This is a genomic window from Propionicimonas sp. (assembly GCF_049840635.1).
Taxonomy (GTDB): Bacteria; Actinomycetota; Actinomycetes; order Propionibacteriales; family Propionibacteriaceae; genus Propionicimonas.
Map to the genome: position 1 here is coordinate 398377 of NZ_JASGKL010000004.1, position 57671 is coordinate 456047.

50 protein-coding genes, 1 tRNA gene and 2 pseudogenes (2 of these 53 only partly in view) are annotated in these 57671 nt (G+C 70.8%); 27 read left to right on the forward strand and 26 right to left on the reverse strand.

The window, feature by feature from the left end:
- From QM779_RS02085 to QM779_RS02095, 3 genes are all read right to left on the reverse strand, one after another.
- Nucleotides 1-684, reverse strand: partial view of a glycerophosphodiester phosphodiesterase gene (locus QM779_RS02085; RefSeq protein WP_428530873.1) — the 5' portion only. The gene continues 591 nt to the left of window position 1, outside the view; only the first 684 of its 1275 coding nucleotides appear in the window; the start codon lies at nt 682-684; its stop codon lies beyond the left edge, outside the window.
- Between the two features lie 109 nt (nt 685-793).
- Entirely contained in the window at nt 794-2233 is a 1440-nt protein-coding gene (locus QM779_RS02090; protein WP_428530876.1) for a DUF1501 domain-containing protein, read from the reverse strand.
- Between the two features lie 10 nt (nt 2234-2243).
- Entirely contained in the window at nt 2244-3875 is a 1632-nt protein-coding gene (locus tag QM779_RS02095) for a DUF1800 domain-containing protein (RefSeq protein ID WP_428530879.1), read from the reverse strand.
- Nucleotides 3876-4033: 158 nt separating this feature from the next.
- Here QM779_RS02095 and QM779_RS02100 point away from each other — a divergent pair, with 158 nt between their 5' ends.
- On the forward strand, nt 4034-4747 hold the full coding sequence (locus tag QM779_RS02100) for a dienelactone hydrolase family protein (RefSeq protein WP_428530882.1): 714 nt from the start codon (nt 4034-4036) through the stop codon (nt 4745-4747).
- 244 nt (nt 4748-4991) lie between these two features.
- Nucleotides 4992-5237: a hypothetical protein gene (locus QM779_RS02105; protein WP_428530885.1), complete on the forward strand. Its 246-nt coding sequence runs from the start codon at nt 4992-4994 to the stop codon at nt 5235-5237.
- Between the two features lie 39 nt (nt 5238-5276).
- Here QM779_RS02105 and QM779_RS02110 read toward each other — a convergent pair whose 3' ends face one another.
- The 6 genes from QM779_RS02110 to QM779_RS02135 form a co-directional block, all read right to left on the reverse strand.
- A complete protein-coding gene (locus QM779_RS02110; protein WP_428530888.1) occupies nt 5277-5561 on the reverse strand; it encodes a hypothetical protein in 285 nt (94 codons plus the stop codon).
- A 351-nt stretch (nt 5562-5912) separates the two neighbouring features.
- Nucleotides 5913-6272, reverse strand: coding sequence for a HepT-like ribonuclease domain-containing protein (locus QM779_RS02115; protein WP_428530891.1), 360 nt, complete (start codon nt 6270-6272; stop codon nt 5913-5915).
- Nucleotides 6272-6745, reverse strand: a complete 474-nt coding sequence (locus tag QM779_RS02120; protein WP_428530894.1) for a nucleotidyltransferase domain-containing protein — start codon at nt 6743-6745, stop codon at nt 6272-6274. Before QM779_RS02120 ends, QM779_RS02115 begins: the two co-directional genes overlap by 1 nt.
- 68 nt (nt 6746-6813) lie before the next feature.
- Nucleotides 6814-9546 carry a leucine-rich repeat domain-containing protein gene (locus tag QM779_RS02125; RefSeq protein ID WP_428530897.1) on the reverse strand — a complete coding sequence of 911 codons (2733 nt, stop codon included), beginning with the start codon at nt 9544-9546 and terminating at the stop codon, nt 6814-6816.
- Between the two features lie 239 nt (nt 9547-9785).
- Nucleotides 9786-10418 carry a response regulator gene (locus tag QM779_RS02130; RefSeq protein WP_428530900.1) on the reverse strand — a complete coding sequence of 211 codons (633 nt, stop codon included), beginning with the start codon at nt 10416-10418 and terminating at the stop codon, nt 9786-9788.
- On the reverse strand, nt 10415-11530 hold the full coding sequence (locus QM779_RS02135) for a sensor histidine kinase (protein ID WP_428530903.1): 1116 nt from the start codon (nt 11528-11530) through the stop codon (nt 10415-10417). Before QM779_RS02135 ends, QM779_RS02130 begins: the two co-directional genes overlap by 4 nt.
- Nucleotides 11531-11881: 351 nt before the next feature.
- Here QM779_RS02135 and QM779_RS02140 point away from each other — a divergent pair, with 351 nt between their 5' ends.
- From QM779_RS02140 to QM779_RS02155, 4 genes are all read left to right on the forward strand, one after another.
- The gene (locus QM779_RS02140; protein ID WP_428530906.1) at nt 11882-12283 is read left to right on the forward strand and encodes a hypothetical protein; all 402 of its coding nucleotides are present in this window, start codon (nt 11882-11884) and stop codon (nt 12281-12283) included.
- A 91-nt stretch (nt 12284-12374) separates the two neighbouring features.
- On the forward strand, nt 12375-12863 hold the full coding sequence (locus QM779_RS02145; RefSeq protein WP_428530909.1) for a DUF5063 domain-containing protein: 489 nt from the start codon (nt 12375-12377) through the stop codon (nt 12861-12863).
- Between the two features lie 127 nt (nt 12864-12990).
- Nucleotides 12991-13293, forward strand: a complete 303-nt coding sequence (locus QM779_RS02150) for a hypothetical protein (protein WP_428530912.1) — start codon at nt 12991-12993, stop codon at nt 13291-13293.
- 127 nt (nt 13294-13420) lie between these two features.
- Nucleotides 13421-14530 (forward strand): hypothetical protein, encoded by a 1110-nt coding sequence (locus QM779_RS02155; protein WP_428530915.1) that lies wholly within the window; start codon nt 13421-13423, stop codon nt 14528-14530.
- A gap of 275 nt (nt 14531-14805) precedes the next feature.
- Here QM779_RS02155 and QM779_RS02160 read toward each other — a convergent pair.
- From QM779_RS02160 to QM779_RS02175, 4 genes are all read right to left on the reverse strand, one after another.
- Nucleotides 14806-14878, reverse strand: a tRNA-Ala gene (locus QM779_RS02160).
- 64 nt (nt 14879-14942) lie between these two features.
- Nucleotides 14943-16460, reverse strand: coding sequence for a protein kinase domain-containing protein (locus QM779_RS02165; RefSeq protein ID WP_428530918.1), 1518 nt, complete (start codon nt 16458-16460; stop codon nt 14943-14945).
- A 70-nt stretch (nt 16461-16530) separates the two neighbouring features.
- On the reverse strand, nt 16531-17688 hold the full coding sequence (locus tag QM779_RS02170; protein WP_428530921.1) for a toll/interleukin-1 receptor domain-containing protein: 1158 nt from the start codon (nt 17686-17688) through the stop codon (nt 16531-16533).
- A 169-nt stretch (nt 17689-17857) separates the two neighbouring features.
- A complete protein-coding gene (locus tag QM779_RS02175) occupies nt 17858-18592 on the reverse strand; it encodes a phosphatase PAP2 family protein (protein WP_428530924.1) in 735 nt (244 codons plus the stop codon).
- Nucleotides 18593-18705: 113 nt separating this feature from the next.
- Between QM779_RS02175 and QM779_RS02180 the strand changes: the two genes are divergently transcribed.
- The gene (locus tag QM779_RS02180) at nt 18706-19131 is read left to right on the forward strand and encodes an OsmC family peroxiredoxin (RefSeq protein ID WP_428530927.1); all 426 of its coding nucleotides are present in this window, start codon (nt 18706-18708) and stop codon (nt 19129-19131) included.
- A 119-nt stretch (nt 19132-19250) separates the two neighbouring features.
- Nucleotides 19251-20330, forward strand: a complete 1080-nt coding sequence (locus QM779_RS02185) for a PQQ-dependent sugar dehydrogenase (RefSeq protein WP_428530930.1) — start codon at nt 19251-19253, stop codon at nt 20328-20330.
- Nucleotides 20331-20587: 257 nt separating this feature from the next.
- Here QM779_RS02185 and QM779_RS02190 read toward each other — a convergent pair whose 3' ends face one another.
- The 5 genes from QM779_RS02190 to QM779_RS02210 form a co-directional block, all read right to left on the reverse strand.
- Nucleotides 20588-23158, reverse strand: a complete 2571-nt coding sequence (locus tag QM779_RS02190) for a glycogen/starch/alpha-glucan phosphorylase (protein ID WP_428530933.1) — start codon at nt 23156-23158, stop codon at nt 20588-20590.
- 115 nt (nt 23159-23273) lie between these two features.
- On the reverse strand, nt 23274-24119 hold the full coding sequence (nadC, locus tag QM779_RS02195; protein WP_428530936.1) for a carboxylating nicotinate-nucleotide diphosphorylase: 846 nt from the start codon (nt 24117-24119) through the stop codon (nt 23274-23276).
- Entirely contained in the window at nt 24116-25633 is a 1518-nt protein-coding gene (locus QM779_RS02200; RefSeq protein WP_428530943.1) for an L-aspartate oxidase, read from the reverse strand. The genes nadC and QM779_RS02200 overlap by 4 nt, the downstream gene beginning before the upstream one ends.
- Nucleotides 25630-26616 carry a quinolinate synthase NadA gene (nadA, locus tag QM779_RS02205; protein ID WP_428530946.1) on the reverse strand — a complete coding sequence of 329 codons (987 nt, stop codon included), beginning with the start codon at nt 26614-26616 and terminating at the stop codon, nt 25630-25632. Before nadA ends, QM779_RS02200 begins: the two co-directional genes overlap by 4 nt.
- Nucleotides 26617-26829: 213 nt before the next feature.
- Nucleotides 26830-27729 (reverse strand): NUDIX hydrolase, encoded by a 900-nt coding sequence (locus tag QM779_RS02210; protein ID WP_428530949.1) that lies wholly within the window; start codon nt 27727-27729, stop codon nt 26830-26832.
- Between the two features lie 78 nt (nt 27730-27807).
- Here QM779_RS02210 and QM779_RS02215 point away from each other — a divergent pair, with 78 nt between their 5' ends.
- The 4 genes from QM779_RS02215 to QM779_RS02230 all read left to right on the forward strand — a co-directional run bounded on the left by QM779_RS02215 (nt 27808) and on the right by QM779_RS02230 (nt 32499).
- Nucleotides 27808-29604 (forward strand): DUF2207 family protein, encoded by a 1797-nt coding sequence (locus tag QM779_RS02215; protein ID WP_428530952.1) that lies wholly within the window; start codon nt 27808-27810, stop codon nt 29602-29604.
- Nucleotides 29605-29629: 25 nt separating this feature from the next.
- Nucleotides 29630-30574 carry an FUSC family protein gene (locus QM779_RS02220; protein WP_428530955.1) on the forward strand — a complete coding sequence of 315 codons (945 nt, stop codon included), beginning with the start codon at nt 29630-29632 and terminating at the stop codon, nt 30572-30574.
- On the forward strand, nt 30574-31452 hold the full coding sequence (locus QM779_RS02225; RefSeq protein WP_428530958.1) for an AlbA family DNA-binding domain-containing protein: 879 nt from the start codon (nt 30574-30576) through the stop codon (nt 31450-31452). The genes QM779_RS02220 and QM779_RS02225 overlap by 1 nt, the downstream gene beginning before the upstream one ends.
- Before the next feature lie 87 nt (nt 31453-31539).
- The gene (locus tag QM779_RS02230; protein ID WP_428530961.1) at nt 31540-32499 is read left to right on the forward strand and encodes a hypothetical protein; all 960 of its coding nucleotides are present in this window, start codon (nt 31540-31542) and stop codon (nt 32497-32499) included.
- A gap of 6 nt (nt 32500-32505) precedes the next feature.
- Here the strand turns inward: QM779_RS02230 and QM779_RS02235 are convergent, their stop codons facing one another.
- Nucleotides 32506-33783 (reverse strand): glycosyltransferase, encoded by a 1278-nt coding sequence (locus QM779_RS02235; protein WP_428530964.1) that lies wholly within the window; start codon nt 33781-33783, stop codon nt 32506-32508.
- Nucleotides 33784-33817: 34 nt separating this feature from the next.
- Nucleotides 33818-34501: a hypothetical protein gene (locus QM779_RS02240; protein WP_428530967.1), complete on the reverse strand. Its 684-nt coding sequence runs from the start codon at nt 34499-34501 to the stop codon at nt 33818-33820.
- Nucleotides 34502-34616: 115 nt separating this feature from the next.
- On the opposite strand from QM779_RS02240, the gene QM779_RS02245 reads away from it, so the two are divergent.
- Nucleotides 34617-35609, forward strand: a complete 993-nt coding sequence (locus QM779_RS02245) for a DUF4192 domain-containing protein (RefSeq protein ID WP_428530970.1) — start codon at nt 34617-34619, stop codon at nt 35607-35609.
- On the opposite strand, the gene QM779_RS02250 is transcribed toward QM779_RS02245, so the two are convergent.
- Nucleotides 35569-36282: a VIT1/CCC1 transporter family protein gene (locus QM779_RS02250; protein WP_428530973.1), complete on the reverse strand. Its 714-nt coding sequence runs from the start codon at nt 36280-36282 to the stop codon at nt 35569-35571. The two genes, QM779_RS02245 and QM779_RS02250, sit on opposite strands and share 41 nt — an antisense overlap.
- Nucleotides 36283-36598: 316 nt before the next feature.
- Between QM779_RS02250 and leuS the strand changes: the two are divergent.
- Nucleotides 36599-39071, forward strand: a pseudogene (gene leuS, locus QM779_RS02255) (leucine--tRNA ligase).
- A 19-nt stretch (nt 39072-39090) separates the two neighbouring features.
- On the opposite strand, the gene QM779_RS02260 reads toward leuS, so the two are convergent.
- A complete protein-coding gene (locus QM779_RS02260) occupies nt 39091-40188 on the reverse strand; it encodes an endonuclease/exonuclease/phosphatase family protein (protein ID WP_428530976.1) in 1098 nt (365 codons plus the stop codon).
- A gap of 51 nt (nt 40189-40239) precedes the next feature.
- The gene (locus QM779_RS02265) at nt 40240-40539 is read right to left on the reverse strand and encodes a DUF2249 domain-containing protein (protein WP_428530979.1); all 300 of its coding nucleotides are present in this window, start codon (nt 40537-40539) and stop codon (nt 40240-40242) included.
- Nucleotides 40540-40694: 155 nt separating this feature from the next.
- Here QM779_RS02265 and QM779_RS02270 point away from each other — a divergent pair, with 155 nt between their 5' ends.
- Genes QM779_RS02270 through holA form a run of 3 tightly spaced genes read left to right on the forward strand, consistent with a single transcriptional unit; the run spans nt 40695 to nt 44925 of the window.
- Entirely contained in the window at nt 40695-41576 is an 882-nt protein-coding gene (locus QM779_RS02270; protein WP_428530982.1) for a helix-hairpin-helix domain-containing protein, read from the forward strand.
- Between the two features lie 13 nt (nt 41577-41589).
- Nucleotides 41590-43911 carry a ComEC/Rec2 family competence protein gene (locus QM779_RS02275; RefSeq protein ID WP_428530984.1) on the forward strand — a complete coding sequence of 774 codons (2322 nt, stop codon included), beginning with the start codon at nt 41590-41592 and terminating at the stop codon, nt 43909-43911.
- Between the two features lie 33 nt (nt 43912-43944).
- The gene (holA, locus tag QM779_RS02280; protein ID WP_428530986.1) at nt 43945-44925 is read left to right on the forward strand and encodes a DNA polymerase III subunit delta; all 981 of its coding nucleotides are present in this window, start codon (nt 43945-43947) and stop codon (nt 44923-44925) included.
- Nucleotides 44926-45041: 116 nt separating this feature from the next.
- On the opposite strand, the gene rpsT is transcribed toward holA, so the two are convergent.
- A complete protein-coding gene (rpsT, locus tag QM779_RS02285; RefSeq protein WP_428530989.1) occupies nt 45042-45302 on the reverse strand; it encodes a 30S ribosomal protein S20 in 261 nt (86 codons plus the stop codon).
- Between the two features lie 219 nt (nt 45303-45521).
- Between rpsT and lepA the strand changes: the two genes are divergently transcribed.
- The 8 genes and pseudogenes from lepA (at nt 45522) to QM779_RS02325 (ending at nt 55232) form a co-directional block, all read left to right on the forward strand.
- A complete protein-coding gene (lepA, locus tag QM779_RS02290) occupies nt 45522-47360 on the forward strand; it encodes a translation elongation factor 4 (protein ID WP_428530992.1) in 1839 nt (612 codons plus the stop codon).
- Between the two features lie 38 nt (nt 47361-47398).
- Nucleotides 47399-48607, forward strand: a complete 1209-nt coding sequence (hemW, locus tag QM779_RS02295) for a radical SAM family heme chaperone HemW (RefSeq protein WP_428530994.1) — start codon at nt 47399-47401, stop codon at nt 48605-48607.
- Nucleotides 48608-48748: 141 nt separating this feature from the next.
- Nucleotides 48749-49957, forward strand: a complete 1209-nt coding sequence (locus QM779_RS02300) for a branched-chain amino acid ABC transporter substrate-binding protein (protein ID WP_428530996.1) — start codon at nt 48749-48751, stop codon at nt 49955-49957.
- Nucleotides 49958-50032: 75 nt separating this feature from the next.
- Nucleotides 50033-50980: a branched-chain amino acid ABC transporter permease gene (locus tag QM779_RS02305; protein ID WP_428530999.1), complete on the forward strand. Its 948-nt coding sequence runs from the start codon at nt 50033-50035 to the stop codon at nt 50978-50980.
- Nucleotides 50977-52707, forward strand: a complete 1731-nt coding sequence (locus tag QM779_RS02310; RefSeq protein WP_428531001.1) for a branched-chain amino acid ABC transporter permease — start codon at nt 50977-50979, stop codon at nt 52705-52707. Before QM779_RS02305 ends, QM779_RS02310 begins: the two co-directional genes overlap by 4 nt.
- 49 nt (nt 52708-52756) lie before the next feature.
- The gene (locus QM779_RS02315) at nt 52757-53659 is read left to right on the forward strand and encodes an ABC transporter ATP-binding protein (RefSeq protein WP_428531004.1); all 903 of its coding nucleotides are present in this window, start codon (nt 52757-52759) and stop codon (nt 53657-53659) included.
- 10 nt (nt 53660-53669) lie between these two features.
- Nucleotides 53670-54360 (forward strand): annotated as a pseudogene (locus QM779_RS02320) (ABC transporter ATP-binding protein).
- 56 nt (nt 54361-54416) lie between these two features.
- Nucleotides 54417-55232: a DUF3097 domain-containing protein gene (locus tag QM779_RS02325; protein WP_428531007.1), complete on the forward strand. Its 816-nt coding sequence runs from the start codon at nt 54417-54419 to the stop codon at nt 55230-55232.
- Nucleotides 55233-55259: 27 nt separating this feature from the next.
- Here QM779_RS02325 and QM779_RS02330 read toward each other — a convergent pair whose 3' ends face one another.
- On the reverse strand, nt 55260-55787 hold the full coding sequence (locus tag QM779_RS02330) for a peptidase (RefSeq protein ID WP_428531010.1): 528 nt from the start codon (nt 55785-55787) through the stop codon (nt 55260-55262).
- Nucleotides 55788-56007: 220 nt separating this feature from the next.
- On the opposite strand from QM779_RS02330, the gene QM779_RS02335 reads away from it, so the two are divergent.
- Both QM779_RS02335 and QM779_RS02340 read left to right on the forward strand, forming a co-directional pair.
- A complete protein-coding gene (locus QM779_RS02335; protein ID WP_428531013.1) occupies nt 56008-56778 on the forward strand; it encodes an inositol monophosphatase family protein in 771 nt (256 codons plus the stop codon).
- A 64-nt stretch (nt 56779-56842) separates the two neighbouring features.
- Nucleotides 56843-57022: a DUF5302 domain-containing protein gene (locus QM779_RS02340; RefSeq protein WP_428531016.1), complete on the forward strand. Its 180-nt coding sequence runs from the start codon at nt 56843-56845 to the stop codon at nt 57020-57022.
- Nucleotides 57023-57245: 223 nt separating this feature from the next.
- Here the strand turns inward: QM779_RS02340 and QM779_RS02345 are convergent, their stop codons facing one another.
- Nucleotides 57246-57671, reverse strand: the 3' portion of a protein-coding gene (locus QM779_RS02345) for an MBL fold metallo-hydrolase (protein ID WP_428531019.1). Its footprint extends 414 nt past the window's final position; only the last 426 of its 840 coding nucleotides appear in the window; its start codon lies off the right edge, out of view; its stop codon occupies nt 57246-57248.

Below are 57671 nucleotides of genomic sequence, written 5' to 3' on the forward strand. Positions count from 1 at the left end.
CTTGCGGACTCGCCCGTAGTCGACAACGGAGAGGTCGAGCGCGAGGACGTAGCTGTCCGGGGCGAGGGACCGGATCGTCGGGAGGGTCGTGTCCCAGAAGAAGGTCAGGAACGACGTCTGGGCCAGCAGGCCGTGGTCCTTCACCAGCCCGATCGCCTTCGTGGTCCACGCGCGACGTCCCTTGGCCGACTGGCCGGCGTAGCTCTTGACCTCCAGCATGAGTTCGACCTCGGGATGCCCGTCGAGGATGTCGGCCAGCTCGTCGAAGGTCGGGATCGGCACCACCTTGTCGCCGGCGAGGTTCGCGCAGCGGACCTCCTGCACCTCCGCGAGCGTCATGGTGTGGATCGCACGCCCCGTCGACGTGCACCGGGACGGGAGCGTCTCGTTGTGGCTCATCACGCCGTGGCCGTCCTTGGTGAACACGATGTCGGTCTCGATGGCGTCCACCCCGGCCGCGACGCTGCGGGTGTAGGCCTCCGCCGAGTTCTGCGGCCACTCCGCCCCGCCGGCGCGATGAGCCAGGACGCCGAAGGTGACACCTGCGGCGTTGGTGATCGGCTTCCCGTCGTTGCCGAGGGTGGTCGCGGGGCTCGTGGTGGCGGTCGCCACCGCGAGCAGTGTCGCCACGAGCATGGCCAGCGTCGCACGCATCGGGCGCAGTCGGGAGGTGGTCGGGGGCATCCGGCAGACCTTTCTGGGGCTCGCCGGCCCGCGGTGGCGCAGGTCGAGGAGTTCACGCCACCCTACGTCCCCGCACCGGCCGGCGGCACACGCGGGTCGGGTGTCGCCGTCAGGCCACGCCGAGGGCGGGCCCCGGAGTGAAGCCGGGGAAGACCTGGTCGAGGTTGCTGTTGCCCAGCCGCTTGCTGACGATCTCCGAGAGCGCCTGCCGGTAGTCGGTGGTGATCGGGACGTCACCGTCGGTGAGGTTGTCCGGGCTGAGGCTCGTCGGCATCGACCCGTACACGGTGCCGCCCTTGATGGAGCCGCCCATCAGGAACATCAGGTTGCCGTGCCCGTGGTCGCTGCCGCCGTCACCGTTCACCTCCGCGCGGCGGCCGAACTCGCTCATTGTGACCACCGTGACCGAGTTCCACCGGCTGCCGAGGTCGGTCCGGAACGCGGCCAGGCCCTTCGAGAAGTCGCGGGCGAGGGTGGAGAACGCGCCGTCGGCGTCCCCCGGCCTGCCGATGTTCTGGTGCATGTCCCAGCCGCCGTAGTCGATGCAGGCGACCTCCATGCCGAGGTCGGCCTTCGCGAGCCGGGCGATGTCCTTCAGCCCCTTGCCCCAGGTCGTGTCGGGGTAGCTGGCACCGTTGGCCGGCGCGTAGGCCTGGGAGCGGACGGTGCCGAGGCTCTGCACGGCCGTCAGGGTGGCCTGCGCCTGGGTGGCGAGGACGCCGCCCGCGTCCCCGTAGATCGCACCGAGGTCGGTGACGAGCCGGTCCCCGTCGTTCCAGGCCGACTCGAGCGTGAACGAGTCCACGCTCGACATCGCGATCGACTGGTAGGCGTTGGTGGTCAGCGAGAGCACCACCCGGTCGCCGATGGTGATGCCGCGGAAGGTGCCGGAGGCGGACGAGGAGGACGCGATGTGTCGTCCGATCCAGCCCGAGCGGACGTTCGCCTTCGCGGCGCGCTCGCACAGGTCCTGGTCCTCGAAGTGGGACCGCTGCACGTCGGGGTGGCCCGAGCCGACGACCACCGCGAGCTGGCCGTCGTTCCAGATGTCGTTGATGGCGGAGAAGTTGGGGTTCAGCACGTAGTCGGAACTCAGGGCCAGGCCGGTGGAGACCCTCGTGGTGCCGCGCAGGGTGCCGTAATAGCTGTCGTTGGGCAGCCCGAGCGCGGCCAGGCCGTCGAACCCGCCGCGCAGGAAGATGCAGACGAGCAGGTCCCCGCCGGTACCGGCGGCGAAGGAGTAGCGCGGCGCGGCGGACGCGGCCAGCAGCCCGCCGAGTCCGATCAGCGACCCGCGGAACAGGCCGCGCCGTCCGAGCCGGGGCCCGGTGGGAACGTGTTCCACGGTCGGGTCGTCCACCCGCCGGTTCGGACGCAGGGTGGCGACCAGGTCGTTGGCCTGCCGCGGCGTGACGACGCGGGTCTGCCCGTCGAGGGTGGCGAGCAGCCGGTTCTGCGACTCGTCGTGGTGGTGCAGCGGGGTGATCAGGTCCTCGTGCAGCAGAGCCTCGCCGCGGCGCAGGGACGGATCCAGGTCTCCGGGGGCCATCGGTGTCCTCTCAGCGGAGCATGAAGTAGGGGGAGGAGAAGATGAAGTGCAGCGCGGGACCGAGGTTGTACTTCACCTGGTCGGAGGAGAGTGTGGCCCCCGTCCCCGTCCCCTTCAGGCGGGCGACCACGATGTCGAGGTGCGCCTGCGTCCACGTGTAGCCCGTGAGGTCGGTGGTGAGGCGTTTCGCGACGTCGGCGACCACCTGGCCCTTCTTGACGCCGAGCGCCTTGGCCCAGGTCGAGGAGGCCGAGGGCCACTCGGCGTCGTTGCCCCAGTTGATCCGGGCGTTGGCCGAGTACCAGTGGCCGAGCAGGGCCTGGGTGGCCATCCAGTCGCTCGCCTGGTCGGGGTAGCCGTTCACAACCGGCCACATCCGCGGCTGGTGGTTCTCCAGGTAGAGCAGCCACTGGACGGTGCCGGTGATACCCCACACGTTCTCGGCCTGCGTGGTCGTGGTGTGGATAGTGGAGGGTTTGCGCACCTTCACCATGGTGGCCATGGTCTCCTGGGGACGCCGCCACTTCGCGCCGACGGAATCGGCGAACTCGTCGCTGTGCAGCAGGGCGCGCATGACGGCGGACAGCGAGGTGTCGTTCGCCAGGTACACCGCGGCGAGGTGGTCGAGCAGGGCGTCGGACGGGGTGTCGGACACGTAGCGGACGGCGAGCCGCTCCGCGATCCGCCGCGCCGTGCCCTCGTGGTGGGCGAGGTAGGACAGGTAGGCCTTCAGCGCGGCGGGCCCGTCGGCGGCCGTCGCGTTGGGGTGGGTGAACCCCATCACCGAGATCTTCCCGACGTAGTGGTCGCCGGGGTTGTAGCGGTACGTCCGCTTCGTCCAGTCCAGGCTGTGCCCCGTGAGCATCAGGGCGGACTGGCGCACGTCCTCCTCTTCGTAGTTCCCGACGCCGACGGTGTGCAGCTCGAGCAGCTCGCGTCCGAGGTTCTCGTTGGGACTGTCGGCGGAGTTGACCTGGTTGTCGAGGTAGATCAGCAGCGCGGGGTGCCGCACGGCCGCGTACAGCATGCTCGAGAACTTCCCGAGCGCGTACTTGCGCAGTACGGCCCAGTCGAACCAGGCGACGAACTCGCTGGCTTTGCCGTCCGCGGAGATGTAGAGCTGGTCGGCCATCGTGTCGACCATCGACTCGTACAGGTGCCGCTGGGTGAACACCTGCCGGATCGTCCGGGTGACGCTCATCGCCTTCCCGGCCTTCCACGCCTGCTTCTTCGACGCGACGTAGACCTCGTGGCCGGTCATCGTCGCGTAGCTCAGGTGCTTCTTGACGATCCCGTCGGCCTTGGTGTCGCTGATCTTCTTCCAGGCCAGCTGCTGGTCGATCCAGGCCGTCGTCCCCACCTTCGCGATCTTCTTCGCGAGGGCAGCGGTGGGCGCGGGCGACACGCGCCGGGCGAGGTGCCAGGCCGCCGAGGAGGTCAGGTCCAGTCCGCTGGCCAGGTCGGAGATCGTCGCCGGCAGGACGGGGGAGAGCGGCCGCACCGGTGGCGCGGCGAGGGCCCGGGCGGTGCCCAGCGAGGACAGGGCGACGCCGCCGGCGGCGGCGAGGCCGAGCGCCGCCCGACGTGAGGGCGCGGGGGGCAGCGCGCCGGTGTCGGCCGGGGGAGGCGAAGCTGTCGTCATCAGGCCACCTGGGGGGAGAAGTCGGCGTCCGTTCGGTGGCGCACACCCTAGAGGATGCGGGTGTCGCGGCGGGAGGGGCCCGACAGCCAGACGCTGCGGACGGGATCGCCGCGGCGGGTCCCTGTCGGAACGACGGGGGTGCTGTCTAGCATGCGCTCATGCTGAATCTCGAACTCTCCGACGGCGCCGCCGAGGCGATCGTCGCCGCTCCCGAGGCGGGCAGTGGACCCGGTGTGCTGATGTTCATGGACGCGTTCGGCCTGCGTCCGCGGATCGAGGAACTGGCGCAGCGTGTGGCCGGGTGGGGCTACGTGGTGCTGGCGCCGAACGTGTTACACCGCGAGGGAACCGTCGAGGAGCTCACGCCGGACGGCCCGCCCGACTGGCAGGCGATCGCCCCGCGCATGCAGCGGCTGACGACGCATCGCGCCGAGGCCGACATCGACTCCTACGTCGCGGCGCTCGAGGGTCTGCCCCAGGTCGCCGACGGCCCGATCGGCGTGGTCGGCTTCTGCATGGGCGGCCGGCTGGCCGTCCGGACCGCGAACCGGCACCCCGACGAGGTCGCGGCGTGCGCCGCACTGCACACCGGAGGGTTGGTGACCGCCGACGAGGACTCGCCGCACCTGGGGCTGGGCGCGGCGAGGGCCGCCTTCCTGTTCGGGCACGCGGACAACGACGGGTCGATGACCCCCGAGCAGGTGGAGACCCTCGGTGGGGTCCTGGACGCCGCGGGGCTCGAGGCGACCAACGTGATCGTCCCGGGGGCCGCCCACGGCTACACGATGTCGGACACGCCCGCCTGGAACGAGGAGGCGTTCGAGTGGGCCTTCGCCGAGCTCCACGAGCTGCTCGACCGCACGCTGCGCTGAGCGCTCCCGGCGTCCGCAGGGTCACCCGAACGGGGTCTGACCAGCCGATGTCCTCCTCGCCTAGATTCGACATGGCTCCTCCCGGGTGGGTCCGCCAACCTCCCGGGGGCACGTATCACGCCGACACGTTTGGAGGGGGCAGCCGGCTTGGTCGTGATCGCTGGAGGCGCCGCGGCCGGGTTTGCGCCGCGACGCCTCCGGCAGAGCCACCAGCGCCGCGGTGAATCGGTCTAGGCTCGTCGCCATGGCCCTCACGCGCGACGACATGATCCGGATCCTCGCGGAGGCCGACCCGGTCGGGCTGATCGAGGCGGGGGGCCCGCCGGACGAGTACGCGGCGGAGGCCGACGAGATCCTCGCCCTCCAGGGCGTCCCGCAGCTCACCGAGATCACCGGCGTCTTCGCCGTCAGCTTCAGCGAGCCGGGGGCGTGCAGCAGGGAGACCGCCCGCTGGATCGCGGAGGAGATGGTGCGCAGGGCCGGCAGCTGACGGCGGGTGCGGGGCGCGGTCCGGTTCGGAGAATCCTCCTCAGAAGGCCGGGAACGTGCCCAGGAGGAGGGCGACGACGGCGAAGGCGAAGAAGGCGAGCACGAGCCAACGGCGTCGCGTCGTGTGGTGACCGTCCGGGGCGTCGCCGCGCGGCACGGCCGCGTCCGCCAGTTCGCGGGGAACCGGGCCGACCAGGGTGACCGGCTCGCTGTGACCGGGATCGATGTCGTCACGCTGGGGATCCTGGAGCGGGCCGCCGGGCGTCAACCAGCGCGCGGTGATCGGGTCGAACCGCTCGGCGGGCGGGGGCAGGACGCGGGCCATGGGACCAGCGTTGCACTCGCGGGCCCGGCGTGACGACGACTCGTAGACAACCGGCTGCGTCGCACCTCTCGGGCCACGTCCGTCCGTGCCAGCTGGTGGCGGTTATCAGCCCGCCGCGGCGGCCGCTGCCCGGTCCGTGCCAGTCGGTGGTGGTTGTGAAGGCGTCCGGAGGCCTCACAACCACCACCAACTGACACGCACTCATTGGCGGAGCCCGGTGACCCCTCATAACCACCGCGGCCTGACACGCTCCTCCCATGATCTACCAGAGCGCTGCCGCGGACCGGGACAAGGAGATTGCGCGGCGGATCTCGGAGCTGGCGACCGGCGCTGTCCGGGTCTGACGCTGCTTCAGGCGCCCGGGTTCAGGCTTGCCTCCGCGTCGGCGAACGTTCCGGCGAGCGCGGCCCGCCACGAGGCGAGGTCATTGGCGAGCGTTTCCCAGGTCAGCGCGCGGTCGATCTCGTCGTATTGATGAATGAGCCAGTTGCGGTTGGCGATGGCGTCCGTCCAGAGCACACCCTCGGGTGGCTCGACGTTCGCCCGAGCGAGGCGACCGGCCGCCTCGCCGAGTTTCATCATGAGGGAGTCCCCGGCCTCTTGCAGCAACGGGTTGTCCTGATACGCGTCCCGGCCGTGGTCGACGATGTCGCCGGCGCGTTTGAGCCAGTCGCGAATGTGCAGGAACTCCTTGGCGATCTTCCGGTCCATCACAGGAGCACCGCCTCTCGTCGGATGTCGTCGTCCAGCCCGGCCTTGAGTCCGCCGTACGTGACGAGGTCGACGGGACGGCCGAGGATCTGCTCGAAGGTTCCGAGAAGAGCGAGCAGCTCCTTGATCGCGGCGCCGGGAGGGGCATCGACCAGGAGATCGATGTCGGAGTCGTCTCGTGCGTCGCCTCGGGCAACCGATCCGAAGACCGCCAGGCGCTCGAACCCCCGAGCTCGTGCGACGTCCACCAGGACCGGTGCCGCGGCCCTCACCAAGGCTTCCGGATGCACCTTGGTCAGGTCTCGGGATGCCTTGAGTTGCTGGCTCACGGCCGGCTGGCTGATCCCGAGCTTCGAGGCCACGTCGCGTTGACTCGAACCCGTGGCGAGCAGGGCGCGCAGGGCCAGCATCCTTCGCAACCGCGAGGTCTCCTCGTGGGCCCGCGCGTCGCGGTACTCGGCGACCAGACTCATAAGGACATCTTATCACCGCGCGCCACCTCGGGTGGCTCGCGTCCTGCGGCCCCCGGTTGCGCGTCGGGTCAGGGGACGGTGAGTGGATCGGCGGTGCGGGTTACTGCTGTGTGGTTGGCGCGGTCTCCGGTGACGGTGAGGCTGATCTGGTGGGTCCTGTCGGTGTCGGTGAGTTGGTAGGTGCTCCGGGTCGCGCCGGCGATGGCGATTCCGTCGCGGAGCCACTGGTGGCGGAAGGTGATCGTGCCGGGTCCCCAGGCGCCCCGGTCGACCCCGAGGGTCTGGCCCACATCGGGGGTGCCGGTGATGGTCGGCTGGCTGGAGTGGACGGCGCCCTGGGTGATGGCAACGGTGCGCCTGGACGTCTCGGACTCGGTGTGGATCCCAGCCGCGTGGCCGGTGACCCGCACCGAGAGGTGCTTGCCGCGGTCGCGGGCGGTGGGTGTGTAGGTCGGCTTGGTGGCGCCGGTGATGGGGTTTCCGTTGCGGAGCCAGCGGTAGGTGAAGCGTTCCGGGGTGATCTGCCAGGGGTCCATCTGGATGGACAGCTGCTGCCCGGTCTGGGTTGTGCCGACGATCTTGGGTCGGTGGGTCCAGAACCAGCCCCGGATCACCCTGTCCGACCAAGGCGTCCAGCGGGTGATGGAGATGTAGCCGTCCTTGACGCCGGTGACCTGAGCCCTGATCCGTTTGCCGAGGTCCTTCGCCACCGGGATGTAGCCCCAGTCGTTGGCTCCGGGGACCACCTTGCCGTTGACGTACCACTGGTACTCGTAGTGGTCGACCGCGGGCGTCCAGGGCTTGGCGTACACAGCTGTGGTGTAACTGACCACGGCGCGACCGGACAACCTTGGTGGGGGGATGGTGGTGAAGGCGGCGTCGGGCCCTGCCCTCTGGATCAGCGTCCCGCTGAACGCCGAGGAACCGTTGGCCTGGGTGAATCCGACGGTGTGGGTGCCGGAGGTGGCGTAGGCGACCTGCCCGTCGGCATAGGTGGTGTTCGCATCCAGGCTCAGCGCGGGCAGGTCGCCACCGAATCCCCGGATGGTGAGGTCGGTCGGGGTGGCGACGGTGGCGACCTCGGTCGCGGTGACCTGCTGTCCGTTGGCGGTGACCGTCGTGGTGGCCGTATCGAACGCGGACACGTCGGAGATCTTGTTGTTGCTGAGCGTCATCGACGTGAGGTGCGGGCTCTGCGCGAGGACGGACACGTCCGTCAGTGCGTTGTTGCGGAGGTCGGCCGTTCGCAGGGCGGTCGCGCCGGTGAGGCCGTGAATGTCGCTGAGCCCGTTGGAGGCGAGTTCGAGCTGGTCAAGGTCCTGCAGGGCGGTGAAGGCGGGCAGGGCATGCACCTGGTTGCTCGATGCGTGCAGCTCGGTCAGTGGGGCGCCGGTGAGGGGGCCGAGGTCGCTGATCCGGTTGTTGGTGAGCCACACCGCCGCCAACGAGGGCAGCCCGGCCAGCGCGGTGAGGTCGGTGAGCTGGTTGTTGGTGGCGCGCAGCGTGGCCAGGGCGGGCAGGTCGGCCAGTCCGTCGGTGCTGGCCAGCTCGTTGTTGATCAGGTCGACCTCGGTGAGCGTGGGCAGGCCGGAGACGCCATCGAGCGTGGTCAGCTGGTTGTCGTTCAGGTTCAGCGAACTGAGCCTGGGAAGCCGTTCATAGGTTCCGGGGTTGGTGAGCGTGTTGGTCCGCGCGTCCACGGTGGCCAGGGCGGGGAGGTCGGTCAGCCGCAGATTGGTCAACTTGTTAGAGCTTAGGTTCAGGGTCTGAAGTGCGGGTAGGCCGGACAGCGCGACATCGGTCAGGTGGTTGTTGGAGGCGTCGAGCGTGGTGAGGCTCGGCGGCGTCCCGATGATGAGGCTGGTGAGCTGGTCGTGCACCACGGTGATGCTCGACAGCGACGTCATTCCGCTGAGGTCGGGCAGTCCGCTGAGCCGGCTGTCCCGGATCACGAGCGTGGCCAGGCCGGTCAGGCCGCACAGTGGTGTCAGGTCGGCGGTGGTGTTGTAGATCTCCAGTTCGGCCATCCTGGACAGCGCCGAGAGCGGGTCCAGGTCGGTCGCGGCGGGAGTGATCAACCACAGGTGGGTCAGCCCGTTCAGATCCGACAGGGTGGAGAGGTCGGTCAGGTTCTTTCCACCGAGGTAGAGGGTGTCGAGGTTCGGCGCGTGGCCGAGGTGGAGCTCGGTGAGGGTGTCGTCGTACAGGGCCAGCTTGGTGAGGCTGGTCAGGTCCGACATCCACGAGAAGTCGGTGGTGCCGGTCGTGCCCAGGCTGAGTTCGGTGAGCGCGGTCAGCCGGGCGACCGGGCCGAGATCCACTGACATGCCGCCCAGATGCAGCTTGCGGAGGGACGGCAGGTCGGTGAGGAAACCGAGGTCGTCGAGCAGGTGGCCGCTCAGGCTCAGTTCCGTCAGCCCGCTCAGACCGCGCAGCGGTGCGGGGTCCACCGTCGGGCCGCCGGAGATCAACAGCACCTGCAAGTCGGCAAGACCTGCCAGCGGCGACAGGTCCGTGATCTCCTCCATCGAGAATGAGACTGTCCGGGCGCCCGTGAGGTGCTCGGCCCCGGTGAGGTCGCGGATCGGTTCCTCACCAGAATTGTTCCAGCAGGCCACCTCGTCCAGCGAGGCGAGCCGGCTATCGGTGAGCGGAACCTCGCCCGCACCGAGCTCCCTGATCAAGCAGGCGCGGAACGCCGCGTCCGGCACATTGACGATCGCGTCAGCCCGGGCCGGCAGCGGCCCCAACCCGACCAACGCCAGCGAACACAGCGCCACCAACGGCACACGCACCCTCACCACAACCCCCTGCGCAACCCAACCCCATGAATGCATCCGGCCACCGAGCATGGACGACGGATCCGGTCTCGGCCTCATCTTCCCGGATCGGACGCCCCCGCGAAGTGGGGCACGTCGGGACGATGGCCAAGTGGCCATCCTGACGCTCAGAGACTGTCCAAGTGGGCAAGCCGATCGCTCGAACCCGGCGACTGGACGACTTCATCAGGGCACTCGCGTCTGCGTGGAGCGGGCCCAGCTCAGCCGCTGGTTGACAGCATCCCGAGCTGGTGTGCCTGCGCCACCACCCTGGTGCGGGTGGGTGCATCGAGTTTGCGCATCAGCTCGGCCACGTCGGCCTTCACTGTTGAGGGGGATACGTAGAGCCGGGCGGCGATCTGCCGGTTGGTCAGGCCGAGGTCGAGCATCTGGAGGACCTGCTGCTCACGCGGGGTGAGTTTCGGCCTGGATCGGCGCGATCTACCGGCGGCCCAGCGCTGCAGGGTGCCCGGCGGGACAACGCTCATGCCGTCGTTGACCGCTCGGATCGCATGCAGGAGCGCGTGGGGCCGGGTGCTCTTCAGTAGGTAACCGCTGGCTCCCGCGGCGAGCATGTCCACGATGGTGTCGATGTCGTCGAAGGAGGTCAGCGCCAGGACCCGCGTGGTCGATGTGGCGCGGGTGATCTCGCGGGTCGCATCGATGCCGCTCATCCTGTCCATCCGCACGTCCATCAGGACGACGTCGGGGGTGTGCTCCTTCACCAGGTGCAGGCTCTGGAGGCCGTCGGTGCAGGAGCCGACGAGGGTCATGTCGTCGGTCGTTCGGAGGTAATCGGCCAGGGATTCTCGCACGAAGAGGTCGTCGTCGACGATCAGTACCCGGACGCTCACTGGGTTGCCTCGAGCTCGCGTGCCGCGTGCCCTGGCAGGGGCAGGCTCACCCGGGTCAGCCACCCGCTGTCCGCGCGGCTGGCCTCGACCTGGCCACCGGCGGCACCGATGCGTTGCCGCATCCCCCAAAGCCCCATTGGAACACGCCCTTCGCGGTCGAACCGCACGGTCCTGCAGTTGTTGGCGATCTTGAGCACGACCTCACCCTTGCCCACCTCGGCCGACACCGTGCACGGTCCGTGCTGATCACCGTGCTTGATCACGTTGCTCAGGGCTTCCTCGGCGGCCGCCGCCAAGAGTTGGGCGGTCGCAGGAGGAATGCCGTCCAGGTCGCCAGCGACGTTCACCGTGGGCTGGAAGCCGTGCCGGGCCAGCTCGGTCTCCGCGGACGAGAGCACCTCGCGAAATGCCCGCGCAGGCGGGGCGACCTCTCTGGTGTCGTCGGGGCTGCGCAGGACCTCAATGATGTCGCGAAGATAGCCGATCGATTCCGTCGCGGTTCGTGAGACGAACGACAGGTCCTCCTCGGTTGCCTCACCATGCAACTGGACCCGTTCCGTGGCCATCACCAAAGCGGTGAGCGACCGTGCAACCGTGTCGTGCAACTCCAGCGCGGTGCGCTGGCGCTGCAGCAGGGTTTCGGCGAGAAGCGCCTCGCGTTGTGCGCGGGTGACGGTCACGAACGCGTTCCCGATTAGCCACAAAACCCCCATGAAGGTCGCATAGAAGAGTGCCCCGAGCGTCGCGCTGAGCAGGCTCGGCGCGTTCTGAATCGCCAGACCGAACAGGATGACCAAGTAGGCGATCGACTCGATCAGCCGCAGCCGGGTCGCGTCCCGCATACCCGAGCCCAGGATCGGAATCAGCAACGCGTACTCGCCCATCGTCGCCCAGCCCGCCGGGATGAACAGATAGACCGCCAACACCGCCCCGAGGGCAGCGCCGGAAGCCCTCGGCCACCGGCCCGTCGTCGCCGCAACCGCACACGCGACCAGGTCCAGCGCCAACGGTGGCCACGGGCGCCCAGTGGCAGCATCGAGCGTGATCGTGAGCACCGCCAACAACACGGCGAGGACGATCTCAATTCGCCCAGGCTCGACCAGCCGTCGCATCAGATCACCGGAGCCGGCCCGGGTTCGGGGGATATGCACGTGCGCCTCACAGCAGGGGATGAGCTTTCATGGAAGACCGTAATAGAAACGCGGCCGAAGCGCCGCAGGATCCGCTGTGTGCACCGGAGCCTGTTCGGATGTCATCAACGAGACTCTTCGGTGCAACCTGGCGGTAGGGCCCACCCTCAGCATGCTGCTGGTCTTGGCGGAGCAATGGACGGGCTGGCGCGCTAGGCCATCGTGTTCCAGACAAAGCGTCTGAACTCAGCGCGGCAGAACCGGATGTTCAGCGCCCCACTCGTTGGTAGGGATTTCTCACGGTGTTCGGGCGCGTGTGGGACGCTTCCTGCTGTGGTCGAGTGGTTGCGGCGTAGGTTCCGGCGGTGGTTCGGCGACGATGAGGCTCCGGATTACGATCTGCCGGACCCAGACTTGGCAGCCTACGATCACGGTTTGGGTGAGCTCCGCCTCGATGGCGAGTTGAAGGGCTATCTGGCCAGTGTGAGAGTGAGGATGTGGTTCCCCGCTCGGCAGTGGTGGCCGTGGTTCGTGATCGTCTGGGCTGACGGAGGGAAGGACCGCGCCTTCGAGGACTACGGTCCCAAGTGGTACACCGTTCGTGAACTCGACGCTGGCTATTTCGAGCACTACCCAGACAGTGGCGAGGCCGAGGTGTACGAGTTCAGTTGGCTTGCGCCCGACGAGGCGGGCGCCAGGTGGACAGAACTCGGCTTGACTGAGGACGACTTCTGACCAGCCTGCCGCGTCGCGGCGTGCTCGGGGGCCGAAGCCCTCGCACACCGCGGCATGTGCGTGCATGGGCCTCGCGGTCCAGAATGCTTGTGTGATCGTGCCGCCTGGGGAGTACAGAGCTTTCCTCGACGCCGCCGGGGTGTTGTGCGGGTTGATCGAGTCGGTCGCTGAGCCGTCGGTGGCTGAGCGGCCATCGGTGAATCGGGTTCGGGTCGCGGTCGCCGAGGTCTTGGCGGCGGGGTGGCGGCCGCCGGCGGTCGAGCCCGCTACGGGCGAGTTCGAGGTTCCCGAGATTTCGCACGCGGAGTGGCGCCGGGTGTTCGCAGTGGTGCAGGAATGGATCGGGGAATCGGAGTACTACTCGACGAACCAGGTCCTTCGGGGCCGCGGCACTCGGACAGTGACGGTGGGCTCGGTTGCCGATGATTTGGCCGACATCTGGCGCGATCTACGGAGCTCTCTGGAGGCAGAGCGGCATGACATGTCGTGGCGGGACGCGGTCTGGCAGGCCCGGTTCGACCTGGAAACCCACTGGGGAACCCACGCCTTGGAGGTCCTGCGAGCGCTGCACAGCCTCTGACCGAACGCCGACCTACCCGGCGAGAGTCGCGTACCCACTCCGCGCGGCACGAGAGTTCGCTATCACGGCGCGGTCCGCGTGATAGGCGCGAGGGTCGCATACGCTGCAGTCGGCGGAGGAGAAGACAGTGCCGGTCTCGAAGGGCGATGGGCGGGCCCGACCCATCCGCTCACGAGCCCGGCAGTTCTGGGCGGGTATGGCAGTTGGCCTCGCCCCCGGACTCATTGATCTCGGCAATGCTCTCGGACTGTACCCATTCGTCCCGCTGCTCGGGATCGGCCTCATCCTGATCCTTGGCCTCGTCCTGTTGATCGTCGCGTCAACGAGACTCTTCGGCGCCGGCCTGACCGTCGGGTCCACCCTCAGCATGATGCTGGTCCTTCTTGGCGCAGCAATGAACTGGCTGGCGCACCCGACCATCGTCTTCTAGACAAGGCGTCCGAACTCAGCGCGGCAGATTCGGGCGGCGCTTTCCACCGACGCGGTTCGGGCCGCAGCCGGTCTGACATTATTCAGCGGTGGATTGTCTTGACCTTGCGATCCGGTCCTTCGCTGACATGAGCATGGAGCGGGCGCTTGCCGTCGCGCGGGTCTTCGACGAGTTTCCGAATCTGCGTCCGCGGCGTGTGGGCGGAGACCCGGCACGGATCAAGGTGAAGCCGTCGATGGAGGCCGTCGTCACGGCGGCAGGTCTGCCGATCGAGTGGCTGACGGTCCGTCGCAACGAGGGCGACGCGATGGAGCCAGGCGAGATCGACCTGTTGCCCGGTCGTGGGGGCTGGTCGGGTGAGCAGGAGGACGGTCGATGGACGTACTCCCTGAATGGCCACAGAATCGAGCAGAGCTGGCAGGCGAACACCGTTGCCGAGCCGGCTGACACCGCGGCTGTCGCCACCCTCTTCGAAGGACTGGTCGTGGCCATCGACGCCGCCTACGGATGCGTCACACCTAGGGTGTGGCGCCCGCGCCCGCTGTACACCTTGGCTGAGGCCATGTTGCCGGGCGTGTTCTGGTTGAACTACTTCGGTCCAGCCTTTGTCCGTGCTCATCCCGAACTCGCCACCCTTCTGGGCGCGCGGACGCTGCGGACGGGCGGAGTCCTGGTTCAGACCTCCGGCGAGCCGTGGCAACCCTACGAAGCGGGCACCCCTGCGTGGCAGTCGCCGCTGCGGACCGTCTTCGGCGACGGAGCGTTCGAGTGGGTGCGACCTAACCCAGCTTTGCCCACGATTGACCAGCATGTCAGGGCGTCCCCTGGAACGCAGGAGATGCCGTGGATCCCGTGGCTGGCAACCAGGGCCGCCGATGACCGGGCCCGGAAGCACGCGGCTGCACGCAAGCGGCTGGCCGCAGCCAGCCAGGGGTGGGCGCAACCGACTCTGGCGGACGACGCTGTCGAGTGGTCAACGTCCTTCGATCTGGACGACTGGCGAGCGTTCGCGAGATACCTGACCCGACAGCTGCGCGGGGACCTGATCACCACGATCGGTAGGGCCGTCATCTCGGTCATCACCACCGCGCCCGCAGAGCAGGAAGACAGCATCACCATGGATACCCAGCTCGGACCGATCCGTCTTGGCTGGTTCATCGACGACGAGAATGTAGTCGACCTCTACATCTGGGGCCCTCCCCAGGTGAGCGCTCTGTGCGACGCGTGGCCTGCCTGAAGAACACAATCGCACGACAGAGCAACACGCTCACATCGGCAGATCCGGACGTATCACGTGCATATGCCCGACGAGCGTGTGGAGGTTGCCTGCCGATGTGCCATCGTCCGACTCCGCCTGGGTCACTCCTGTCGACGGCAGAGCGCTTGCTACCCGCAAGAGATGAGGTCGTTCAGGCCGTCGGGGTTGCGGTGCGTCGGGATACCATCGGTTGCCCGAGGGAGGGCTAATTGCCCGTATGTTGCCCGAGGCCTCCGAATGTGCCTCTGACGAGGTGGAGCTAACGGGATTCGAACCCGTGGCCTCTTCCATGCCATGGAAGCGCGCTACCAACTGCGCCATAGCCCCGAACGTCCCTGAGGACGAGGCCATACTCTACCCAGCGCCGCCGGGGATGGGAAATCGGGCAACCTCACTCCTTCAAGGTCATCGTGACCTTGTAGGTCAGCCTGAGGAGCTTCTCCGTCTGGTTCTTGCACTTCTCCAACTGGTAGTACTTCGTCGAGCCGACGAGGCGGGCGATCTTGCCGTCCACGACCTTGTCGATCGTGAGGGTGCGAACGCTCCGCGCCGGGTTGTCGGTGCTGATCACCTTGCCCGTGTCGGTCCAGACGCACTCGCTGTCGAACCGGTCGTCCTGGGTCCAGCCGTCGGCGGTGCGGATCGTCGGCACCGACCGGTCGCCGATCTGCATCACCGTGCTGCACCCCGCCTGGTCACAGGTCGTGGTCACGGTGCGGACCTCCTTCGACTTCTCGCCGACCTTGATCCGCGGCACATTGGACTTGGTGAGCACCGTCACGTACACGTAGTCGCCGTTGAACCCCAGTTCCAGCGGCGTGGTCGGCGTCGGCGACGGCGTCACGCTCATCGTCGGGGACGCCGACGTGGTCAGGACCGGCGCGGTGAACGCCTCGGGCTCCTTGTCCTTCTGCGCGCCCGGATGGGCGATCGCGATCCCGATCCCGCCGATGACGATCCCTCCGACGACGACCGGGATCAGCGTGCGCAACCGGCTCCCGGTCTTGACCGCGTTGCCGATCACCCCCGTCCCGGTCGCCCCCGCGTCACCGCCGGCCAGGAATGCCGCGTTCCCCGACAGGCTCCCCGGCAGCGCACCGGCGCCCGCCTCGGCCGCCACCGTCGCTGTCGCCGTCGAGGCTGCCCCGACACCGACCGCGGACGCGACCGCGGCGCCGATGCCCTCCAGCGTCCACCACAACGGGCCGTACGCGCGCTCCGCCGCGTGCGACAACTCCGCCATGAAGGCGCCGGCGTCCCCGGGTCGAGCGGACGCATCCGCGTCCGTCGCCCTCGTGAGCACTGCACCCACCCCGCCGTCGACCGGACCCGCCTCGAGGAGCTCCGCGAACACCTTCGCCGCGGCGAACACGTCCGCCCGCGGGTCGGGGGCCGCCCCCGCGGCCACCTCCGGTGCCGCGTACTCGTCCGTCGCCGCCACCTCCGGGTCGGCCGCCCACGCGGCCGCGTCCACCAGCTTCGGCACCCCCTCCAGCGACAGCATGACGGTCGCCGGCGACACCAGTCCGTGCACGACCTCCGCCCCATGCAGCGAGGCCAGCCCGGTGAGCACCCCTCGCGCCACGCCCAGGGACTGTGCCGTCGACAGCGTGTGCTCCTGCGTCAGGGCGCCGAGCGAGACGCCCTCGACCCACTCCTCGACGAGCCATGAGCGGCCCTGGGCGTCGCGGACCGGCTCGTCGACCCGCGCCACGTTCTCCCCGGCGAGGTCGTGCACCCTGCCGAAGTCCGGACCTGTCTCCTCCGGATGGGTCGAGAGGTGGGCCAACTCTTTGAGCACCACCTCGTCGCCCCGGTCGGCCGTGGCCCTCCAACGCGCCCCGAACCGTCCCCCCGGCAACTGCTGACCCAGCGTGAATCCACCAATTTCCACAGCGCCCCCCGACACCCAGAACCGGCTGTGAGGATGCTATGGGCGTCCGAATCGCGCTGAGTATCGGCAATGCTGCTACCTGGCCTCAGGGAGCGTACGGCCCGGCCTGCGACCACCACGCGAACAATTCACCAAACGACAAGTCCGGGTCGGCCGCGGACGCCACGATGGACTGCTCGGGAGCGATCCACGCGAACACGCTGTAGGCGTTGGCGTCCCGATAACAGCGCAGCACGCCGAACGGGCTGCCCTCGGAACGCTCGTCCAGCGCCTCGCCCGGGTTCTGGGTACAGTCACCGGACTCCGCGGGGCTCCCGGCGTAGTAGCCGCGGAACGCCTCCTGTGCCGCCCCTGCGTCCCCGTACTGCAGGTAGAACGCGTAGCGCGGGCCCCCACCGGCGGCTGCCGGGGAGCACTGAACCGCGACGACGAGCCCGTTCGCGAGCGCAGCGTCCGTCGGAACCAGTCGCTTGCAGGTCCCGCGGAAGGACGCGGGCGCCCTGGCCTTGAGCGCACCGGTGGTCGTCGCCGGAGGCACCGGAGGCAGGGGAGTGGCGCTCGTCGACGTGGCGGTGACGGTGGGCCTCGGGGACGCGACGGTCGCCGGCACTGTCCTCGCGAACCACAGCCAGCCGCCCACGCCACAGGCCAGCGCCACCGCAACCCCGACGATGACGGGCAGTGTCGAACGGCGTCGGGCAGGGACGGAGAGCGCCGCCGGCGTGCGCGCCGGCGCGGCCGCGTCCTTGTCCCACCGGTCGGCGAACTCGGCGGGCGCGTCGGCCCCGGGCGGGACATCGTGGTGGGACGCGTGCTCGATGGCGGCGACGAGGTGGGCGAGGTCCGCCGTGAACGACTCGAAGCGCAGCGGCGTGGACTGACGGCTGACCAGGGGACGGAGGCTCTCCGGCAACGCTTCGGCCGCCGGCAGCACCGCGCCGTCCACCAGCACCGGGATCACCGGGACGTTCCTGGCCAGCGCGGTCGTGATCTCGGCCGCCACCCAGTCCTCGGGGTCGTCGATGCGTCGACGTCCGTCCGCATCGGTGACGGTCGCCCAGCGCTCACCGATGAACGCCAGCAGCACGTCGCAGCCACCGATGGCCCGACGCAGGTACTCGGTGAAGTCGACACCCGGCGGAATGGTGTCGATGTCCATGAACAGCTCGTACCGGTCGGCCAGCTTGTCCGCCGCCCGCCCCGCGACGTGCTGGGAGTCCGCGCGCCGGTAGCTCAGGAACACCCGCGCGCGCCCGGTCGCCGTCACCACGTGGGCGGCGGCAGGCCTCGCGCCGTGGCGCGTGGAACCCTTCGACGCTCGGCGTCACCCCCCATGCGGCACAGGCTAGGCAGCCGGGCAGGAGGGGCCCCATCCGCACAATTGACCCGCGGGGTCCGGATGATGCCTGGGCTCAGCCGGTCAGGCGGCGGGCGTGGCGGTCGAGGAAGATCCGGTGGACGGTGATCAACAGCGCCAGCCACGCAAGGCCGAACAGCCACGCGAACACCACGTCGGTCAGCCAGTGGTGCCCGAGGAAGACCCGGCTCAGCCCCATCGCCAGCGCCCAGAGCACGGCACCAAGGACCGCGCAGACACGCTGCCACGCACGATCGGCGAGCCACACCACCAGGTAGGCCAGCATGCCCGCGACCACCGTGCTGTTCAGCGTGTGGCCGGACGGGAACGAGAAGCTCTCCTCGAACGGCGGGACGGCGTCGACCAGCGGCGGACGGCTGCGTCCGACCCAGGCCTTGCCGACGATCGTGAACGTGATGCTCCCCGCGGCGGCCACCAGCATCAGCACAATGATCGTCCGCCGGCGGTAGGTCAGGTACAGCGCGCCCATCAGGACGAGCCCGATCACCACCATCGGCACGGTCGTCCCCAGCTGGGTGAACGCGGTGACCACGGTCTCCGAGAGCGGGGTGCGCAGCCGGATCATCGCGTCGAGGACGGGGCGGTCGAGGCCCGCGACGCCGTCATCGGCGGCCACAGCCTCGTAGACCGAGGCGCTGGCGAGGATCAGCAGGGCGAAGAGCATCCCACCGACCAGCCCGGTGAGGCCGATCGCTGTGCCCGTCCGCACCCTGACGCGGGAAGCCGGCGGCGTGGCGTCCCCTTCCGCCTCGGGCACCGGTCTGGCCATTGGTCGAGGGTACCGGAGGCGCGGGGCCGGCCCGGAATACAGCCCGCACCGCCGGCGGTTGGTGCCTTCTGAACCCGGGTACCGGGTCACCACCCAACGAAAGGCAGGCAACGATGACGGTCAGTTCCGCACAGGCCCACTGGGAAGGCTCGCTCACCGAGGGCGGGGGCGAGGTCGAGTTCCTGAACTCGAACGTCGGCAGCCTCGAGATCGACTGGAAGTCCCGTGCGGGCGAGACGCCCGGCGCGAAGACCACCCCGGAGGAGCTCATCGCCGCCGCGCACTCGTCCTGCTTCTCGATGGCGCTCTCCCACGCGCTGGCCGGCAACGGGACGCCGCCGTCCGCGCTCGACACCCGCGCGGACGTGACCTTCGTCCCCGGCACCGGGATCACGGGCATCCACCTGACCGTGAAGGGCTCGGTGCCCGGCGTGACCGCGGAGGAGTTCGCCACCTTCGCCGCCAACGCCAAGACCGGCTGCCCGGTGTCGGCAGCGTTGACCGGGACCACGATCACGCTGGACGCCGAGCTCGTCTGACAAGGCGGTTCGCGCGGGCGGCTCCGCCGGGGCCGCCCGTGCAGCGTTGTCCGCAGGGCTGGCACCCGCGCCGGGTCCGGCCGCGGTCCGGGCTGCGGCGCTGTGCCAGAATCGGACGGGTGATCCGCCTCGCCGGTTCCCTCGCAGCCCTCGCGATCCTGTTCGCGGGCTGCACGGCGCAGCCCGCCGGCACCGACACCCCCGCCGACATCAACGTCTGGCCGAGCGCGGAGGCGTCCCGGACCCCCGCCGAGGGTCGCACCGTCCTCGCCTCGGACCTCGACGTGCCCTGGGACATGGCCGTCCTGCCCGACGGCAGCGTCCTCGTCACGCTGCGGGACGCGGCCGAAGTGGTCAGGGTGGCCGACGGCGGGACCACCCGTGTCGCCGGGGTGACGGGCGTCGCGCCGGCGGGGGAGGGCGGGCTGCTCGGCATCGCGCTGTCGCCCCACTTCGGTGAGGACGGCCTGCTCTACCTGTACCTCACGAGCGCCGACGACAACCGCGTGGTCCGCTACCGCTACGACGGCGACGAACTCACCGCCCCGACGCCGATCCTCACCGGGATCCCGAAGGCCGCCAACCACAACGGCGGCCGGATCCGCTTCGGACCCGATGGTGACCTCTACGTCGGCACCGGGGACGCCGGACGCGCCGAGAACGCGCAGGACCTGGACTCCCTCGGCGGGAAGATCCTCCGGGTGACACCGGACGGCGACGTCCCCGCCGACAACCCGTTCGCCAGCGCCGTCTACAGCTACGGGCACCGCAACGTGCAGGGCCTCGGCTGGGACGTGAGCGGGCAGCTGTACGCCAGCGAATTCGGCCAGGACCGCTACGACGAACTCAACCTGGTCCGGCCGGGCGGCAACTACGGCTGGCCGCAGGCGGAGGGGATGGCGGGAGCGCCCGGGCTGGTCGACCCGCTGCTCGTCTGGGCGCCGAAGGACGCGTCCCCCAGCGGCATCGCCGTGACCGCGGGCGGGACCGTCTACATCGCCTGCCTGCGCGGCGAGCGCGTCCTGGCCACCACCGCGACGTCCGACGGCATGACCGACCCCGAGGTGGTCCTGGACGGTCTCGGCCGCGTCCGTGCCGTCGAGGTGGTCGACGACCGCCTCTACGTCCTCACCAACAACACCGCCCGCGGAACGCCCCGCGAGGGCGACGACCAGCTGGTCTCGCTCCCGCTGCGTTGAGTGCCAACGCGGGTCCCGTCGTCATCGAGATCCCGGCTTTCGCCGGGATGACGGTGGCGTTTGCTGTCTGTCATCCCGGGCTTGACCCGGGATCTCTTTGTCGCAGTGGGTCGCGGGTGCCGCCGAGATCCCGGCTTTCGCCGGGATGACAGGGCTGCGTAGGTGTCTGTCATCCCGGGCTTGACCCGGGATCTCCTTGTCGCAGTGGGTCGCGGGTGCCGCCGAGCTGCCGGCTCTCGCCGGGATGACCGTGGCGTTCAGCGGTCCGGGGTGGCCCTCCAGATGCGGGTGAGGTAGTCGCGCATCGAGCGGTCGGAGGAGAAGAACCCGCAGCGGGCGACGTTGCGGATCGAGGCCTTCGTCCACTCCTCCTTGTTCACGTACGCCTTCTCCACCTTCGCCTGGGCGTCGATGTAGGACTGGTAGTCGGCCAGCGCCATGAACCGGTCCTGGTAGAGCAGGTTCGACACCACCGGCTCGAAGGCGTTGCGGTCACCGTCGCTGAACGCTCCGGACGAGATCAGGTCGATCGCGCCCTTCAGGTCCGCGTTCTCCTCGTAGTACTTCGTCGGCTGGTAGCCGGACGCGCCGAGCTCGGCGACCTCCGGCTCGGACATGCCGAACAGGAAGAAGTTCGCGTCCCCGACCAGCTGGCGGATCTCGACGTTCGCGCCGTCGTCCGTGCCGATGGTCAGGGCGCCGTTGAGGGCGAACTTCATGTTGCCGGTGCCGGACGCCTCCAGGCCGGCCAGCGAGATCTGCTCGCTCAGGTCGGCGGCCGGGATCAGCTTCTCGGCGAGGGTCACGTTGTAGTTCGCGGGGAACGCCACGCTGAGGCGTCCCTTGAGGCGGGTGTCGGCGTTGATCGTCGCCGCGACGGAGTTGATCAGGTAGATCGTGTCCTTGGCCATCTTGTAGCCGGGCGCGGCCTTGGCGCCGAACACGACCGTGCGCGGCAGGATCGTGGCCGGGTCGACGCGACCCGAGATCAGCTGGTCGTACAGCGTCACCAGGTGGAGCAGCTTCAGCGTCTGCCGCTTGTACTCGTGCAGCCGCTTCACCATCACGTCCAGCAGGTGCCCGTCGGGGAGGTCGATCCCGTCCCTGGTGCGCAGCAGGTCGTACAGGCGGGCCTTGTTCAACTCCTTGGCCTTGCGGAACGCGCGCCGGAAGTCCTCGTCCTCTGCGTAGGGCTCGAGTTCTGCCAGTCGGTCCAGGTCGGTCACCCAGCCCGGCCCGACCGTGTCGGTGATCAGCTCCGAGAGCCACGGGTTCGCCATCTTGATGAACCGCCGCGGTGTCACCCCGTTCGTCACGTTGGTGAACTTGTCCGGGTAGTACTCCGAGAAGTCGGGGAGGACCTTCTGCGCGAGCAGCTGCGAGTGCAGCGCCGCGACACCGTTCACCTTGATGCCGGCGACCGTGGCGAGGTTGGCCATCCGCACCGAGCGCTCGGGGTAGTCCGCCACGATCGACATCCGGCGCGCCTTCAGCTCGTCGTCGGGGTAGGCGGTGCGGACGCCGGCGAGGAACTCGTCGTTGATCCGGTAGATGATCTCGAGGTGGCGGGGCAGCAGGCGTCCCAGCAGGTCGGTGGACCACGTCTCCAGCGCCTCGGGCAGGAGGGTGTGGCAGGTGTACGCGAAGCACTGGCTGGTGACCGCCCAGGCCTCGTCCCAGTCCCACTTCTTCTCGTCGACCAGGATGCGCATCAGCTCGGGGACCCCGATCACGGGGTGGGTGTCGTTCAGCTGGAACACGATCCGCTCGGGCAGGCGGTGCAGGTCGAAGTCCGGCTCGAGGATCTGGTCGATGAAGTCCCGCACCGAGCAGGCGACGAAAAAGTACTGCTGCTGCAGGCGCAACTCCTTGCCCTGCGGCGTCGAGTCCTCGGGGTAGAGCACCTTGGTGATGTTCTCGGCGAAGGTCTGGGCACGGACGGCCTCGGCGTAGTCGCCGGCGTTGAAGATCGACAGGTCGAACGCCTTGGTGGCCTGCGCGCTCCACAGCCGCAGCGTGTTCACGCGTCCGTTCTGGTAGCCGGGGACCATGTAGTTGTAGGGGATGCCGAGGACGTTCCAGGCCGGCACCCAGCGCGTCCGCTGCGTCCCGTTGTCGTCCCAGGTCTCGGTGTGGCCGCCGAAGTCCACCTGGACGGCGGCCTCCGGGTGCGGGAACTCCCACGGGGCGCCGAGCGACAGCCAGGTGTCCGGCTGCTCGACCTGGCGGCCGTCGACGAACGTCTGGCGGAAGATGCCGTACTCGTAGCGGATGCCGTAGCCGATGCACGGGACGCTCATCGTCGCGAGCGAGTCGATGAAGCACGCGGCGAGGCGGCCGAGGCCGCCGTTGCCGAGGCCGGGCTCCACCTCCTGCGCGCGCAGCGTGACGAGGTCGAGCCCGCAGCTCTCCAGCGCCTTGGCCGCGACCTCGTTGAGGTCGGTCGCCATCAGGGCGTTGCCGAGCTGGCGGCCGAGCAGGTATTCCGCGGAAAGGTAGCCGACGTACTTCGCCTCGGACTGTCGGTTGTGGCGCAGCGTCTCCAGCCAGCGCGCCATCAGGTAGTGCCGGACGGTGCGCGCGAGCGCGAGGTACTGGTCGTTGACGCTGGAGCGCGACAGCGCGACGCCCTGGCCGGTGTTCAGCTCGCGCAGGAACTCCCGGACGAAGCCGTCCACCGAGTGCGGCGGAGCGGCGACCGGCGCGAGGGCCAGCGGGTGCGTGGGCGTGGTGACCGGGCCGAGCGTGGCCACGCCGGTGGTCGGCTGCTCGTCGGCCGGGGCGCCCGCGTCGGGAACGACAGGATCTGAAACGGTGTCAGCGCTCATTGCGCCACCGTAACGCGGTCGCGTTACAGGCAGGCAACTTGATCACCCCCGACCGGGGGCTTGACAGGGCCCGGACGAAGACAAACGAAGGTGATCGCAGGTGTGGTGCCTGTGCTCAGTGCCTGTGGTCGAGCCCGATGTCGAGGACGCGGGCGGAGTGGGTCAGCCAGCCGACCGAGATCAGGTCGACGCCGGCTTCGGCGAGCGGGACGGCGCTGGCCGGCGTGATCCGTCCGGATGCCTCGGTGACCAGGCGTCCGGCCACCATCGCGACCGCCTCGCGCAGCAGGTCGGGGCCCATGTTGTCGAGCAGGACGGCGTCCACGCCGAGGGGGAGCAGCTCCTCGAGCTGGGCCAGCGAGTCGACCTCCACCTCGATCTTGACCAGGTGGCCGACGTGCGCCTTCGCCGCGGCGACGGCCGGGGTGATGCCGCCGGCGACCGCGATGTGGTTGTCCTTGATCAGGACCGCGTCGTCGAGGCCGAACCGGTGGTTGCTGCCCCCGCCGGCGACCACCGCGTGCTTCTGCAGCGCGCGCAGGCCGGGGATCGTCTTGCGGGTGTCGGCGACCCGGGCGCGCGTGTGGGCGATCGCGTCCGCGATGGTGGCCGTGCCGGTGGCGACGCCGGACAGGTGGCCGAGGAAGTTGAGCGCCACCCGTTCGCCGCTGAGCAGGCCGCGGGCGGGCCCGGTGGCCGTGCCGATCACGGTGCCGGGCTGGACGCGGCTTCCGTCGGGCAGCAGGTCGGTGACCGCGATCCGGGGGTCGACGAGTTCCCAGGCCAGGCGTGCGCAGTCGGTGCCGGCGACCACGCCCGGCTCGCGGGCGACGAGGTCGACGGTGGCGGTCGCGTCGGCGGCGATGATCGCGTCGGTGGTGATGTCACCGGCCCGGCCGAGGTCCTCCAGAAGGGCCGCGCGGACGAGCGGTTCGATCACGAGCCGCGGCAGGGCCCTCACCGGACGCTCCCGGACGCCTCGACCCGCGGGAGGTCGACGGTGGCGTCGGGGTGCACGAGGACGTGCCCGGCGAGCGGCGCGGTCTCGGGGAAGTCGAGGCGGGTGTGGCCGCCGCGGGACTCCTGCCGGCGCAGCGCGGCCCCGACCAGTAGGTGGCCGACCAGTCCCGCGTCGTGGTTCCGGTAGGGCTCGAGGGCGGCCAGGGCCGAGCGCAAGCCGTCCGCGTCCCTCAGGACGCCGGCGCCCCCGCTGACGATGTCGCGCACGGCGTCCACCACCGGGTCGGGCGACCACCCCTGCGGGTCGGGGAAGGTGCGCGACGGGGCCGGGGTGCCCGCCGACACGCGCGTATCGCGCCAGTGCCGGGCCACCCTGCGTCCGCACACGACCGCCTCCAGCAGGGAGTTGCTGGCGAGCCGGTTCGCGCCGTGCAGGCCGGTGGACGCGACCTCGCCGGCGGCGTAGAGGCCGGGCACGGTGGTCGCTCCGTCGAGGTCAACCTGGACGCCACCCATGTGGTAGTGGGCGGCGGGACGCACCGGCAGGAGGTCCTTCGCCGGGTCGAGGCCCGCAGCCAGCGCGGTGGCGTGGATCGACCCGAACAGTTCGGCGAACCGCTCGCCGGGCTCCTTCGTCGCGTCCAGGAACACCCGGTGGCCGGACTGGAGCTGAGCCCACTCGGCGCGGGAGACGATGTCGCGGGCCGACAGCGGGTTGCGCAGCACCCACTCGCCGCGTTCGTTGACCAGGATCGCGCCCTCGCCGCGGACCGCCTCGCTGACCAGGGGCATCGGGTCGACCCCGACGTCGAGGGCGGTCGGGTGGAACTGCACCATCTCGATGTCGCGCAGCACCGCGCCCGCGCGGTGGGCGAGCGCGAGGCCCTGGCCGCGGGACGACAGCGGGTTGGTGGTGTGCAGGAACAGCCCGCCCACGCCGCCGGTCGCCAGCAGCACGGTGTCGCTGCGCAGTTCGACGAGGCCGTCCGGGGTGTCGACGAGCACGCCGACGACGCGTCCGGACTCGGTGAGGACCTCGCGGGCGGGGCTGTGGTCCCACAGCGAGACGGACCCCAGGCGGCGGGCGGCGTCCACCACGGTCTGGAGCAGCTCCGCGCCCGTCCGGTCGCCGTGGGCGTGGACGATCCGCCTGCGGCTGTGGGCTCCCTCCAACCCGAGCCGCAGGCGGCCGTCGCCGGCACGATCGAAGTGGGCGCCCTGCGCGGTGAGCCAGCCGATGGCGTCCGGGCCGGCGGCGGTGAGCCTCGCGACCACGTCCGGGTCGCACAGGCCCGCACCGGCGGAGAGGGTGTCCAGGGCGTGCAACTCGGGGGAGTCGTCCGGGCCGACGGCGGCGGCGACTCCGCCCTGCGCCCAGCCGGTGGACGTTCCGGTGCTGACCGCGCCCGCGCTGAGCACGACGCAGGGGAGCGGGGCGAGTTCGATGGCGGCGGTGAGCCCGGCGAGCCCCGCGCCGACGATGACCGGCCCGCCGGCTTCCACCACGGTGGTCACTTCGACGCCCCGACGGCGAGCATGCGGTCGACCGAGCGGCGGGCCCGCTCGGCGACGTCGGCGGGGATCGTCACCTCGTTGGTCATCGTCTCCAGCGCGTGCCGGATCGCGCCCAGGGTGTTCCGCTTCATGTGCGGGCACAGGTTGCACGGCCGGATGAACTCGACGTCGGGGTAGGCCTGGGCGACGTTGTCGCTCATCGAGCACTCGGTGATCAGGGCGACCTGGCGCGGGCGCCGCGCGTCCACGAACTGCACCATCTGGGCGGTCGAGCCCGCGTAGTCGGCCTCGTCGACGACGTCCGGCGGGCACTCGGGGTGGGCGAGGACGGTGACGCCGGGATGGTCGGCCCGGACCTGCCGGATGTCGTCGGGGGTGAACCGCTCGTGCACCTCGCAGGCGCCGGGGTGGACGACCACCTCGACGCCGGTCTGCCGGGCGACGTTCGCGGCCAGGAAGCGGTCGGGAATCATGATCACCTTCGGCACCCCGAGGCTCTCGATCACGGCCACGGCGTTGCCGGAGGTGCAGCAGATGTCCGACTCGGCCTTCACTGCGGCGGACGTGTTCACGTACGTGACGACAGGCACGCCCGGGTGTGCGGCGCGCAGCGCGCGGACGTCCTGCGGGGTGATCGACTCGGCCAGCGAGCAGCCCGAGCGCAGGTCGGGGATCAGGACGGTCCTGGTCGGGTTCAGCAGCTTGGCCGTCTCCGCCATGAAGTGGACACCGGCCAGCACGATCACGTCCGCGTCCACCTCGACCGCCTCGCGGGCCAGGGCGAGGGAGTCCCCGACGATGTCGGAGACCCCGTGGAAGATCTCGGGCGTCATGTAGTTGTGGGCGAGGATCACGGCGTTGCGCTCGCGCTTGAGCCGCAGGATCGCGTCCACGTCGTCGGCCATGGTGGCCCACTCGACGGACGGGATCACGTGCGCGACCTTCTCGTACAGGTCGGCGGCGGTGTGGAGGGTTGCGGTCATCGGGGATCCCTTCGTCGCGGCTTATGCTACTTCTGAGCAAAAGCGCGGTCCCGAGTATTCCACGTTCTGAGCAAAAGTCCCAAACCAAGGGTCAGCCTCGGGTCCTCTCTCACAAACGCTCCCGAAACTCGTTCCCGCTCCCGAAGTTTCGGGAGCTTCTGCGTGTTTCGGGAGCGTCTGCGACGCGTGGGACGGGTGGGACGGGCGGGCGCCTCAGCGGGCGCGGGCGGTCGGCACCTTGGTGCCGGCCACGTGGCGCTCCTGGAGCACCTGGCGGCGGAAGCGGTAGAGGCGGGCCGGGCGACCGCCGGTCTCCAGCAGGGCGCCGGTCTCCTCGACGAGGTCCTGCTGCTCGATCAGCCGCCGGAAGTTCTGGGTGTGGACGGCGTGGCCGGAGAGCGCCTCGACGCCGTCCTGGAGCTGGCGGAGCGTGAACGCGGCCGGCATCAGCTCGAACACGACCGGCCGGTAGCCGATCTTGGCCCGCAGCCGCGCGATGCCGGTCGCGAGTGCCCTGCGGTGGTCGCCGAGCATCCGTCCGCCCGGAGCCAGCTCGCCGTCGGGGCGTCGGGTCTCGTCGGGGGCCTCGGCGACCAGGCCCGCCTCGTACAGCAGCTCGTAGCGCTGCAGCGTGAGCTCGGGCTGCCACGCGCGCCCGGCCAGGCCGAAGCTGATCGCCACCCGCTGGAGCCGCTCGTCGCGGCGGTCCGCGTCCGCGTCCGCCCAGGCCCGCAACCGGTCGACGACCGGTTCAGCCCCCGATCCGCCCGCGTCGCGGTGGTCCTCCCAGGGGAAGAGCTCGTACCAGCCGGTCCACCCGCCGATGCCGGGCTCGCCCGGCGTGGTCAGCCCGAGGTAGGAGATCGAGATCCGCCGGCCGCGGTCGTCCCGGTCGAGGTCGGCGAAGGTGTACAGCTGTTCGAGGTAGCCGAGCCTGCGTCCGGTCTGCTCCTCGACCCAGGCCCGGGTCGCGGCCTGCAACGACCGGTGGCTCGGCAGCAGGGGCCCGGCGGGCAGCCGTGGCGGCTCCCCGAGGGTCAGGACGGCAGGCCGTCCGTCCACCATCGCGACGACGACGGCGAGGAGTTCGGCCGTCACGGCCCGCCCGCTCATGACACCTCCTGCGTCGTCTCGCGTCAGGATAGCGATGCGGCTCCCGGCTGTCTGTCGAGGCCTTGTTAGGCTCGCTGCATGAAGCGCCTGTGGATGACGCTGTTGGCCCTGCTGTTCGTCGCCGTGCCGCTCGTGGCCGCGCCGGCGCAGGCCCACGCGGACAGTGGGGACGGCCGGATCACCGACTACCGCGTCGCGGCCACCGTGGATGCCGGCGGCACCACCTCCGTGCAGCTGTCGATCACCTACGCGTTCGACTCGACCGGCCACGGCATCTACCTCACGTTCCCCCTGCGCCAGGAGATCGCGGACGATCCCGACCACTGGCGCATGCTCGACATGACGATCGGCGCGGTCACCAGCCCGAGCGGGGCGAACACCGAGACCAGCACCGAGGAGGAGGACGGCAACCTGCTGGTGCGGGTGGGATCGGAGTCCGAGTCGTACAGCGGAGTACAGACCTATGAGGTGAACTACACGATCCGCGGGCTGATCGCTCCCCGCCAGGCCCAGTCCGGCCTCGACGAGGTCAACTGGAACGCGGTCGGGACGGGCTGGGAGGTGCCGATCGACGCCGCGTCCGTCACCGTGACCGGCCCCGTCGACGTGACGAGGGTGAGCTGCTTCTCCGGGTCCGGGTTCGACCAGCCGTGCGAGGCGAGCAGTTCCGGCACGGCGGCGAGCTTCTCCGCCACCGGCGTGGGCGACGGGAACGGGATGCAGGTCACGGCCGGCTTCCCCGCAGGCACCTTCACCGGCGCGGAGGCCCGCCTCGAGCGGCGCTACACCATCGGCAACATGTTCCCGGTGACGCCGCTCACCGGCGGTGTCACCGCTGCCCTCACCGCTCTCGGGCTCGGCGCCGTCTTCCAGCGCTCCCGGCGCAGCCGCCGCGACCAGGTGTACCTCGGCCTCACCCCCGGCGTGGTGCCGGCCCCCGGCCAGGAGACCACGATCGGGTACGACGCGGGGGACGCGCCGGTCGCCGTCCAGTTCACGCCACCGCAGGGCGCGCGTCCCGGCGAACTCGGCACGCTCACGGACGCGACCGCCGACGACCGCGACGTCACCGCCACCCTGATCGACCTGGCCGTGCGGGGGCATGTGCGGATCTCCCAGACCGGGAAGAAGGACTGGACGCTGACCAGCCTCGGCACCCCCGACCAGCTCGTCGACTACGAGGCCACCCTGCTGCGGAAGCTCTTCTCCCGCGGTAGCGAGGTGACCACGGACGACCTCAGGGACTCCCGGTACGCGGACGCCCTCTCCGACACCAAGGCTGCGCTCCACGACAGGGTGAAGACCGACCTGAAGTGGTTCACGGCCAACCCGGCCCACGTGCGGGCGTGGGCGTTCGTGATCGGCATCCTGATCGCCCTGGCCGGCGTGGGCCTCGGCCTGTTGTTCGGCGTGTTCGGCTGGGGGCTCGTCGGCGTGGCCGGCGTGCTCACCGGGCTGTTCGTGCTCGCCCGGAGCAACCACTTCGGCTCCCGGACGGCCACCGGCTCCGCCGTCCTCGCCCAGACCCGCGGCTTCGAGCTGTACCTGCGCACGGCGGAGGCCGACCAGATCCGGTTCGAGGAGGGGATCGACGTCTTCTCCCGGTACCTGCCCTACGCGGTGATGTTCGGGGTGGCGAAGCGCTGGACCAGGGTGTTCTCCGACCTGGCCGACCAGGGCAGGTACACGTTCAACACGGCCGGCTGGTACGTGGGCTACGGCTACGGGTTCAACTACCACGGGTTCGCGTCCTCCCTGGACTCGCTCGCCAGCACGATGTCGAGCTCGCTGCAGCACGCGACCGCCGCGACCAGCGGCGGCTCTGGCTTCTCCGGCGGCGGCGGCTTCGGCGGCGGCGGGGGCGGCGGCTGGTGAGCCGACGCCGATAGGCTCGGCGACCATGGCGCACGCATGGGGTGGGTGGGCGGTTCCCCGCCGTGTCCTGCTGCTCTGCACGGCGGTCGCGGTCGCGCTGCTCGTGCCGCTGGTGGCGGGCTACCTGCTCGCGGGCGTGCCGGCCACGCTGGCCATCGCGTTGGGCTACATCGCCTGTTCCGGGCCCGCCCTGCGGCTCCGTCCGCGGCACGCCCTCGCGCTGGCCGTTCCCGTTGCCATGACCGGCGCCGTGGCCGTCGCCCTGCGCGGACAGCCCGTCGCCGCCGCCTGCTTCGTGGCGCTGTGCTGCCTCCTCGTCGCGCCGGCGAGCATGGTGGCGGACACCCTGATGGCCGGCCTGCCCAGCGTCGCCGCCGTGCTCGTCGCCGTCCCCGGTGACCTCCAGCCCGGCCCGGTCGCCCTCTGGCTGCTGGTGGGGGGCGCCGCGGTGGTCGGTCTGGCCGCACTGCTGCCTTCGTCGGGGTCGACGGCGACGGGACTTCCCGCGCGGCGGGCCTGGCTGCACGCGAGCGTGATGGGAGTGGTGGTCGGGGCGGCGGTCTACGTGGTCGCCCTCCTCGACTGGCCGCACGGCTACTGGCTGCCGCTCACGTTGAGCATCGTGCTCCGCCCGTTCGACGACGAGACCCTCCGGAAGTCGTGGCAGCGCGTGCTCGGGACGGTGGCCGGGGCGCTCGTGGCCGTCGTCCTTTCCTTCGTGCTGCCGCCGTGGGTCGTCGTGGTGGCCGTCGGCGCCTGCCTGGTCCTCGCCCTGTGTTACCTGGTGCGCGCGGACTACCCTCGCCAGGTGATCTTCCTCACGCCTGTCGTGGTGCTCCTCGGCCCCGCCGTCAGTCCGGGCGGTCTGGCGGTCGAGCGGGTGCTCCTCACCGTCCTGGGTGCCGCCCTCGCAGCGGTGGTGGCCGTTGGGGTCGCACGGTTCGATCGACGATGGCCGGAGGAGGGGTGATGGGCGCTGTGTTCCTTTCGGGGGTGCCGCTGTGGGCGGTCGCGCTCGCGTTGCCGGTGGTGCTGCCGGAGGGCTGGGTGCTGGGGTCGGCCGCGCGCTGGCTGCTGCGCGGACGGGCGAAGCTCGGCATCTCGACCTCGATCGTGATCGCCGTCCTCGGCACGTCCGTCGGCCTCCTGATCGCGGGTTGGATCAACCCGGACGCGCTCCTGTGGAGCCCGTTCACCCTCCTGCTGGCCCTGGGCGTGACCGTCGTCGCGATGGCCGTGTACGGCGCCGTCGCCGCGCACTTCCAGCGTCCGCAACGCCAGACCGCGGCCGAGATGCTCCGGGCGGGGGAGTCGGAGCGGGTGGAGTTCAAGTCCACCGCCAGGGTGAACCTGCGGACGGGGGCGAAGGACGAACGCATGGAGCAGGTGATCGCGAAGACGGCCTGCGCCTTCCTGAACGCCGACGGCGGCACGCTCCTGGTGGGGGTGGACGACCAGGGGACACCGCTCGGGCTCGGCCCCGACCTGGCCACCATGAAGAGCCCGGACGTCGATCGCTACGAGCTGTGGCTGCGCGACCTCCTCACCACCTCGCTCGGCCAGACCGCCGCGGCGGGGATCGGGATCGAGTTCCCCGAGGTGCCGGGGGACGGGGAGAACGCGCCGGTCACGATCTGCCGGGTGACCTGCACCCCTTCGCCCCGTCCGGTGTACCTGCGGCCCACCCGCGGCGCGGCGCCCGAACTCTGGGTCCGATCGGGCAACTCCACGCGCCAGTTGGCCGTCGACGCGGCCGCCGAGTACGTCATGCACCGCTGGCCGATGGGGGCGGGGTCGAACCTCGCCGCGCAGCTGCGCGCGGCCGTCCGGTTCTCCGAGGAGCACTGAACCGCGGCGGCCGTAACCTTGCCGATCAGGGGTTTCGCCCCCAGCCGCTAGGCTGGCGGCCACATCGTTCCTCACCGACAGGCCGGCATGACCCCACTGACACCGCTGTTCATCCCGGGGTTCTCGCTGTTCCAGCAGAACATCCCGCTCGCCATCGGCATCGTCGTCGTGGCGTCGTTCCTGTTCGCCGGAGGATCGACGATCCAGCACCTCGCGGTGAGCAGGAGCGTCGACAAGACCGCGGAGAACCGCTCGATGGGGATCGGCCAGTTCCTCGAACTGCTGCGGAACCCCCGCTGGCTGCTCGGCCTGGCGACGGTGGTGCTCGGCGCGAGCATCCACATCGTCGGGCTGATGATGGCGCCGGTCACGGTCGTCCAGCCGGTCGGGATCCTCGCCGTGCCGTGGGCCGTGCTGCTGGCCGCCAAGATCCACGGCATCCGTCCGACCAGGACCACCTGGACCGCGGTGGGCATGACCATCGCCGGCATCGTGGTGTTCACCCTGTTCTCCGCCCACAAGGCCGCCCCCGACACCGAACTGCCGCCGGCGCGGATCATCGTGGCCTGCCTGATCGTGTTCGCGGTCGGCGGGCTGCTCGGGTACCTGGGACGCTTCGGGACGCCCGCGCTGCGCTGCCTGATGTGGGCCTCGGGCGGGGCGTTCTACTACGGGCTCAGCTCCGCGATCATCAAGACGCTCAGCGAGCTCGTGCGCCTGGGTGACTTCACGTCGCGGCCGCTGTTCTGGACGATGATCCCGTTCCTGCTGACCTGCTACCTCGTCGGCGGCTGGATGGTGCAGCAGGGCTACGCGAACGGCCCGGCGGAGATCGTGGTCGGCTCGATGACCACCACCGACCCCATCGTCGCGGTGACCTTCGGGCTGGCCGTGCTCGGTGAGGGCGTCCGGCTCGGCCCGCTCGACGCCCTCGGCATGGCGATCAGCGGTGCCGTGGCCGTCGCGGGGGTGTTCCTGCTGTCCAAGTACCACCCGGACGCGCAACGCGCGCAGCCCGTTCCCGACCCCCAGCTCGCGACCGAGTAGGCCCGTTCAGGCGACGGATGCCTCCGCCCGGGTGCGGATGGCCTCGGCGTAGACCGCAACGTAGGCGTCCCGCATCGCCGTGGCGGTGAGCGAGCCGACCAGGGCGCCGGACGCCGCCGACATCGCCGCCAGGCGCGCCGGGTCGGAGGCGAGTTCTGCCATCCCTGCGGCCAGCGATGCGGCGTCCGGCGCGGTGAGCAGCGCGTTGTCCGGCCCGACGCCGACGGTGAGTCGGTCGTCGCAGTAGAGGATCGGGGTGCCGGTCGCCGCGGCCTCCGCGAGGACGAGCCCCTGGGTGTCGAAGCGGTAGGACGCCAGCACGAAGACGTCGGCGTCGGCGATCTCCTGCGCGATCAGGTCCGCGTCGTCGAAGTGGCCCAGGAACCGGACGGCGCCGTGCCGCACCCGCGCCGCCGCCTGGCGCAGCCCCGCCTCCGAGGACCCGGTGCCGACGATGTGCAGCTCGGCGTCGTCGCGTCCGAGCCGGTCGAACGCCTCGACGATCGTATCCACGCGCTTCTCGGGACCGAGCCGGCCGCAACTGAGGAACCGGATCGGGCCGCCCCGCGGGCGCCGTCGCCGCGCCCGGACGAACGCGTCGGCCACCCCCGAGGCGACCACGTGGCCGCGTCCGGCCAGCGCACCGCCGGACGCCGCGGTGATCGCGTCGACGAGGAAGGCCGCGGGCGAGGTGAACGCGTCGACGGCCGACGCCAGTCGGGCCAGGCTGCGCCAGTCACGGGCGGCCAGGCGCGAGTCCGCGGTGAGCTCTGGGTCGTCGAGGAGGAGGTCAGGCACGTCCCGACCGGTTCCGGCGACCCTGCGGAGCCAGCGTCCGGACCAGTCGAGGTAGGTCAGGGAGTTCAGGCTGGACGCGAGCGGCGTCGTCCGGTGGGTGCCGACGTAGTTGGAGTGGAAGGTGTGCACGTGGGGCACGCCCTGCAGCCGGGCCACCTCGGAGGCCAGGAACACCGATCCGCGCTCGTTCTGGGAGTGCACGACGTCGAGCCGGTGGTCGGCGGCGATCCTGCGGGCCAGCGCAGGGGTGCTCTGCAACGAGCACAGGTAGCTCGGTGTGCCGGGGACGCGCCACACCGGCAGGCCCTCCCAGGCGCTGTCCGGCGGCGGTGTGAGCCGAACCCGCGGAGCGAAGAGGGTGACCCGGTGGCCGGCGGCGCGGAGCTGCTCCAGCTGCAGCTGGACCGAGCGCGCGACGCCTCCGGACTCGGGATAGAAGTCGTCGGTGAAGATGCCGACCTGCAGTGAGGCTGCCGACGTCGTCACCCGGTCACTGTAGCGTCCGGCCGCCGCGGCGGGTTCAGCCCGCGACCGGCAGGGCGGACACCTGGTTGCCGCCCGCGGTGTACAGCATGATCGTGCTGGCGCCGCGCTGCAGCGGGAAGAAGACCCAGCCGGTCTCCGAGTCGCCGGTCTCGATCGGGCGTCCCGAGAACTGCGGGCTCTGCGACCCCGGCTCGGACGCGGTGGCCTGGACGTCGTCGTTGCCGAACGCCATGAACGAGTAGGTCACCGGGCCCTGGTCGGCGTACACGCGGATCTCGACCTCGAGCCCGGAGTCGGTCCAGCGGTGCTCCACGATCTCCCAGCGACCGGACGCGCTCTCGTCCGGCGTGACGAACGGCAGGCCGGGGGCGGACGCGGAGGCGGAAGGGCTGGCGCCGGAGTGGGGGCTCGTGGACGGCGACGCCTGCGGCGCACGCAGGGACGTGCCCGCCCAGATCAGCCCGGCCACCACGATCGCGACCAGCGCGACGAGCAGCGGGAGGCGCGACCTCGGCGGTGCGTACTCCTCGATCGTGACCGGGGGCAGCGTCGAACCCCCCAGCGGCCTGTCGGCCTGCGGGGGCGGGGGCGTCGTCCCACCGAAGGACGGCCGGCCACCGTCGGAGAGCGGCGCCGGCGTCCAGCCCGTCGGCGGGGCGGGGCGACCGGTGCGGTCTGGGTCGCCGTTCGAGGTGGTGGGGGGAAGCTGGTCGGTCATCGCGGCCAAGGGTACCCCGCGTCCCTCCCGCGGGCCTGTGGACAACCCGGTCCGTCCCCGGGGGCCCTGTGGACAGGTGAGCGCTGCGTCCGCGCGCTGCCGAGGATGGCAGGGCGTGAGCGTCTCCGAACATCCGGCCCGACTGGCCGTGCACAGTGTTGATGACCTGGTCGGCCTCGTGCCGTACCTGCTGGGCTTCCACCCGGAGGAGTCCCTGGTGGTGCTCGTGCTCGACCACGGTCGCGTGGCGGTCACCGCGCGCGTCGACCTTCCCGCTGCGGAGCACACCCGGGCGCTGGACGGCATGCTCGCCCGCCTGTTCGGCCGCTTTCCCGGGGCGGAGGGCTGGTTCCTCGCGTTCACCGATGACGACGACCTCGCCTGGGACGTGCTCGCCGCGTGCGCCGAGGCGGTCGGCCTGGCGCGGCTCGGACGGATCATCCAGGTCGGCTCGCGGTCGTGGCGGGCCGACCGCCCGGACGGCGCCTCCGGCGTGTGCGGCAGCGCGGTGAGCACCGCAGCGGTGGAGGCCACCCTGCTGGGGCTCCAGGTGCGAAGGGCTCGCGGCGACCTGGCCGCCGCCATCGCCGGACCACCAGAGGCCGAGGTGGAGGCGCTGCGCGCCGAGCGCGACGCGCGTGCGCGCGAGGTCGAGGAGCTCGGCGTGAGGGGACGCCGACGGTTGCTGCGGCGACTGCTGCGCGCCCCCGGTCACCTGGGCGTCGCCGACTGCCTGCGACTGGCCCTGCTGGTGCGTCGTGCCGAGGCACAGCTGGCCGCGTTGCGCGGACTGTGCAGGGCCAACGCCGAGCAGCAGTTGGAGCTGTGGACCCGCGTCGTGCGGCGCTGTCTGGCGGAGGACCGGCCGACGGTGCTGGGCCTGCTGGCGATGGCCGCCTGGCAGACCGGTGACGGCGCCCTGCAGGTGGTGTGCCTGGAGGAGATCGACCGGCTCGATCCCGACCTGGCCATGGCCGTGCTGCTGGAGTACATCAACGCCGAGGTGGTGCCGCCGTACGAGTGGGACGGGTTGCGGGAGTCGGCCCTGGCCCTGCTGGCCGCAGAACTCAGAGGTGTTGACCCACCAGGGAGCCGACGAGGTAGGTGAGTCCCATGGCCAGACTGCCGACCACGAGGTTGCGGATCACCGCGGGCACCACGCGCGCGCCGCCCAGCCGCGCGCTGATCAGTCCGGTGGCGAGGAGCGCCACCAGGACGGCGACCACCGTCAGTGGGAGCCGCACCGCCACCGGCGAGGCCACGAGCGCCACCAGGGGGATCGCCGACCCTGTGATGAAGGAGACCAGCGAGGCGCGGGCCGCAGCCCACGGTGACACCTGGTCGTCGGCGTCGAGGTTGAGGAACACCTCGGCGTGGGCGTCGAGGGCGTCGTGCCTGCTGAGTTCGGTGGCAACCTCGTCGGCGAGCGCCGGGGCAAGGCCCCGGGCGGCGTAGTGGTCGGCCAGCTGCCGCAGCTTTCCGGCCGGGTCGCTCGACAGCTCGCGTTCCTGCTCGCGCAGGGCCGCGACCTCACTGTCCCGCTGGCTGCTCACCGACACGTACTCGCCGCCGGCCATGGACAGGGCCCCGGCCACCATGCCGGCGAGTCCCGCGACCAGCACGGCGCCGCTGTCGGTGGTCGCGCCCGCGACGCCGAAGACGAGGCCCGCGGTCGAGACGATGCCGTCGTTCGCGCCGAGGACGCCCGCGCGCAGCCGGTTCAGCCGCTGCGGCAAGGACTGCTGCGCGGCGGCGGAAGAGGTCCGGGTGGTGAGCGTCATAAAACCATCGTTCTCTGGCATCACCCCTAGTCGCAAGCTAGGAAAGGCTTGCCTAAGCGGCCCGGCCGAGGCGTGCGGAACCCGTCAGATACTGAATTGTGAGTAGCGGAGGGCTGCTCCCGGCCGGGTGCGGGGGCCCGTCCGCGTCGCCCGCGCCGATCCGATAGCATGGAGCCGTGCACAACGCATCACTGCTGCTTCGATAGCCGCGATCACGTCGAGTGGTCGCGGCGGCCCCTGGCGAGCCTCAAGGCCCGCAGGGGCTTTTTCATGTCGTAGCGGGGATGGGCGCGAGAGGACGAAGGAGACACCGGAAGTGACCGCCGAAGCAGAACGCAAGGGGTACGACGCCGCCGCGGCGCAGGAGAAGTGGCAGCGATTCTGGGAGGAGGACGCCACCTTCACCCCGCTCGACGACGGCACGAGGGAGCGCCGCTACGTCCTCGACATGTTCCCCTACCCGTCCGGCGACCTGCACATGGGGCATGCGGAGGCGTTCGTGATGGGCGACGTCGTGGCCCGCTACTGGAAGCTGCGCGGGTTCGACGTGATGCACCCGATCGGTTGGGACTCCTTCGGACTGCCCGCGGAGAACGCCGCGATCGCCCGCGACGCGCACCCCGCCGACTGGACCTACGCCAACATCGAGACGCAGGCGCGCTCCTTCAAGCGTTACGGGCTGAGCCTGGACTGGTCCAGGCGCCTGCACACCTCCGACCCCGAGTACTACCGGTGGACGCAGTGGCTGTTCCTGCGCTTCTACGAGCGCGGGCTCGCCTACCGCAAGGACTCCTACGTCAACTGGTGCCCGAACGACCAGACCGTGCTGGCGAACGAGCAGGTCGTCCAGGGCCTGTGCGAGCGGTGCGGTGCCGTCGTCACCAAGCGCAAGCTCACCCAGTGGTACTTCAAGATCACCGAGTACGCGCAGCGGCTGCTGGACGACATGGCGCTGATCGAGGGCAAGTGGCCCGACCGCGTCCTCGCCATGCAGCGCAACTGGATCGGCCGCTCCGAGGGCGCGTGGGTCGACTTCTCGATCGAGGGTCGTGAGGAGCCGGTGCGGGTGTTCACGACCCGTCCCGACACGCTGTACGGAGCCACGTTCTTCGTCGTCGCACCGGAGGCGGCCCTGGCTGCTGAGGTCGTGACCGACGCGCAGCGTCCGGCGTTCGAGGAGTACCTCGAGGCGACCAAGCGGGTCAGCGAGATCGAGCGGCAGTCCTCCGACCGGCCCAAGTCCGGTGTGTTCCTCGGCGTGCACGCCGTCAACCCGGTGAACGGCGAACTGCTGCCCGTCTACGCGGCCGACTACGTGCTGGCCGAGTACGGCACCGGCGCGGTGATGGCCGTCCCCGCGCACGACCAGCGCGACCTCGACTTCGCGAAGGCGTTCGACCTGCCGGTCCGCGTGGTCGTCGAAACCGGCCAGCCCGACCCCGGCGACACCGGGGTGGCGACGCCCGGCGATGGCGCCTATGTGAACTCGCCTGCGCTGGAGGGACTGGCCGACAAGAAGGCCGGGATCGCCGCCATCATCGCCCAACTCGCGGCCGAGGGACGGGGCGAGTCCGCCGTCACCTTCCGGCTGCGCGACTGGCTGCTCAGCCGGCAGCGCTTCTGGGGCTGCCCGATCCCGATCGTGCACTGCCCGTCCTGCGGCGAGGTGCCGGTGCCGGACGACCAGCTGCCCGTCCGGCTGCCCGACCTGCGCGGCGCGGCGCTGGCCCCGAAGGGCACCAGCCCGCTGGCGTCCGCGACCGACTGGGTGAACGTCGAGTGCCCGCGCTGCGGCGGCCCCGCCCAGCGCGACACCGACACGATGGACACGTTCGTGGACTCGTCCTGGTACTACTTCCGGTACTGCTCACCGAACCGGGACGACGTCGCGTTCGATCCTGCGGACGTGGCGAAGTGGATGCCGATCGCGCAGTACGTCGGCGGGGTCGAGCACGCGATCCTGCACCTGCTGTACAGCCGGTTCTTCACCAAGGTGCTGCAGGACATGGGCATGGTCGACTTCCCCGAGCCGTTCCTCGCGCTGATGAACCAGGGCCAGGTGATCAACCAGGGCAAGGCGATGAGCAAGTCGCTCGGCAACGGCGTCGACCTCGGGGCGCAGATCGACACCTTCGGTGTGGACGCGATCCGCACCACGGTGGTGTTCGCCGGCCCGCCGGAGGACGACATTCGACTGGGCGGACGTGTCCGCCGGGTCTTCGCTGAAGTTCCTGCAGCGGGCCTACCGCCTGGCGCAGGACGTCGCCAGCGAGGTCGGCGCGGATCCGGAGACCGGCGACCTCGGGCTGCGTCGGGCCACCCACAAGTCCGTCGCTGAGATCACCGAGTCCCTGGAGTCGCGGCGGTTCAACGTCGCGGTCGCCCGGGTGATGGAGCTGGTGAACGCCACCCGCAAGGTGATCGACTCCGGCGCCGGTCCCGCCGACGCCGCCGTCCGTGAGGCCGTCGAGGCCGTGGCGATCACGCTCAGCCCCGTCGCCCCCTACGTCGCAGAGGAGATGTGGGAGCTGCTGGGGCACGCGCCGTCGGTCGCGAGTGCCGACTGGCCGGCTGTCGACCCGAAGCTGCTCGTCGCCGAGTCGGTCACCTGCGTCGTGCAGGTGCAGGGCAAGGTGCGCGCCAAGCTGGAGGTGGCCCCGACGTCCACGGAGGACGAGCTCACCGAGGCCGCGCTCGCCGACCCCGCCGTCCAGCGCGCCCTCGCCGGACGGGACGTCCGCCAGGTGATCGTTCGCGCACCGCGCCTGGTCAGCATCGTCCCTGCCTGAGCGCGACCGGAACCCGCGCTCAGGGAGCGATCGAGAGGTCGACCAGGAGGCCCAGGTGGTCGGTGCCGGCCACCCGGACCGTCCGGAAGCCGGTCGGGGTGACCTGCTCGGAGGCCAGGACGTGGTCGATCTGGAGCAGCGGCGGGTACCACTCGTCGGCCGGGTAGGTGGGGTTCCAGCCCCCGGTCATGCTGCGCAGGCCCGCCTTCGCGGTGAGTTCGCGGAGGGTGAGGTGCTCGGCTGTCGCGTTCAGGTCACCGGCCACGACGAGGGGCCCGCCCTGGTGGCGCAGGGCGAGCGCGGTGACGGCGTCGGCATCGCCGAGCCAGCTCTCCAGGCCGTGCGTCGGGTTCGCGGGGTGTGCGGCGAGCAGCGTGAACGGGGCGTCCGGGAGAGCCACCCGGATCGAGAAGTCGGTGAACCGGGTGCCGGTCGCATCGTCGCGGTGGCTGAGGGGGTACCGCGACAGCACCATCGTGCCGCGGGCGTCCCCCGTCCCCGTCGACGCCTGGTAGTCGGTGCCCGCCGTGCCGGCCTGATAGGGCAGCAGCCGCGTCCAGGCCGTCCGTGAGAGCGTCTTGGCGTCCGACCTGGTGACCTCGGTGAGGACGACCACGTCCGGCGTGGAGCGCTCGACGTCCTCCCGGAGCTCGTCGAGGTCGGCCAGCCCGAAACGCAGGTTGAGCGCGAGCACGGAGACGGGGGTGGACCCTGCGACCGGTGGCGTCTCCGCGGAGGGCAGGTAGGCCGCCAGCACCCCCGTGTGCAGCGCGAGCCCGAGCGCGAGCGGGGCTGCGACGAGTCGGGTGCGCCCCCGCGCGGCGACCAGGGCGAGGACGAGGGACAGCAACCAGGCGGCAGCGCCGTACGGGGCGAACGACGCCGCCATGGCCAGCACCATGTGCAGCGCCTGCAGTTGCGGGGCGACCACGAGGATGAGGAGCGCCAGCCCCACGAAGCCGAAGCCCATGACGCAGCCCAGCAGCCAGCGAATGCTGCGTGGTGGGGTGGCCGACCCGCGGGGGCCGGGACGTGCCGTGCCCGACGTGTGGGCAGGGGCGCGGCCTGCGACGGGGCGCGACCGGCTCGACCGCTGGTTGCGGCGGGTCGTCGGCATCACGCACTCCAGCCTTCCCGGCCCCGGCGGGCCGCTGTCACCGAGCCGGGCTCAACGCCGGGTGAACTCCAGTCGATAGACCTCAGGACCGCGCTCGAGGTAGGCCAGGTCGAGCCCGTCGGGAGCGACCCGGTTCAGCTGGGTGAGCAGCGGCAGCGGGTCGTGGTCGACGACCAGGACGACCTTCTGCCCGGCCTTCATGCTGGTCAGGCCGCCGATGATCGCGCCGTGCCGAACGACCTTGGGCAGCGCGCTCGCGAGGAGTTCGGGGGTCGTCTCGGAGGAGCCGCACCCGCAACCGCACCCTCCCGTGCTGGCCGGGGGCTTGGCGAGGTTCAGCGGGGTGGCCACGGGTTCCTCCTGCGGGTCGGGATGCCGCTTCAGGCTACCCGCCGCGAACACGGAGGAACGAATCCGGCTGTGGACAACCGGCCGCCGCTGTGGAGTTGTCCACAGCCGGCCGGACCGGGTGAGCGGTCCCGCCGATCGCTGCCGATAGTGAGGCCATGAAGGTGGCTCCGGATCCGGTGATGAGCGAGGTCGTGCGGCAGCGCCTCGAACTCCTGCTCGCCGAGGTGCAGCCTCGGCACGCCCTGGACGACGACCCGTGGGAGGGGCAGTCCGGCCACGGCGGGGATCCCCCGGCCGTGACGGTCCCGCCCGGGGCGAGGGAGGGCCCGCCGGGCACGCGGGACGCCGCACCGGGCGGGCCGGGGCCGGGTGCGGGGCGTCCGGGGCAACGGGTCCTGCGTGAGGCGGGCGGCATCCTCGCAGGGGCGGGCGAGCGTGTGGTCGCGTTCACCAGGGAGCACCTCGCCGCGGTCGCGGTGGTCCTGCTCGTGGGCTGCGGGTGGACGGCCTACACCCTCCTGCAGGCGCGCTCGACCCCGGTGGCCGTTGCTGCTGCGCCGTCGGTCGCGGTCACCCCGACGCCCACCGCGACGCCGTCGCCGAGGATCCTGGTCCACGTCATCGGTGCGGTCCGCACCCCTGGCGTCGTCGAGCTCGCCGACGGCAGCAGGGTGATGGACGCGATCGCCGCCGCCGGCGGCCTCACCGGAACGGCCGACACCGGCGACCTGAACCTCGCGGCGGTCGTCGCGGACGGCTCGCAGGTCGTGGTGGGCACGCGCTCCAAGCCGGGTGGTGAGGTTCGCGGGGCCGGCGGGGAGGGTGGTGGCGGTGACAACGGTGCGGCGAAGGTCTCGCTGAACACGGCCACCCTCGAGCAACTCGACACCCTGCCAGGGGTGGGTCCGGTGACGGCCCAGCGGATCCTGGACTGGAGGGAGGAACACGGGCGGTTCAGCGCGGTGACCGAGTTGCAGGAGGTCGAGGGCATCGGGCCCAAGACTTACGCGGACCTCGCCCCGAACGTTCGTGTCTAGGCGACACCAGGATGTGACGCGACTGAGCGAGCCGGACGCGGTGGTGACGGATTGGCGGCCGCCGCTGCTGGCAGCGGCGGTCTGGGCCGGTGCGTGGGCCGGGACATCCGGGGACAGCGGGGTGCTCGCCGTCGCTGTCGGTCTGGGGCTGGTGACCGGGCTGGTCGGCCGCCGGCGGGGCCGATGGCTCGTGGTCGCACTCGGTCTGGCCGTGCTGGTGGTCGCGGGGCTGGCCGGTGTCAGGGCGTGGGCAGCGGCCAACGGTCCCGTCCCCTCGCTGGCGCGCGAGGGAGCGGTCGTCGAGCTCGATGCCCGGGTCGGCTCGGGACGCACCACGGACTCGGGGGTGGGCGGGCCGGTCTGGAGCTCTGACGCGACCCTGGTCGCGCTCAGCGGACGCGGCACGCAGTGGCTCTCCGGAGCCACGGTCCGGCTGTCGGCGTCGGGCGAGCTGGCGCGCTCGTGGGCGGAGGTGCCGCCGGGCTCCACCGTGCGCACGACGGCACGGCTGGGTCCCGCGACCGTGGACGAGCAGGTGAGCGCGTGGGCGCAGGCCAGGCTGCCGCCGCTGGTGGTCGCCGCCCCGGGGCCGCTCGACGCCGCCGTGACCGGGGTGCGGGCCGGCCTGCGCGCGTCCGTCGCGGAGCTCCCGCCCGCCCCGAGGGCGCTGGTGCCCGCCCTCGTGGTCGGTGACACCGAACTCCTCGACGACGACCTGCGGGCGTCCTTCCGGGTGGTCGGCCTGACCCACCTGACCGCGGTTTCGGGAGCCAACCTCACGCTGCTGCTCGCGGCGATGCTGTGGGTGGCCGCACGGCTTCGCGTCGTGGGGTGGTGGCGTCGGGGCGTCGCCGCCGCGGGGGTGGTCGGCTTCGTGCTCCTGTGCCGGGCGGAGCCGAGCGTGCTGCGGGCAGCAGCGATGGGCGTGGTCGGGCTGGCCGCACTGGGCTGGGGCGGGGGACGGCAGGGCCTGCGCTTCCTCTCCTGGGCGGTGGTCGGCCTCCTCCTCGTGGACCCGTGGCTGTGCCGTTCGGTCGGGTTCGTGCTGTCGGTGTGCGCGAGCGCAGGGATCATCCTGTGGGCGGCCCGGTGGGTCCGGCTGTGGTGGTGGGCGCCGCGCTGGCTCGCCGAGGCGGTGACCGTGCCGGTCGCCGCCCAGCTGGCCACCCAGCCGGTGGTGACGGCGATCTCAGGGCAGGTGAGCGTGGTCGGCGTGGTGGCCAACCTGGCGGCTGCGCCCCTGGTCGGGCCGGCCACGGTGCTCGGCTTCGCCGCCGCGGCGCTGTCCGTCCCCGTCCTCCCGCTGGCGCGGCTGCCGGCCTGGCTGGCCGGCGGCTTCGCGCAGGCGCTGGTCTGGATCGCGCAGGTGGGCGCCGCGCTGCCGGGGGCGGCCGTGGTGTGGCCGGTCGGACCGGTGGGCCTCGGCGTGCTCGCCGCGTGCTGCGTGGTCGCGCTGGCGGCGATGCCGCTCCTGTGGAGCAGGCCGTGGCTGGTGGCGCTGCTGGCGCTCGTCCTGGTGCTGGCGCTGCTGCGTCCGGTCGCCGTTCCGAGCTGGCCGCCGCAGGGTTGGCAGGTGGTGAGCTGTGACGTGGGCCAGGGGGACGCGTCGGTGGTGGCCGCGGGTGGCGGGTCCGCGATCGTCGTGGACGCGGGACCCGATCCGGTGCCCGTCGACCGGTGCCTGGACCAGCTCGGGATCAGCGACGTGGCGTGGTTCGTCGTCACCCACCTGCACGCCGACCACGTCGGGGGAGTGGCGGGGGTCGCTGCCGGACGCCGCGTCGACAACGTCCTGTACTCGGGGGTGACCCAGCCGGAAGGCGGCTGGCAGTTGCTGGTCGACACCCTTCCCACCGTCCCGCGCACGGTGGCTGCCCCGGGCATGGTCGTCGCGGCGGGCGACGTCCGGCTGGAGGTGCTGGCGGAGAAGCCGTACGTCGACGGCGGGGTCGTCGGCGAGGACTCGGCCGACCAGAACGACTCCTCGATCGTGATGCGGGTCACCAGCGGCGGCCTGCGGGTCCTCCTGGGCGGCGACGTCGAGGAGGCGGGACAGTCCCACGCCCTGGGCTCGGCCGCGGACCTGTCGGCGCAGGTGCTCCTCGTGCCGCACCATGGGTCCGCGCACCAGTCCCCGGAGTTCCTCGCCTCCGTCCACGAGGCGGTGGCGCTGGTCAGCGTGGGTGCCGGCAACGACTACGGCCACCCCGCCGCGCGCACCATTGCCACGGTCGAGGCCACCGGCGCGCGGGTGTACCGCACCGACCTGCACGGGTCGATCGCCGTCACGCTGGCCGGCGACCACCTCCAGGTCACCACCCAGCGCAGTGGATGAGCGCGTGTCCGGGTCGACTGGCATGCTTGCCCCGTGGACGATTCGAGCCCCTTCGGGCGTGCGCTGCTGGTCACGGGCCCCGAGTCCCTGCTCGCCGAGCGGGCGGTCGGCAGGTTCGTGAGGCGGGCGACCGACGAACGCCCGGACGCCGCCGTCGTCCGGGTCGCGGCGGGCGACCTCGACGCCGGTTCGCTGGCGGAAGCGGCGGGCGGCTCGCTGTTCGCTTCGTCCACCGTGCTCTCGATCGGCGACCTCGGCGAACTCGCCCCCGACCTCGCCGACCAGCTCGCCGCACTCGCGGCGGACCCCGGGCCCGACCTCGCCCTCGTGGTCGCACACGGCGGCGGCAACAAGGGCAGGGGCGTGGTCGACCGGCTCCGCAAGGCGCGCGTCGAGGTCCAGGACTACGCCACCATCAAGCCCTGGGAACTGCCCCAGTTCGTGACCAGGGAGGCCCGCGAGCTCGACGGCAGGACCGACATCGCCGGGGCGAATGCGCTGGTCGACGCCGTGGGCACCGACACCCGCGCGCTCGCCGCCGCGGTGCGGCAGTTGCTGGACGACTCGCCCGACCGGCTGCTCACCGAGGCGACGGTGCGCCGCTACTTCGGCGGGCGCGCGGAGGTGACGAGCTTCGCCGTCGCCGACGACGTGCTGGGCGGACGCCTCGACGGCGCGCTCGGCAAGCTCCGCTGGGCCCTGTCGACCGGCGTGGCCCCGGTCCTGATCACGAGTGCGCTGTCGAACAACCTGCGCAGCCTCGGCCGATACCTGGATGCCCGCGACGCCCGGATGCGCGACGCCGAACTGGCGCGGGTCGTCGGGGTCCCGCCGTGGAAGCTGAAGGAACTGTCCCGGCTCTCCCGGGACTGGAAGCCGCAGGCCGTCGCGCAGGCCATCCAGGTGGTGGCCGTCGCCGACGCCCAGGTGAAGGGCGCGGCCAGCGATCCGGGCTTCGCGCTCGAGCAGACCGTCCTCAAGGTGATCGGCTGCCGCGGACGCGACCGTCGCTGAGCCGGTTCAGGCGCGACCCGGACGCGGTCCCGGACAGGCGAGCGGGACGGGTCGTGAGGCGGCCCCGGACACGACGAACGCCGCCCGGACGAGCCGGGCGGCGTTCGGGAGGAAGATCAGAGCGCGGCGGCCTTGGCTGCGATCGCCGACTTGCGGTTCGCGGCCTGGTTGGCGTGGATGACGCCCTTCGACGCGGCCTTGTCCAGCGCCCGGGTCGCGGCCCTCGCCAGCTCCTGCGCCTTCTCCGTGTCGCCCTCGGCGACGGCCTCGTTGAACTTGCGGACGTGGGTACGCAGGCTGGACTTCACGGCCTTGTTCCGCAGCCTGGCCTTCTCGTTGGTCAGGATCCGCTTCTTCTGGGACTTGATGTTCGCCACGCCTGTGACCCTCTTCGTTGGTGATGGAGCTTCTCGCGCCGCGCAGACGCGACTGCTGACTCTATCAGCGACCCCGCGGACGCCTCAAATCACACCCGCGGTCCGTGGGCGCGCGCCGTCCGCGGACAGCCGGCCGCTCGCGGGTCCGGCCGGGCGGTGCGGAGCAGACGGGCGGCGTCCGGTATCGTGTGGAGGCCCGCCATCCGTCCAGGAAAGTGCATGCCTGCTCCTGCTCCCGGCTCCACGCCGCCCGCGCTGATCCGCAACTTCTGCATCATCGCGCACATCGACCACGGCAAGTCCACCCTGGCCGACCGCATGCTGCAGCTCACCGGCGTGGTCGACGAGCGCTCGATGCGCGCGCAGTACCTCGACCGGATGGACATCGAGCGCGAGCGCGGCATCACGATCAAGTCCCAGGCCGTCCGGATGCCGTGGAACGTCGCCGGCACCGACTACGTGCTGAACATGATCGACACCCCCGGCCATGTGGACTTCACCTACGAGGTGTCCCGCTCGCTCGCCGCCTGCGAGGGCGCGATCCTGCTGATCGACGCCGCGCAGGGGATCGAGGCGCAGACACTGGCGAACCTGTACCTCGCGCTGGACGCGGACCTGCACATCGTCCCCGTCCTGAACAAGATCGACCTGCCCAGCGCCCAGCCGGAGAAGTACGCCGCGGAGATCGCGCACCTGATCGGCTGCGACCCCGCGGACGTGTTCAGGGTCTCCGCCAAGACCGGCGAGGGAGTCCGGGAACTGCTCGACCACGTCGTGGCCGACATCCCGCACCCGGTCGGCGACCCCGCCGCGCCCGCCCGCGCGCTGATCTTCGACTCCGTCTACGACACCTACCGCGGCGTGGTCACCTACGTCCGGGTCGTCGACGGCGAGCTCAGCCACCGCGAGCGCGTGCTGATGATGTCCACCCGCGCCACCCACGAGACCCTCGAGGTCGGGGTGATCTCGCCCGAACCGACCAGGTCGAAGGCGCTCGGCGTCGGCGAGGTGGGCTACCTGATCACCGGCGTGAAGGAGGTCCGGCAGTCCCGGGTCGGCGACACCGTGACCGCCGCGTCCCGCCCCGCGACCAAGGACCTCGGCGGGTACCGTCCGCCGCACCCGATGGTCTACGCCGGCCTGTACCCGATCGACGGCGCCGACTTCCCCGAGCTGCGCGAGGCGCTGGACAAGCTCCAGCTCAACGACGCGGCGCTCACCTACGAGCCGGAGACCTCCGGCGCCCTCGGGTTCGGGTTCCGGGTCGGCTTCCTCGGCCTGCTGCACATGGAGATCGTCCGCGAGCGGCTCGAGCGCGAGTTCAACCTCGACCTGATCTCCACCGCGCCGAACGTCGTCTACCGGGTCGTGATGGAGGACGGGACCGAGCACACCGTCACCAACCCGTCGGAGTACCCGGACGGCAAGATCGCCGAGGTGCACGAGCCGGTCGTCCGCGCGACGATCCTCACCCCCATCGAGTACATCGGGACGGTGATGGAGCTGTGCCAGGCCCGGCGCGGCGAGCAACTCGGGATGGATTACCTCAGCGAGGACCGCGTCGAGATCCGCTACCTGCTCCCGCTGGCCGAGATCGTGTTCGACTTCTTCGACGCGCTGAAGTCGCGGACGAAGGGCTTCGCGTCGCTCGACTACGACGAGGCGGGCGAGCAGGTCGCCAAGCTGGTCAAGGTCGACATCCTCCTTCACGGCGAGCCGGTGGACGCGTTCAGCTCGATCGTCCACACCGACGCCGCCTACTCCTACGGCGTCGCAATGGCGAAGAAGCTGAAGGAGCTGATCCCGCGCCAGCAGTTCGAGGTGCCGATCCAGGCCGCCATCGGCGCCCGCGTGATCGCCCGAGAGACCGTCCGGGCCATGCGCAAGGACGTCCTCGCCAAGTGCTACGGCGGCGACATCACCCGCAAGCGCAAGCTGCTGGAGAAGCAGAAGGAGGGCAAGAAGCGGATGAAGATGGTCGGCCGCGTCGAGGTCCCCCAGGAGGCCTTCGTCGCCGCGCTGTCCACCGGCGAGACGTCCTCGGACAAGAAGAAGTAGCCCGTGCCCGGCCCGGCCAGGCGAACCAGGGGCTGAGCGTGCCGTCCACACCGCCCGAGGGCGAGCCGGCCCCCGCCGACGGCAGCCTGCCGGCCGCCGCGCTGGAGGGCGTCGGACGCCGCCCGCTCAGCCTGTACGTGCACGTCCCGTTCTGTGCGTCCCGGTGCGGCTACTGCGACTTCAACACCTACACCGCGGCCGAACTCGGCGCGGCACCCGGGTCCAGCCAGGACGCGTACCTCGCCGCGGCGGTGGCGGAACTCGACCTGGCCCGGTCCGTCCTCGGCCCGCACGAGGTGCAGACCGTGTTCTTCGGCGGGGGGACGCCCACCCTGCTGCCCGCGCCGGCCCTGGCCGGGCTGCTGGCCGCCGTCCGCGACCGGTTCCCGCTGGCTGCGGGAGCCGAGGTGACGACCGAGGCCAACCCCGAGTCGGTCGACCCCGCCTACCTGGAAACCCTCGTCGCCGCCGGGTTCACCCGGTTGTCGCTGGGCATGCAGTCCGCCCGACCCGGTGTGCTGGCCGTGCTGGAGCGGCGGCACACGCCGGGGCGGGTCGCCGACGTCGTCGGCTGGGCCCGGCGCGCGGGGTTCGGCTCGGTCAGCGTCGACCTGATCTACGGCAGCCCGACCGAGACCATCGAGGACTGGTCGGCCAGCCTGGACGCCGCCCTCGCCCTCGCGCCCGACCACGTCAGCGCGTACTCGCTGATCGTCGAGCCGGGCACCCGGCTGGCCGCCCGGATCGGACGGGGCGAGCTGCCCTTCCCCGACGACGACTTCCACGCCGACTGCTACCTGCTCGCGGAGGAACGACTGACCGCCGCAGGCCTCACCGCCTACGAAGTCAGCAACTGGTCGCGTCCCGGGCACGCGTCGCGGCACAACCTCGCCTACTGGCTGGGCCACGACTGGTGGGGCGTCGGCCCCGGCGCCCACTCGCACGTCGGGGGAGTGCGGTGGTGGAACGTCCGCCACCCGCGCGACTACGGCGCCCGGCTGGCCGCGGGAGAGTCGCCGGCCCAGGCACGGGAGGTACTCGACGCCGACCAGCGCCGGGTCGAGCGGGTGCTGCTGGAATTGCGGCTCTCACAAGGCCTTCCGCTGGACCTGCTGACCGCGACAGAGCGGGCCCGGGTGCCGGCGCTGGTGGCGGAAGGGCTGCTGTTCGCCGAGCCTGAGCGGGTGCGTCCCACCCTGCGTGGACGCCTCCTCGCCGACGGCGTCGTCCGGGACCTGCTCGACTGATCGATTCTTAACGATTCGGTAACACCGTCGGACACAACGGTTCTGTAACAACTTCGACGCAAACGGGTGCTCCAATGTCTCCGCACCCGTAGCCTTGCCCAACCCGCGAGGACGGGTCTCCGTAGCACATGAGGAGGGAAGTTGAACAAGCATTCGTTCAAGCTGGTGGGGGTCGCGCTCGTCGCGGCGTCCCTGGCATTCACCGGTTGCGGATCTCGCACCGAGGCCACGTCCGGAGGGACCAGCTCGACCAACAAGGTCGCGAAGATCGGTGTCATCGCGCCGCTCTCGGGTGACCTCTCCGCGATGGGCCTGGGCATCCGCAACTCGGTCGACCTGGCGATCCGCCAGGCCAACGAGTCGAACGCGATCCCCGGCTGGACGCTCGAACTGGCCGCCGAGGACGACCAGGCCACCCCGGACGTCGGCAAGAACGCGGCGACCAAGCTCGCCTCCGACGACGAGGTCGTCGGTGTCGTCGGCACGCTGAACTCCTCGGTCGCGCAGAGCGTGATCCCGGTGCTCGACGCGGCCCACATCGTCCAGGTGTCGCCGGCCAACACCAACCCGACCCTGACCAAGGGTGCGGACCTGGCCAACCCGAAGCGCCCGAACGCGAACTACTTCCGCACCTGCACCACCGACTCGGTCCAGGGCCCCTTCGCCGCGCAGTACCTGCTCGGCGCCGGGATCAAGAACGTCGCGACGATCCACGACAAGAAGGCCTACGGCCAGGGCCTCGTCGAGGCCTTCACCGAGGCGTTCAAGGCCGGCGGCGGCACCATCACCGATGCCGAGACGATCAACCCTGACGACAAGGACTTCAACACCGTCGTCACCAAGGTCGCGCAGACCAAGCCCGACGCCGTGTACTACGGCGGCGAGTACCCGCAGGCCGGACCGCTCTCGCAGCAGATGAAGGCTGCCGGGCTGAAGGTCCCGCTGATGGGCGGCGACGGCATCTACTCCGACGAGTTCATCAAGCTGGGCGGCACGGACGGCGACCTCGCCACCTCCGTCGGCGCTCCGGTGGAGAGCCTGGACTCGGCGAAGGCCTTCGTGACGGCGTACAACGCGGCCGGCTTCACCGACGGCTACTCCGCCTACGGCGCGTACGCCTTCGATGCGGCGAACGCCATCATCAACGCCCTCAAGACCAGCCTGGCCTCCGCGTCGGATGCCAAGTCGGCCCGTGAGGCGACCATCACCGCGATGTCCAGCGTGAGCTTCGACGGGGCGACCGGCAAGGTCGCGTTCGACGAGTTCGGCGACTCCGTGTCCCGCGTCCTGACCGTCTACAAGGTCACGGGCGGCAAGTGGGCCGCAGAGAAGACCGGCGAGCTCAAGTGACCAAGGGGCCCGTTGGCGCCGCCCCCTCGGCGGCGCCAACGGGCCTTCCACGCTGACCTAAGGGGTACTGCGGAAGTGGACCTGTTCTTCCAGCAACTCGTGAACGGGTTGTCGCTGGGCTCTCTGTATGCGCTGATCGCGGTGGGCTACACCGTGGTCTACGGCATCGTCCAGCTGATCAACTTCGCCCACGGCGAGATCTTCATGGTCGGGGCCTTCGGCGCCTACGCCACCTGGATGGTGCTCGGCCACCCGACCGACTGGGGAGTGTCGGCCTCGGTGTTCATCCTGCTCCCGCTGATGATCCTGGGCGGTGTGATCGTCTCGATCAGCGTCGCCCTGCTCACCGAACGGTTGGCGTACCGCCCGCTGCGCAACGCCCCGCGCCTGGCACCCCTGATCTCCGCGATCGGCGTCTCGGTGTTCCTGCAGGAGTTCGTCCGGCTGTTCTACGGCTGGATCCCCGGGTTCCCGGACGCCAAGAGCGCGGTGCCCTTCCCCGCGATCGCCGGCATCACCGGCCAGAGCCTCCAGCTCGGTGGCGTGAACATCCAGCTGTCGGCGCTCTTCACGGTCGGGGCGCTGGCCGTCTGCACGGTCTTCCTGTGGCTGTTCGTGAACCGCACCAAGACCGGCCGCGCGATGGTCGCCACCTCGCAGGACCCCGACACCGCCCGCCTGATGGGCATCAACGTCGATCGGGTGATCATGGCGGCCTTCGCCGTCGGCGCGGGACTCGCCGCGATCGCCGGCGTGGCCCACGGCCTCCGGTACGGCAACATCGACTTCCGGATGGGCTTCATGGCCGGCCTGAAGGCCTTCACCGCCGCCGTCCTCGGCGGCATCGGCAACATCAACGGCGCCGTCGTGGGCGGTCTCGTCCTCGGCGTGGTCGAGGCGATGGCCAGCAACTACCTGGGCACGACGGCCTGGAAGGACGTCTGGGCGTTCGTCCTGCTGATCCTCGTGCTGGTGTTCCGGCCGCAGGGCCTGCTCGGCGCGAAGGTGGTGGACCGCGCATGAGGGTGGTCATTCCGGACGAGCTCAAGCTCCGCCTCCGCTACCCGGCCCGCGTCGTCGGCCTCGTCGGCAGCGTGGCGATGCTCGCCTCGATCTTCCTGTCCTGGTCGTACGGGCACGAGGCACTCGACGACGTGGGCTACTACGGTGCCCCGTCCCCGCTCCAGTTCTTCTTCGCCGTCCTCCCGCTGCTGTGCATGGTGCTGCTCGCCGTCCCGCTGGTCGGCAAGGCGAGGCTCGGCCGCTGGGCGAAGACGGTCGCGTGGAACACCTCGGCCAAGACCGCGGCGATCAGTGCCCTGGTGATGGCGGCCGTGATGGTCGCAGCCATCGCGATCGACCTCGGTGGGCTGGTGAACGTGGACCCGGGCGGCTGGGTCGCGATCGTCGGCGGCGTCCTCGCCGTGGCGGCGACGCTGTTCCTGCCCGACTCGCCGGAGCCGACGCTGTACCGGGTGAAGAGCCCGAAGTGGCTCCAGATCACCGCGATCGCCGTGATGATGGCGCTGCTGCTGTTCGGTGCCGCCTACATCCTCGGCTTCGACGACGCGGACGACTTCCTCACCTTCGCGGCGTTCCTCGTCGGCCTCGTGATGGTGCTGCGCCAGTTCGGGATCTTCGGCTGGATGGGCATCGCCGCGGCGAACAACAACCGGGTGCTCGTGCTCTCGGCGTTCGTCGTCGCCTTCGCCTTCCCGTTCACCCAGAACGGCTCCGACGCCAACATGTCGATCGCGTCGCAGGTGCTGATCTTCGCGACCACGGCGCTCGGCCTGAACATCGTGGTCGGCCTGGTCGGCCTGCTCGACCTCGGCTACATCGCCTTCCTGGGCGCGGGCGCGTTCACCGCCGCCGTGCTCTCGGACTCGGCGTTCGCCACGATCAACTTCAAGCCGCCGTTCATCGTGACCGTCCTCATCGCCGGCTGCGTCTCGTCCATCCTCGGCCTGGTCATCGGCGCCCCCACCCTGCGGGTGTCGGGCGACTACCTGGCGATCGTCACACTGGCGTTCGGCGAGATCTTCCGGATCACGATGATCAACCTGGACGGGAACGACGGCCCGAACATCACCAACGGCTCCAACGGCATCCCCGGTATCCCCGACCTCAACTTCCTGGGCTTCGACTTCGGCAGCGCCCACGAGATCTTCGGGATCGAGATCGGCCGGTTCGCCAACTACTACTGGCTGATGCTGCTGGTGATCGGCCTGATCATCGTCGTGTTCATGAACCTGAACTACTCCCGGATCGGACGCGGCTGGGTCGCCATCCGTGAGGACGAACTGGCCGCAGAGGCGATGGGTGTGAACACCTTCGCACTGAAGCTGCTCGCGTTCGCCGGCGGCGCGTTCCTCGCCGGGATCGCCGGTGCGGTCAAGGCCCACCACGACGTGTCGGTGACACCCGACCAGTACGTGTTCCTGGAGTCGGCGTTCCTACTGGCCGCCGTCGTCCTCGGTGGCATGGGCACGGTGATGGGCGTCCTGATCGGCGCCACGATCCTGAAGCTGTTGCCCGAGAAGCTGCGCTTCTTCTCCGACTACCGGCTGCTGCTGTTCGGCCTGCTGATGGTGTTCATGATGCGGTTCCGCCCCGAGGGCATCATCGCCGACCAGCGCAGGCAGCTGGAGTTCCACGCCGAGGACGAGGAACTGGCCGAGGAGGTCGAGGAGGAGCTGGTCACGCACCACGCCCACTACAACCCCGAGCGGAAGGGGTTCGAACTGTGAACGCGACCGCCTTCCGTCCGTCCGTGCCCGCTGTGAAGGGAGGCCTGTGATGGGTACCCCCGTGCAGGAAGCTGCCCGTTCGGTCGACGTCCTCGACCGCAAGGTCCTGCTGGACGCCCGCAACGTCACCATGCAGTTCGGTGGCCTCAAAGCGGTCAGCGACGTGAGCCTCCAGGTCCACACCGGCGAGATCTTCGGCCTGATCGGGCCGAACGGCGCCGGAAAGACCACCTTCTTCAACTGCCTGACCGGGCTGTACAAGCCGACCTCGGGCTCCGTCCTCTTCGACGGCGCCGAGCTGCCGCCCAAGCCCCGTCTGGCCGTGCGCGCAGGGATGGCCCGCACGTTCCAGAACATCCGCCTGTTCCACAACATGACGGCGCTCGAGAACGTGATGGTGGGCATGTACTGCCGGACGAAGACCAACGCGATCGACGCGGTCTTCCGGCTGCCCCGGCACCGCCAGGAGGAGGCGGCCTCCACGAAGCGGGCCCAGGAGCTGCTGGAGTTCGTCGGGCTGAGCAAGGCCGCCGACACGCTGTCGCGCAACCTGCCCTACGGCGACCAGCGACGGCTGGAGATCGCCAGGGCGCTGGCCACCGACCCGAAGCTGCTGCTGCTGGACGAGCCGACCGCGGGCATGAACCCGCAGGAGACCCGCCAGGCGGAGGAGCTGATCTTCCGGATCCGTGATCTCGGGCTGGCCGTCCTCGTGATCGAGCACGACATGCGGTTCATCTTCAACCTCTGCGACCGGGTGGCCTGCCTGGTGCGTGGCTCGGTGCTGGTCGAGGGGCCTGGCGACGTCGTCCAGAACGACCCGAGGGTGATCGAGGCGTACATCGGCTCCCCGCAGACGGCGCCGGACGCGCCGGCGGACCCGCCGCAGGCCGCGGCACCACCGGCCGGGGAGACGACGGCAGAGCAGGGAGAGGACCCGGCCGATGCTTGAGGTCAAGGACATGGTCGTCGCCTACGGCCGGGTCAACGCCGTCAAGGGCATCACCTTCTCTGTGGAGAAGGGCCAGGTGGTCACGCTGCTCGGCACGAACGGCGCGGGGAAGTCGACCACGCTGCGGTCGATCTCCGGCCTGCTCAAGCTGGTCTCCGGCGAGATTCTGGTTCGAGGGCGAGCGGCTGGACGGTCTCCCCGCGCACAAGATCGTCGAGCGCGGCGTCGCCCAGTCCCCGGAGGGACGCCGGCTGTTCCGCCAGATGACGGTGGAGGACAACCTCAAGCTGGGGGCGTACTCGCGCAAGGACAGCGCCAGTGTGAAGGCGGACATGGACCGGGTCTACGACCTGTTCCCCGTGCTCGGCGATCGCCGGCACGAGGCGGCCGGCCTGTTCTCCGGCGGCGAGCAGCAGATGCTGGCCATCGGCCGGGCGATGATGAGCCGGCCCAAGCTGCTGATGCTGGACGAGCCGTCGATGGGTCTGAGCCCGATCATGACCCAGACGATCATGCGGACCATCCAGCAGCTGCAGTCCGAGGGCGTCACCATCCTGCTGGTCGAGCAGAACGCCCAGGCTGCGCTCTCGCTCGCCGACCGCGGCTACGTCCTCGAGGTCGGGAAGATCATGTTCTCCGACACCGGACGCAACCTGCTCGGCGACGACCGGGTCAAGCGCACCTACCTCGGCGCCGACTGAGGCCCGCCCGGCGCGGCTGCACCGCTGGTGGCGCGGCCGCTGCCTAGGGTGGCCGGGTGCGGTACTCCAAGGACGTCCTGAGCCCCGGCTGGCAGCGCGCGGACAAGCCCGTCAGCGTGGAGACGCCGGTGAGCGTCGGCATGGTGGTCGAGGACCCGAGTTCGGGCTTCTGCGGCGCGATCGTGCGATGGGAGAACGGGCTGGTCGTGCTGGAGGACCGCAGGGGTGCCCGGCGCAGCTTCCCGTTCGGGCCGGGCTTCTGGCTGGACGGGCAACCGGTCAGCCTGGTGCCGCCACGTCCCACGCGGCCCGCTGCGCCCACGCACACCGCGTCCGGCTCGCGGATCGGCGAGGTCGGCCCGGCGAAGGTGGCTGCCGCGTCGAGGATCTACGTCGAGGGACGCCACGACGCCGAACTTGTGGAGAAGATCTGGGGCGCCGACCTGCGCCACGAGGGTGTGGTCGTGGAGTACCTCGGCGGTATCGACGACCTGCCCTCGATCGTGGACGAGTTCGCGCCGGGCCCCGGCCGGAGGCTCGGCGTGCTGGTCGACCACCTGGTTGCGGGCACGAAGGAGACCCGGATCGTCCAGCAGGTCACGTCCGCCCATGTGCTGGTCACGGGCCACCCGTTCATCGACATCTGGCAGGCGGTACGCCCCGAGCGGGTGGGGCTGGCCGCGTGGCCGTCCGTACCCCGCTCGGTGGACTGGAAGCACGGCATCAGCGCCGCGCTCGGCCGGCCGGCGCGGAACCAGGCCGACATCGCGTCCACCTGGCAGTGGATCCTGGCCCGGGTCCGGGACTGGCGTGACCTCGACCCGGCGCTGCCCCGGGAGGTCGAGCGCCTGATCGACTTCGTCACCACCTGACCCCCCTCGTGCCGCGGTGGCCGGTGGTCAGGCGGCGAGCAGGGTGGAGAGCACGGCGGTGTCGGCGTCCGACATCGGGTCGACGGCCTCCGAGCTCGCCAGATGGGTGATCGTGCCGGCGGCGTCCGCCTCGATCCACGCGGCGCGGTGGCCCAGGCCCAGGTGGGGGAGCCCCGGCAGGAACAGGCAGCCGGACGCGGTCGTGTACTCACGCACGCTGCTGGTCGTGCTCGACGGCGGGTGCAGGACGGCGAGCGCGGGCGGCAGGTGCGCGAACGCGCCCGGCGAGACCGCACGGTCACCGACCAGTGGGCCCTCGGCGAGCACCAGCCCGATCGTGTGCAGCGGCGCCACGGCGGGCACGTCCTCGACGACCCGGAAGACCGTGCTGCCGCGCGGGAGCATGCCCGGAGCAGCGGCCACCCGGACGGCCAGCAGCAGGAAGCGGGTCCACTCGACGGTGTCCTTGGGCCACCGCCCCACCAGCAGGAAGCCGGCGAGCTGCCCGTCCGCCTGCATCGGTGTGACCTCGATCGGCTGGTCCCAGTAGTTCATCGCGCAGCCTCCTCCCCGGCGGCCGGGGGCGAGCGGTCCCGCCACGGGTCCACCGGCCTCCTCCCAGCGTGCCCACCGGACGTCACGTGCGGGTTACGGGCGGGTTCGGAGTCGGTTGCAGCACATGGTGGGCGTCCGGCTTGCAGAACGGACGAGGCCGGGACGCCGAGTGCGGTCTGGATAGCCTGAGGCCCTGATCCCGCCCAACCCAGGAGTTCCCGTGAAGACCGAAGAGGTGTCGGAGCTCCTCGCCGACGTCGCCGACCGGCTCATCATGCCGAGGTTCGGCACCCTGGGCTCCGACGACATCGAGGAGAAGAAGCCCGGGGACCTCGTCACGGTCGCGGACAGGGACGCCGAGATCGAACTCGCCCGCGTGCTCCGGGCGCAGGAGCCCGGCGTCCTCGTGGTGGGGGAGGAGGGGGTGTTCACCGACCCGTCCAGCCTCGACGCCCTCCCGCACGCCGCGCACGCCTGGGTGATCGACCCGGTCGACGGGACCAGGAACTTCGCCCGCGGACGCCCCGACTTCGCCGTCATGCTCGCCGAGGTGCGCGGCGCGGAGACCGTCCGTGGCTGGATCTGGCAGCCCGTCCACGACCGCCTCTACGTGGCGGAGAAGGGCGCAGGCGTGACGTGCAACGGGACGCCGATCGCGCCGCCGGAGGTGAACGATCGCGCGGTCCCGCTGGGCGCCAGCTACCTGCCCGTGCCGGGGGAGGAGCACGCAGAGGTGCGGCTCGTCCGCTCGTGGGGCTCGTGCGGGATCGACTACCCCAAACTCATCGAGGGCGACCTGGACTTCCTCTGCTACCGCTCGATGTTCCCCTGGGACCACCTCGCCGGCGCGCTGATGGTCACCGAACTGGGCGGACGCATCGCCACCGACGCGGGCGCCGACTACCACGCCGGGGTGATCGGTCGCCGGCTCGTCGCAGCGACCGACCCGGACCTGTGGCAGGTCGCGAGGGACGCGCTGTTCGGGGACTGACCCCGACTGGACGAACCGCCCTTCTCGCGTTTGGATGGGTACCGCGGCAACGAAGGGAGCGCACATGTCGGGCAGTTCGAACGACGACCTCAAGGCGAAGATGCGCGAGGCCCTCGAGCGCAAGAACAACGGGGCCGACAGCGCGGGCCAGGACGGTGGCCACCACAAGGAGAAGGGCCCGTCCGAACGCGGCCAGCAGGGCCACGGCGGCATGTTCCGCCGCAAGGCCGGCGGCGGCGGCTAGCGGGTGCCGTCCCGGCCTTCGCCGTCTCGGTTCCTGTCATCCCGGGCTTGACCCGGGATCTCCGTGTGGAGGCGTGGGTTGGTCGGTGTCGAGGTCCCGGCTTACGCCGGGATGACAGGTGTGCTCGGGGGAGTGGTGGTCTCGGTTCCTGTCATCCCGGGCTTGACCCGGGATCTCCGTGTTGGCGGGCTCGGTGGAGCTGTGGCGTGGCGGCGGGTCGGGATCAGACCAGCGGGAGCTGGGTGCGAGGGACCTTGCCCTCCCCGGCCAGCTGGGCGTAGGCCAGCGGGAGGACGGCCCGCACGGTCTGCTCGTCAAAGGGCCATTCACCCTGCTCCCAGGCGTCGTCGATCTTCACGCCGCGCGCGACCAGGTACTCCACCTGCCCGTACAGGCCGGAGATCTCCGCGCGCTGCGTGAACGCGGCCAGGCGGTCCATCACCGGGCCGTGGCCGGGCACGAGCACGGTCTCCTCCGCCACCAGGCCGAGGACGCCGTCGACGGCGCTCGGCCACTCCTTCAGGTGGCAGTCCGGGCCGAAGTGCGGCGTCCCCGCGCTCTCCAACAGGTCGCCGGTGAAGATCACTCCCGCGTCGGGCACGAAGACAACGACATCGCCGTCGGTGTGGCCGCGTCCGAAGTGGACGAC

What these genes read in the sequence shown, in the direction of transcription:
- QM779_RS02220 (WP_428530955.1), top strand. Translation starts at nt 29,630, where the DNA reads ATGGCGCACGCATGGGGTGGGTGGGCGGTTCCCCGCCGTGTCCTGCTG.
- QM779_RS02240 (WP_428530967.1), bottom strand. Translation starts at nt 34,501, where the DNA reads ATGACCGACCAGCTTCCCCCCACCACCTCGAACGGCGACCCAGACCGC.
- QM779_RS02175 (WP_428530924.1), bottom strand. Translation starts at nt 18,592, where the DNA reads ATGGCCAGACCGGTGCCCGAGGCGGAAGGGGACGCCACGCCGCCGGCT.
- QM779_RS02310 (WP_428531001.1), top strand. Translation starts at nt 50,977, where the DNA reads ATGAGGGTGGTCATTCCGGACGAGCTCAAGCTCCGCCTCCGCTACCCG.
- QM779_RS02190 (WP_428530933.1), bottom strand. Translation starts at nt 23,158, where the DNA reads ATGAGCGCTGACACCGTTTCAGATCCTGTCGTTCCCGACGCGGGCGCC.
- QM779_RS02210 (WP_428530949.1), bottom strand. Translation starts at nt 27,729, where the DNA reads ATGAGCGGGCGGGCCGTGACGGCCGAACTCCTCGCCGTCGTCGTCGCG.
- nadA (WP_428530946.1), bottom strand. Translation starts at nt 26,616, where the DNA reads ATGACCGCAACCCTCCACACCGCCGCCGACCTGTACGAGAAGGTCGCG.
- QM779_RS02155 (WP_428530915.1), top strand. Translation starts at nt 13,421, where the DNA reads ATGAGCATGGAGCGGGCGCTTGCCGTCGCGCGGGTCTTCGACGAGTTT.
- QM779_RS02250 (WP_428530973.1), bottom strand. Translation starts at nt 36,282, where the DNA reads ATGACGCTCACCACCCGGACCTCTTCCGCCGCCGCGCAGCAGTCCTTG.
- QM779_RS02100 (WP_428530882.1), top strand. Translation starts at nt 4,034, where the DNA reads ATGCTGAATCTCGAACTCTCCGACGGCGCCGCCGAGGCGATCGTCGCC.
- lepA (WP_428530992.1), top strand. Translation starts at nt 45,522, where the DNA reads ATGCCTGCTCCTGCTCCCGGCTCCACGCCGCCCGCGCTGATCCGCAAC.
- QM779_RS02135 (WP_428530903.1), bottom strand. Translation starts at nt 11,530, where the DNA reads ATGCGACGGCTGGTCGAGCCTGGGCGAATTGAGATCGTCCTCGCCGTG.
- QM779_RS02270 (WP_428530982.1), top strand. Translation starts at nt 40,695, where the DNA reads ATGAAGGTGGCTCCGGATCCGGTGATGAGCGAGGTCGTGCGGCAGCGC.
- QM779_RS02115 (WP_428530891.1), bottom strand. Translation starts at nt 6,272, where the DNA reads ATGGACCGGAAGATCGCCAAGGAGTTCCTGCACATTCGCGACTGGCTC.
- QM779_RS02260 (WP_428530976.1), bottom strand. Translation starts at nt 40,188, where the DNA reads ATGCCGACGACCCGCCGCAACCAGCGGTCGAGCCGGTCGCGCCCCGTC.
- QM779_RS02315 (WP_428531004.1), top strand. Translation starts at nt 52,757, where the DNA reads ATGGGTACCCCCGTGCAGGAAGCTGCCCGTTCGGTCGACGTCCTCGAC.
- QM779_RS02230 (WP_428530961.1), top strand. Translation starts at nt 31,540, where the DNA reads ATGACCCCACTGACACCGCTGTTCATCCCGGGGTTCTCGCTGTTCCAG.
- QM779_RS02225 (WP_428530958.1), top strand. Translation starts at nt 30,574, where the DNA reads ATGGGCGCTGTGTTCCTTTCGGGGGTGCCGCTGTGGGCGGTCGCGCTC.
- QM779_RS02215 (WP_428530952.1), top strand. Translation starts at nt 27,808, where the DNA reads ATGAAGCGCCTGTGGATGACGCTGTTGGCCCTGCTGTTCGTCGCCGTG.
- QM779_RS02330 (WP_428531010.1), bottom strand. Translation starts at nt 55,787, where the DNA reads ATGAACTACTGGGACCAGCCGATCGAGGTCACACCGATGCAGGCGGAC.
- QM779_RS02090 (WP_428530876.1), bottom strand. Translation starts at nt 2,233, where the DNA reads ATGGCCCCCGGAGACCTGGATCCGTCCCTGCGCCGCGGCGAGGCTCTG.
- QM779_RS02120 (WP_428530894.1), bottom strand. Translation starts at nt 6,745, where the DNA reads ATGAGTCTGGTCGCCGAGTACCGCGACGCGCGGGCCCACGAGGAGACC.
- QM779_RS02340 (WP_428531016.1), top strand. Translation starts at nt 56,843, where the DNA reads ATGTCGGGCAGTTCGAACGACGACCTCAAGGCGAAGATGCGCGAGGCC.
- QM779_RS02180 (WP_428530927.1), top strand. Translation starts at nt 18,706, where the DNA reads ATGACGGTCAGTTCCGCACAGGCCCACTGGGAAGGCTCGCTCACCGAG.
- QM779_RS02095 (WP_428530879.1), bottom strand. Translation starts at nt 3,875, where the DNA reads ATGACGACAGCTTCGCCTCCCCCGGCCGACACCGGCGCGCTGCCCCCC.
- QM779_RS02105 (WP_428530885.1), top strand. Translation starts at nt 4,992, where the DNA reads ATGGCCCTCACGCGCGACGACATGATCCGGATCCTCGCGGAGGCCGAC.
- QM779_RS02110 (WP_428530888.1), bottom strand. Translation starts at nt 5,561, where the DNA reads ATGGCCCGCGTCCTGCCCCCGCCCGCCGAGCGGTTCGACCCGATCACC.